This window comes from bacterium (Candidatus Blackallbacteria) CG13_big_fil_rev_8_21_14_2_50_49_14 (assembly GCA_002783405.1).
Taxonomy (GTDB): Bacteria; Cyanobacteriota; Sericytochromatia; order UBA7694; family UBA7694.
Genome location: PFGG01000074.1, coordinates 1 through 57,671, shown reverse-complemented (window position 1 = coordinate 57,671; position 57,671 = coordinate 1). Strand labels below are relative to the sequence as shown.

The following is a 57,671-nucleotide window of genomic DNA, read 5'->3' as shown; positions in this document are numbered from 1 at the left end:
TGGGGCTTGAAAAAACAGTTTGAAATCTGCGCATGAAAAACCCTTTCTCAGCAATGCTTCGCATTTAGCATAGCATGTAGAATTCAGGCCGGAAACGCTTGCTCTCCCTGTTCTTAGCTGGGGTTTGAAAAACTTTCTCAAAAGCACGCGCAAGGCAAGCCTTCAGGTACTTGAAATCAGCAGGGCTTAAGGCTATGCTAGAGGCCTGAAGTTCAAGAAAGGCAGCTATGTTCAAGCAATCCCTGTCCGACCTTGCCCTTTTTGGAGGCGACCCCCTGTTCCACGAAAAGCGCTTTGTGGGACGGCCCAATCTGGCTCCCAGTGAAGAGATTCTGGCCGAAATTCGAACCGTATTGGAAAGCCGCTGGCTCTCCAATGACGGCCCCCAGCTCAAGGCTTTCGAAGCCGAACTGGCAGATACCCTGGGGGTCAAGCATTGTTTAGCCGTCAGCAACGCAACCCTGGGCCTGGAGCTGCTCTTTAAGGCTTTGGATCTGCACGGCGAGGTGATTGTTCCCTCGTTTACCTTTGTCGCCACAGTACATGCCCTGCAGTGGTTGGGAATTCAGCCTGTCTTTTGCGATATTCTACCTGAAACCCATACCCTCGATCCCCAGGCGGTGGAGCGCTTGATTACCCCCCAAACCTCTGCGATTCTGGGCGTGCATCTTTGGGGCCAGGCCTGCGAAGTAGAAGCCCTAGAAGCCCTTGCAAAGAAATACCAGCTCAAATTGATCTTCGATGCAGCCCATGCCTTGGGTTGCCAATACAAGGGGCGCATGATCGGCGGCTTGGGCCAAGCCGAAGTCTTCAGTCTGCATGCAACTAAGTTCGTCAACAGCCTCGAAGGGGGAATCATCACCACCCAAGATTCCGCCCTGGCAGAGCGCTTGCGTTTGATGCGCAATTTTGGCTTTGTCGATTATGATCAGGTGGTTGAGCTGGGTATCAATGCCAAAATGAATGAAATCTGTGCCACCGTAGGACGCAGCTCGTTGCGATATGCCCAGACTTTTATCGCCCAAAACCGACGCAATTACCAAGCCCTGAAACAGGCAACCCAAGGAATCCCAGGCTTGAAACTGCTTCCCTTGCCTGAAACCAGCAATTTTCAATATTTGGTCTTGGAACTCGATCCTGCAGGTTTTGGGCTTCATCGGGACAGTGTCGTTGAGCTGCTCCATGCCGAAAATGTAATTGCCCGTCGCTATTTTTATCCGGGCTGTCACCGCCTCAAACCCTATCTTCAGCTTTATCCTGAAGCAGGCAAGCAACTGCCCGTCACAGAGGCCATTGCAGAGAAAGTAATGGTATTGCCCACGGGTATGGCCGTCAGCAGTGAAGAGATCAATACGCTCGGAAACTTTTTAAGCTGGATTCAGAATCAGGCTGCAGAGATTCAAGCCATGAAAACAGCCCACGCTTTACCCACCGAATCACCGTTCTGAGCGAAGCGAGAGAAAATCCATGCTTTTTGATACTCACAGTCTTTAAAAAGAAATCAAAAATCAAGGAAACACCTTGGAAGCAAGCACTTCCGCGCAAAAGATTAAATATTAAATAATTTAATTTTAAATATTATTTTTTCTAATCTTAACCTTATCTTTATCTTTTTCAGCAAAATTAAATTTAACCAATCTATATCTAGTTTATAAATAAAATTTAATTCAAGTGAAGAAAAGAGTGAACCATGTCAACGATTACTGCTGTATCCAACACACCCCTTTTAAACACCCCTGTCCAAGCCCCCAAAGCCGCCCCTCAACAAACGGCTCCGGTAACAGAAAACAAAGCCCTGCTCAAAGACAGCAACGATATCACAGAACTTAAACGCGGCATGGTTCCCACCTTAAAAGGTGCCGGCGCAGGCGCTCTCGGAGGTGCGATGGCTGCTGGTGTCCCCTTGGCCCTGATGGCCTTGGGTTCTCATGGTGAAGGCAAGGGCTGGGCACAACTCTTCGCTCTGGCTGGTGCCATGGGAGGAGCTGTGACAGGCGGCTTAGCCGGTGGCGTTGCCGCCAATACGACAGAAAGCAAACTCAAAGGCGCAGCTGTAGGTGCGGGTGTAGGCGCACTGGTTGGAGGCCTGGCTTTGGCAGGTAAAAATCTCTCCAGCGGCAATATCAAAGACGCAGTAGCCGTAGGCGTTCTTGGTGCAGTTGTCGGGGGCGTAACCGGAGCGGCCGGAGGTCTGGCTGGCGCGATGACTGCTTCACGCAAATAAACCGCATAAAATTGTTTTACCCCCTGGGCTCTCACCCAGGGGGTTTGCTTTTAGGATCTCAGGCACACAATCCAATCCTTAAAAATAAGCATTGGAATGCAGACTCAAAAAATTTTTGTGCAAGAAAAAAAACATTAATCGATGATAAAGCTTAGTGGGAAATAGATTGAGGCCATTCAGACCTCAGATAGGCCTGTAAAACTAGGAACCCTGCAGCAAATGTTTAATGCGCTCGTAATCCTCAGGGAATTGCGCTTGATATAGTTCACGGATTCGGGCTTGAATTTTCGCCTGCTTATCCGGACTATCGGGTAAGTCAGAGACTTCATCACGAATCTGGCGCGCAATCGCCATCAGGCGGGCCTGGGCTTCGGGGCTCAGGGAAGACTCAAGCATTGCTACCCTTCGCATTCCAAACTACCCACCAAACGCTCTATATCGTCGGAGGTAATCACAGGCGCTGAAATCAAACACTCTAAATCCTGATACATGTGTTTAACCCATCCTCTTGTTTAACTTGAATACACTGTTTTCACGCTTACTTTAGCACAGGCAGCAAAAAGATCCTGTGATCTTTGATCAGAATGAAAAACAGAAGCAAGAGAAAGTCTTTAACGCGCGCAACGAAAACCCGTCATGGAATTGCGAAAATCAGGGGGTAAATCACTGCGGTTACTGGCGCGGTTCGCAAATTCATCATGGGCAAAACTTCCTCCCCGCAGAACTTTGGTACTCTTCTGGCCTTTCCCCCCCGGCCCAGGCGGGTTGCGATCAGGGCTGTTTCTGTAATAATGATCATCATACCAATCGCTGACCCATTCCCAAACATTGCCTGTCATATCACGCAAACCATAGGGACTGTTGCCCAAAGGTTTCTCACCGACGGCATGCAATCCGCCCAAACTTCCCTTACAACCTGAAAAGGTTGTTTTATCGCAGTTTGGCGCTTCATTTCCCCAGGCAAAACGCAGGCCCTGCGGACCACGTGCAGCTTTTTCCCATTCAGCTTCTGTGGGCAGACGCAAACCGGCCCAAGCACAATAGTCATGGGCTTCCTGCCAGTTCACGCAAATCACGGGATAATTGGCTTTTTTTTCAGGGTCCCAGACGGGTTTGCCATAATCACAGTGCAAGGGGGGCTTGTGGCCTGTCGCCAAAAGATAACGCATGTATTGAGACTGGGTTACTTCATGCTCCATGATTGAAAAAGAGTCGATATAAATCGTGCGGGCCGGGCGCTCGTCGTCCTGCCCCTCATTGAGTTGATCTCCACGTAAAAAAGGGCCTGCGGGGATCGAAACCAACGCCCCAAACTGACTCAATTGAGAGGTCATGGGGGAAGCCAGGGGCTGAAGGGGACGCGTTGGCGGAACAGTGGGCAAAGAAGAAGGCAAAGCCACGGGCGAGATCAGCAAATTGAGACGGGTGGTGATTTGTTGCCCCAATTGGACCACCGTGGCAGGGTTTAACTCAGGAGCCATTAAAGGTTCAACCGAACGGGCCTCGGCAGTCTCCACTTCGACAATCCGGGCATTGAGTGAATAACTTTTACCAAAACGGGTCACACTGCCCACCACAATATAACGGGCCCCCAAGTGCTTACCAATCTGCACTGCCGAATCGGGATCAACCAGCGCAGTATTCTGATAGCCCAATTCCTTCATAGCTTTCTGCAATTGGGTGCGTTCAACCACCCGAAACGCCTGTTCCCGGCTCGCCAGATGGGTAGAGAGAATCTCACTGGCCGCAGCGCCCAAGGAGGGTTCAACGCCAATGCTTTCAAACTGCACCACGGCGACCTTGGGTTTATTGTCTTCTGCAAAGGCAGAGGCCAAGCAAACCAAAAGGCTGAGTGAAAATAAAACCAGAAAAGCCAGATGAATCGGTGTTTTACGCATGGGGTGTATTATATCACGGCCGGTTCACCTCTTCTCTAGGGGTTTGCCCCCCAGACCCTGAAATACAGACCTGAAAAATAAACAAGCCGAGAATATACTATAATAGAGATTATCTTTATCCAGGCGTTTAGTTGAAAGCTCACCATGAAAAAACAATTACTCTTCAGCCTCCTGCTGCTGTGTTCCTGCAGCAGTTACCCCCTCCAGATGGTGCAAACCACCGCACTTGGCTCCGCTCAGTTGGAAGCACAGAGAAGCGCAAAAAAACTTGATATCCGCCTTTTTCGCAGTTATGGCAACGAAAGTCAGGTTTGGCTCAAGGCCCGCGTCATTCAAGCCGAGAATCAAAAACCTGAAAGCCCCCATGATTCTTCACTGGTTAATTTCTGGCGCAATCTCACCTCGCTGAGCGTCAAAGAAGTGCCCGGCATACAGGTGATCTTCAGCCTAAATGGCAAACAGATCACCCTGATCAGCGATAAAGAAGGCATGATTCAAGCGCCAATCGGTGCTTTTGGCCCCCTGTCAGCAGGCCTTTATACTTTGCAGGCCGAGTTGGCACCCGGTCAGAAAGCAACAGCCCCACCCAGCTCGGAAAAAATCGTGATCCAAAGCCTGAACAGCCAGGATATCGGCATTGTTTCAGATATCGACGATACGATTAAACTCAGCAATGTCACCCAAAAGCTCAATGCCCTGCGCCGGCTGCTCTTCAGCAATTCCTACAGTTCAGAACCCATTCCCGGCACCGCCATGCTCTACCAACGCCTTGAAAACCGCGACGGCCAAGCCGATGGCGATATCACGTATATCAGCGGCAGCCCCTTTAACCTCTCGCCGTATATTTACCGTTTTATGGACTTTCGCACCTTTCCTACCGGCGCAATTGAACTGAAAAAATGGGGCTTTGGCAAAACCGATGACAGCCCCTTGGAACAATACGCCTTTAAACTCTCACGTCTGCGCCAGTTATTCGCCACCTATCCCCAGAAAAGTTTTCTTTTTTTCGGAGACAGCGGTGAAAAAGATCCTGAAATCTACCGCCAGATTGCCCAGGAATTTCCAGGGCGCGTCAAAGGTATTTTTATTAACAATGTCACGCAGGCTCAAGCCCAGGATCCCCGTTTTCAAGGCACCTATCTGACCCGTGACGCGGTAGAGGCCGCTCAAATTCTGCTGAATCAGGGCCTGCTGACACCCGCCGATCTTGAAGCGATTCAAGCAGCCCAGGCCGGAAGGATTTTTGCAAAAGATGTGCCCGCACGAACCAGCCCCTGATGCCCCCCAAGCTACCCCGTGGAGTTTAGAGGGTGAAAAGGCCTATCGCAAAGGCGATCTGAAGCGCGCAAGAGCAGCTTATCAAAAAGCGCTTGAACTTTCCCGCAGCCCCGAAAACCTCAATGGTTTGGGCTTGGTTTTGATCGATCTCAAAGCCTATTCTGAAGCTCAGCCCTGTTTGGAAGAAGCCTTGGCATGCCTGCCGGATCAGGCTGAAATTCTGCAAAATCTGGGCCTGCTTTTTCACCGCCAGGGCCAATGGCAAAAAGCAGCCGAATATTATCTTCAGGCCTTGGGCAAAGCGCCTCTCCAGGCTGAAATATTTGTCAGTCTTTCAGAAGTGCTTGAACGTTTGGGCAAGCGCAAGGAAGCAATAGAAGCCTGTGAGCAGGCGCTTTTTTTAGAGCCCAAACTGGCTGAAGCTCACCAAAATCTGGGGCTTCTGCTCAGCAAAACAGGCAGGCTGCCAGCCGCATTGCGGCAAATGGAACAGGCCCTGCTGCTCAAACCAGACGCTGCCTCCATTTATCTCAGCATCGCCCAGGTTTTTTTTGAGCATGAACAAGGGGCCCAGGCCTTTAAAGCCTGCCAGGAAGCGTTGAAACGCGAAAGCAGCCAAGCCGAAGCCTATGCCCAATTGGGGCAGGTTTTGAACCAGGTCGGCGAATACGAAGCCGCCCGCCAATGTCTGCAAGAGGCCTTGCGTTTAGACCCGCAAAACCCCCGCTTTATGGCCTATTTCGGTCAAATCGCGTTGATGCAGGGAGAAGCAGAGTCTGCACGCGAATGGCTTGAATCAGCCTATGCGCAAAGCCTTGAAGGCCAGGATGAAATTTTGATTCACCTCGATTTTTGCCTGCGTTGCCTGCCCACTGTCAGCCAGCAAGAGCGACGGGCTCTTCAGAAAAAAAGCTGGCCCCTGCTTCAGGCATCTCCAGCACGGCCAGCAAAAAATTCAAGCTCAGAACGCCTGCGTATCGGCTATGTTTCTGCCGATCTACGTCAGCACTCAGCCGCCATGACCAGTGAAATGCTGCTGCGCCACCACAATCTGGAAAAATTCGAAATTTTTGTTTACGCCAATGTGTTCACACCCGACAGTGAAACCCTGCGTTTAAAAAGTCTGTTGCCCGAAGGGGAAAGAGACAGTCATTGGCGCAATATTGCCTATCTCAGCGATGCCGAAGTGGTCGAACAAATACGTGAAGACCAGATCGATCTGTTGGTCGACATGAATGGGCAGACCAAAGGACACCGCCTGAAAGTATTTTTACAGCATCCGGCTCCCCTGCAGTTCACAGGACTGGGCTATGGAGATGCTACGGGATTGCCCGGCATGGACTATTTCTTTTCCGATGCCCAGATCACCCCCCGCAGCAGTGTTTCTGAGTTCAGTGAAACCGTGCTTTATCTTCCCGAATTCATGCATTGGACGCCCCCTGATACAGCGCCCTCCTTGGTACCACGCGCAAAAGCAGCCCCGCTGGTGCTGGGCACAGGCAACAGTCTGTTTAAGCTGAATCAGCAGGTGCTGCAATGCTGGCATGAAATTTTACAGGCCCTGCCTGGAGCCCGGCTCAGAATCAAAGCCACAGCCCTGGGAGATGCAGGCACACGTGAGCGCTTTCTTCAAAAAATTAAAGCCTGGGGTGCTCTCGCCCAGCAGGTAGAACTTTTGGGCCCCAGCTCCCACGAAGAACATTTGGCTTTTTATCAGGAGCTGGATTTGGTCTTGGATCCCTTCCCCTATCAGGGAGGCGTCTCCACCCTTGAAGCGCTGTGGATGTCTCGCCCGGTGCTCAGTCTGGCAGGCCCCATGAGTTCTGGCAGCAGTATCCTGACCGCACTGGGGCATCCTGAACTGATTGCCCAAAGCGTTGAAGACTACCAGCAAAAGGCATTGGATTTGCTCCACGATCGCTCCCGCTTGCAAAGTTATCACCAGAGCCTGCGCAATGATCTACTCACATCCCCTCTCTGCCAAAGCGAAAACTTTGTCAAAACCGTCGAGGCCGCTTATACCCGCTGCTGGCAAGCCTACCTTCAAAAAGAAAAATTGAAATCTCCCACCCATATTGAATTAAGTGCCGGCTTTTGCTAGCATAAGGGAATCTTATCCCTGCAAATGAGGAATTTTACATGCGTTTAGGCTTGCTGTATTTTCAGGGCAAAGGCGGAGGCAGTGGTTCCACCATCGGCCCTCTCGGCCTGAGCTATCTCTCAGCCATCCTGAAACGCGATTTGCATTTCAAAGATGAAGACATTGTGCTGGAGGTCGATGACCCAGAACGTCTGCTGCGTCACGGGCCGGATATTATCGGCATGACCTCGTTTACAGAGACCTTTGAGCATGTCATGCGCCACGCCCGCTGGCTGAAACGCATGGCCCCTGAAATTCCGATTATTGTCGGGGGTGAACATATTTCTGCTGCGCCCGAAAGCTTGCCTGAAGAAGTAGATATTGGCGTGATCGGCGAAGGTGAAATCACCCTGCGCGAGCTGATGGAACTCTACTTGAACAAACAGGCCACCCCCGAAAACCTTGAAAAGGTGCAGGGGATTGTCTTCTGGCACGAGGGCAAACGGGTACAAACCCCGCCCCGCCCCTGGATGATGGAGCTTGACGAATTGCCCAAACCCGACAGGGCCTTGATCCATCGCCCGGATCAACTCTGGCAACAGCCCCTGTTTACCGCCCGAGGCTGTCCGTATCAGTGCACCTATTGCGCCTCTACCCGTTTCTGGCAGCGCACACGCTACCATTCTATCCCCCGTATTATTGAAGAAATTGAAGACATTGTCCGCGATTACCCCCAACAAACCCTGATCGCAATCAACGATGATCTCTTTCCCCTCAACCGCAAACGTCTGCGTACCGTCGTCGAAGCCATTCGCGCCAAAGGCCTGCACCGCAAGGTGGGCTTTACCCTGAATACCCGCGCCAATGTCTTTGATACCGAAATTGTTGAGCTGATTGCCGCCATGAATGGGCAGATTATTGGTTTTGGCTTTGAATCTGCCAGTGATAAGATCCTCAAACAGCTCAAGGGCAAAACCACAGCCCGCGAAGCCCTGCGGGCCCTCCAACTCTGTGAGCGCTATGGCATTGCCGTGGTCGGCAGCTATATGGTGGGCTCTCCCGATGAAACCTGGGAAGACTTGGCCCGCACCTGGTGGTTTATTCGCAATAACCGCGATCGAATCTGGAAACTTTCAGTGCTGATCTCCACGCCCTATCCAGGGACTGAATTCTGGCATGAAGCCCAAGAGCGCAAATTGGTCGATGAAAACTTTCAGCGTTGGAACGCCCTCGATTTAAGCCTGGAACCCGGCGAAACCGTTTATCTCAATCAACATATTGACGCCCGCAGCTTTGTGCCTGTTTATGAACATTTCCGCCATTTTCAATCCCAGCCCGAAAATGATCGCCAGGCCTTTACAGACATGCATATCAAGCGGGCCTATTACCAATATCTCTATGGACGGATCAAAGCCCAGGTCGGAGTGGCCTCGGTCTTGCTGCTCAGCGCCCAGAACCTGGGCACCTGGGACCATTTTGAAGAAGAACAGCTTGATTTTCTTCCGGTTGCAGATGGAACCACTGATCTAGAGAGCCTGGGCGAGACCCGCTATGAGCGGATTGTTTTGCTGCATGCCCTGGAAAAACTCAGAGACCCCGTTACCTGCCTGCAAACCCTGAGAAACAAACACCTGGCGGAGGGAGGAGAAATCATCGCCATCTCTTACAATGTTCGCCACCTCTCCGTGCTCTACCACCTGCTGCGCGGCAGCTGGCAACTCACCCCCTTTTCTGTTCAGGAACAGGGCGCTTGCCGGTTTTTCAGCCCCCAAGGCCTGAAAAGCCTGCTGGAAAGCCAGGAACTGGTGGTGCATGAAAGCGAATTTCTGCGTTTTGGCCAGGCCAGCTTCAAACCCTTTCAGGAACAAGTATTGCCCTTGCTGGAATCACTGGGCTTGCCCCCCAGCGAAGAACAGGAAGCCTTCAGCCTCTGGCTCAGGGCCTGCCCTCAGAATGCCCCCCGAGTTGAAAACCCGTTTCAAACGGTTTCACGCGAGCTGAATATTGGTCAGCACGGCATTCACGAAGCGGTTCTGGCTATTCCTCACAGCCATTGAAGCCCTGAGAATCAGGCAACAACTCTAGGCCAGAAACCAGCGCGCCCCTTCCACCAAAGCCCAAATCCCTGCCAAAATCAAAAGGGAAGCCGAGATCCGATTAATCAGAGCACCATGGTATTTGAGAATCCCGACCTGTTTGCTCAGGCCCGTAAACAGGCTGGCAAGAAAAATCAGAAGCGTATACCCCAAACCATAGGCAGCCATGGTTGCAATCGAAAGCAAAGGATTTCCCGAAGTGGCCGCCAGGGCCAAGACACCAAACAGTACAGGACTGGCACAGGGTGAACTGATCAGGGCAAAGGCCACCCCGACGACAAAGGGGCCAGCACTCGGCATTCGTTTCACCACCTGGGGCAGGGGCAAGTGAATCCACTCCAGCATGGCCGCAGCCATCACCAGCACAATTAAAGCAACCACGCTATACAGCCAGCCCTTATAGGTTACCATCACAGCCTGGGCAAATCCTGAGGCCAAGCCAAACAGACTGGTAATCAAAACAACGCCCAAAACAAAAGCCCCTGATTTGCGCAGGGCATCCCAACGGCTTTCAATCTTGAGTGTGCCAATATAGCCCAAATTCATGGGCAACATCGCCAAAATACAGGGCGAAATACTGCCCAAAAGGCCCCCGGCAAAGGCCAATCCCAAAAGTGCTGGAAAAGGCAAACCAGCACTTTGTTTTTCAAGCAACTCAGAAAACCAGCCTTCAGAAAAGCTGAGTACCCGCTCCAGCAAAAGCGGACGAAAAAGAGCTGTCAGTCCCAGTAGAAGAAAGCAGGTTAAAAACAAACCCACTCCCAAAACCTGCCAGGAAATTTTCTGCTGCTTTTGCTCAGAACGGATAGCCATTTTACTTACTCCTGATGGGCAGCCAGGGCTTGATTCAGCGCCAGAACATATTTTTCACGCTTGCCTTCTGCCATAAACATTTTCAAGACTTTTTTAGTCTGGGGGTCAATAATCGCCACGGTAGAAGTCTTTGCACCAAATTCAGCATAGAATTTTTCAAGCCCCAGCTGTTTGGCTTTTTTCTCAGCCTCGGCAGTGGTTTTGGGGTTTGTTACATCCAGAACCACCCAATCGGCTTTGTTCATATAGTCTTTCATCAACCCCATGAGGGTGGGAGAAATCTTTTGACAGGCCGGGCACCAATCGGCTTTGACAACAGCAACAATCGGCTTCACTTGGGCTTTGGCAGGTTGGGTCTGGGTTTGAGAAGCAGGTGCCTTTTCAGCCATTGCGGGCAGGGTAAGGGAACCAGCACTCAGTAACAGAGCAAATAGAGATAAAATAACGGGTTTAAACATCTTGAGATTTCAAAACTCCTGGATTCAATTTTTAATTGGAAACAGCTGAGATTCAGCTTTCCTGTTCTTCAATCTACAGGGTTGAAATCAAAAAATATGTCAGATGGTTGACAAAGATCTGGAAAATATTTGTCAGCTACCTGACAGCCTGTTTGCATCAACAAAATCTAATATAAGCAAGTCTTCAATTTTCGAATTGAGACCCCCGATGAAAATGAAGCCAAACAACTACCCTGGCCATTTTCATCGGTTTATCCACTCAATCAGGAGCCCCTCAATCACTCAATGACAGACACGCAAAAAACAAAGATTAAATGAATTGGAAGCAGGGGTGCCCGAAAAAGACGGGCTCCCTGCTATCTTAAACCCACAATTTGAGAGCACTGAGCAGGCCCATTCAAACCTAATAGTTTAATTTATCAATTGTCAGGCTCCTGACAGAATACCTCACCCCCTATAGTTTATTTTTCTTGTGTGGGGGGTCAATCACATGAACCCCACACTAAAAAAGATAAGGCGAATAACGATGTCATTAAATCAGGCTTTGCAAGCTTTAAACACCCAGGGACTGGCAAAAATGCCCCCCACAGCCAAAGCAATTTTACAAAAAGGTTTAAGAGAATTATGGGCCAGTGGGCTGGCCGAAAAAGCACTCCAGGTGGGACAGAAAATTCCCGAGGCAGTGCTGCCCAATGCCTTTGGGCAAAGCTTGTCAATCCAGGATCTCTATGCCCAGGGACCTCTGGTGATCAGTTTTTACAGGGGCAGTTGGTGCCCCTATTGTAATTTGGAATTGCGAGCCCAACAGGCCATCTTGCCAGAACTTCAAGCGCTGGGGGCACAATTGGTCGCCATTTCACCTGAATTACCCGATCACAGCCTCGACTTAAAAGAAAAACTGGCCTTGGAATTTGAAGTGCTCACCGACAGAGAAAATGCCTATGCCCGTTCTCTGGGGCTTGTTTTTGCAGTCAATCCAGATTTACAGGCTGTCTACAGAGGGCTTTTAAAGCTTAATTTAAACCAACACAATGGCAGCACACAAGCCGAATTGCCAATTCCCGCCACTTATGTGGTGAATCGTTCAGGCAAAGTCATTCTGGCTCATATTCAAGCGGATTATACCCAGCGCATGGAACCAGACAGTATTTTACAAGTCCTGAAATTCGAAAAATAACCCCTGGAGTGATGAATATGCTCAAATCTTTGTTTATTCCTGTCTGGATGACGGCACTGGCTTTTTTTCTGTATGACAGCACGGCTGAGCTTTTTCAGTCAGGGTTTCGCTCTGTATTCTGGTGGAGTTTGTTCAGTGCGACAACGCTGGGGTTCCTCTTTATTGGCTCACTGTTTGTCTTCAAGCGCGCCCGCACCCAACCCAATTTAAGCAGTTGGAGCCTTTTCGAGCTGCTTGCTCTTGGCTTGGGTACGTGGGCTTGGGGGTTCGAAGAGATTCAATTGCTCGGACCTTTGCTCGGATTAGGACTGGTAGGGGGAAGCTGGTTTTTGTATGTCTATTGGTATTCTCGGCTGCAAAAGCCTGAAAATACCCCCTTAAAGATCGGTCAACCCCTGCCTGAGATGGTTTTTACAGATTTGCAGGCACAGCCTGTAAAATCTTCAGACTGGTTGGGAAAACCCACTTTGATTTTGTTTTACCGGGGCAATTGGTGCCCGCTGTGTATGGCCCAAATTCGGGAGGTAGCTAAACAATATCGGGAATTGAGCGAATGGGGTGTTCAAATCGTGCTGATCAGCCCGCAAGATCAGGCCCACAGCCAAGCTTTGGCAGAGAAATTTTCAGTGCCCATGCAGTTTTTGTCAGACCCCCAGGGGGCGATGGCCCAAAAACTGGATATTTTTCATGCCTGGGGCCTTCCCACAGGCATGCAAACCCTGGGTTATGATAAAGACACTGTCTTGCCAACCCTGATCATTCTTGATGCCGCTGGAATTGTACAATTTGTGGAAATTGCTGATAATTACCGGGTTCGGCCCGAACCTCAGGTTTTTCTCAACATTCTAAAACAGCATCGTATTTTAAACCCAAAGGATTCATGACATGTATAAACCGCTACTGATGGGTGGCCTTTTATCAGGAGTCCTGACGCTCTCGGCCTGCCAATTGCCTGTTTCTCAGCCATCAGCCAATTTTTGGTGGGGATGATTTTAATGGAACTTTCGGTATCCACAAGGCCTTTGATGACAGCATGGCCACGGAATGGTCAAGTCAGGGAGACGGTAACAAAGCCTTTGTCAGCCTGCGTTTTAAACAGCCCCAAAGGCTGAGCCACTCGGTTGATTTTAAATGAGGGAGAACAGGTTTTGGGGCCTTTTTTAAGCCCAGACCCCAGCCAAACTTATCTGTTTGCTTTAAATTCCAGTCTCAATATCACAAGTATCAAAATTGAGACAGTGAGCAGCAGTGGCGGAAATACCGGGGCGCGGGAAATTCGTTTTTACACAAAATAATTCTTCAATTTCTTACCATTGTCACTTACTTGACAGATTTTTAATTTAAGCAAGGTGATAATAGCAGTATAAATCAATTATTTTGCTAAAAAGGAAGAAATAAAGATGAAATTTAAAGGAATTAAACAAAGTTTATTTTCGATCATGGCAGCTTCTGTTCTGCTTCAGACCCCGGTTTTGACACAGGCGGCCCATGCCGAAAGAAACGAACATTTTGACACAGCCCAAGCCATGTATCTGGCCAATGAAGAGATCAAAGTTTTTTCCTGTGGCCTGCCGTATAAATCACTGGGTTCAGCAATTGATACCGATTCCTACTGGTATTCACTTTACAATCTGGGCAATCTGTCAATGATGTCGGGCATGGGGGTGCATCTGGTCAATGGGCCCGTGGGTGTGATGATATCGAATCAAAACAAAGCCCTGTTTCCCACCCCCAAAGACTTTATGGTATCGAAGGTCAAACAGTTCATGATGCGTTCAGGTCTCAAAGACATGCCCAAGAATATGTATCCCACCTATTTACCTTTTGCAGGCGGCACACCTCAGTTCACCCACAGTATCAACCCCTTTGATGCCGAAACCCTGCGTTGGAACCCTCAGAGTTTTGATACCCAGATCAAAATGGATGCCCTGGGACAGACGGTCATGAAACAGATTCTGTGGTCGGAAGATTTTTTCAGTGCCCACCGGGGCAATCAACTCGGACGAACAGAAATGGATGGTTTTCGGGGGGGGGTTTTGACTGCTGCCAGTTTAAACGCCCTGATGTCTTTAAAAGATCAATTGGCCTTTGATGGCCGCAAATTTACCCCTGTTGACCCAATGAACTATGATCCCATGAAAGGCCTGCGCTACTTCCCTCACGCCGTAGAGCCCCAGCTGCAGAGCAGTATGCCGGGCATGCCCGCGATGTTGACGGGATTTAAAGTCAGAGATGCCCATTCTCGGCTCTTTGATCAGGCCTCATTGCTCTGGGCTGCCAGTGAATTTTATTTTTACTCAGATCCGCTCGTCAAAGACAGTTTTGATTCGGTCTTTGGCGAAGAAGCTCAGGGAGCCCTCTTCCCGACCATGCCCCATATGCTTGCAAAAGGGGTTTCTGCAGTACTCTTAAAAAATCTGATGGCCATGCACCAAGACAGCAAAAACATGGTTTTTGTAGATCAGGCCAGCCCCGGTCACCAAGACAGCCGGGTTTCAACCGCCAGTTCTGGCATGTTGATTTCAGCCTTGGAAAACAGTATCAAAGCCTTTCATGACGATCCCATGCTCAAGCAAATGGGCACCCAGTTTTTAACTGCCCAGGCAGATTTTCTCATAAACAAACTGCAAACCCCCGATGGGCGCTTTTATACAGCTTTTCATTTGGGACAACAAAGACCTGAAAGTGGTGCATTTACGCTGGAGGCCCAAGGCTTTGCCATCAAAGCCCTAACTTTGGCTCACCAAGCAACAGGCAAAAAGGTATACCAATTGGCAGCCCAAAGAGGTTACGAGGCCCTCAAAAAATATTTCTGGGCCGAAGATGCTCAGATCTTTAAAGCTCTGGATTCCGACAAGGACGAAACCACGCTCAACGCTCAAAGCATCGCCGCAACCTTGGGTGCGCTGCGTGAACTGGCCTTACAAAGTGACGGCACAACCCGCAAAGAACTTGTGGCATATATGAGTAAGTTCTTTGAACACAGTGTCAAACGCGAAGATGGTCAAGGTCTGCAATTGGCTGAGATGGGCGAAACCGGTGAGATGATGCCTGAAGATGAATTTGAAATGGTCAAAATGACTGTTCAAATGAGTCAGTTGATGCGCATGCCCGAAGAGAAACGCATGGAAATGATAATCGGGATGCGGGACAGCGATGAAGACGGAACCCCCAACCCCATGTTTGCTGGGGGTATGTTTGGCACGGCTCCCGTTACCGCCCAAAGTATTACAGTCGCTCTTAATTAAGGAAAGGAAGTAAACCTATGAAAATGTTTTGGAAAAAAACTTTACAGGTCAGTTTGGGAATGGCAGTTTTGACGGGAGGCCTGATGTTGTTCAATGGCTCAGCACCACAGGCTGAAGCCGCAGCAGGCAATGCCAAAGCCGGAAAAAAGGTCTACATGCAACGCTGCGCCACCTGTCATGGCAATACCGGTAAAGCCGATGGGCCCGTGGGCAAAGCACTCACTCCCAAACCCCGTGATTTCAGTATCGGCAAATTTTTATATGCCAAAAATGACGCTGAGTTGATTGCTTTTATTAAAAAAGGAAAATCTCCAATGCCAGCCTGGGAAGGAACCCTAAACCCAACCCAGCTTCAGGATGTGGTGGCGTATATTCACACCTTAAAAAAATAGTTCTCGCTCTGTATTCACTTGATCGGCGCTGCCTCTCCCTTCGGCAGCGCTTTTTTTTGCCTCAATAGGTCTACAAGGCTCTATCCGATTTAAGGCTTGATCCAATCCCAAGTAAAGTATATACTTTGGATATACTTTGAAAGCGGTGTTTTATGCTGACCAAATTGCAGAAATGGGGAAACAGTCAAGGGCTGCGTCTTTCCAAAGAAATCTTATCCAGCCTGCACTTGGATGTGGGAGATGAAGTCGAAGTTTCAGTTGAACAAGGACGGATTGTGATTGAACCTGTAACGCAGATTCGGGGCAAATACAGTTTAAAGGCACTGGTGCGGGAAATTCCCGCCAATTACCAGGTTCAGGAAGAAAATTGGGGGCAAGCAGCAGGGAAAGAGGTCTGGTAATGGCTGATATCCCGCAAAAAGGCGATTTTATTTATCTGACCTTTGATCCTCAAGCGGGCCATGAGCAAAGGGGACGACGTCCGGCTCTGGTCGTCAGCAATACCTTGTTTAACAAGCACACAGGCCTGGCCTTGGTTTGCCCCATTACCAACACTTTTCGGAATTTTCCCTTTCATGTGGCTATTCCTGCCGATACAGGGCTGACAGGATATATTATGGTCGAACAAGTCAAATCTGTTGATTACAAAATACGTGAGGCGAAACGAATTAAACGTGCCCCGCTTGCGGTTTTAAACGAAGTCTTAGCCCTGTTGGATGCCTGCTTGTATTAGCGACACCACATCCACCCCAGACACGCCGCCACCAAGCTCAACCAGACGACCCGCCAAATCTGCAAAAGCAAGAGGCTGACAGCGCAGATCCCCAGGCTGGGCAGTTCGGTTCTTGCCTTTGCCCCGCATGATTGAAGATTTAGAACAAGCCCTGGAAAGACAACAGCGAATCAAACCCTATCCGGATCTCAAAATCGAACGCTGGCCTGTCTGGAAATCGTTAAAGGTTCGACCGGCCAGCAGCGATACACCACCGTTTTCTCGGTAATGCCTTTGAGATTGGCCTCACGCCGTTCCCATTGAAAATGAGCCTGTTGCAGCAAAGGTTTTGCAAGGTCTATCATGCTCTCACTGAGCCACAGCTCCCCGGCTTCTGCCAAGCCCTGAACCCGTGCCGCGAGATTGACCGTTTGGCCAAAATAATCCAGACGGTCATTGGCATTGACAGCCAGTACAGGCCCTTGATGCAAGCCCAGTTTTAAACCCAAGGTCATGCCCTCTGGCGAATTTTCGTGCTGCAAGGACTGAATCCGAGCCAACATCTCAAGGGCAGCTAAAATACCGTCCTGAGGCCGCGAAAACGTGGCCATGATCGCATCTCCCATGGTTTTGACCACTGAACCCGCATGCTGACGCGTGCTCTCCGTCAGAGCATGAAAATGTCGCTGCACCCACTGATAAGCCTGATAGTCGCCTTTTTGTTCGTACATCGCAGTAGAGCCTTTGAGGTCGCTAAAAAGAACGGTTTGACTGCCAATTTTCAAATGCAAATCAGGATCCAAAGCCTGAATTTTAAACAAATCACGAAATGACTGGGTATTGAGCAGCATTTGCGCGGTCAAAAAAGGCCGATAAGCATTGGGATGTTCACTCAAAATCTGATGAAATTTCTCAAAATCTGCAGTCCAAAGCGTGAGCACCCGCGCCACGGATTCATGGTTCTTAATCCAAAAATGAGTATGCCCGGCAGAAAGAATTTGTTCTGAAGGAGAGAAACCGCTGGCAACCAAATCACTCTGAAGCGCTGAGAGAGAAGGGGTCGGGCTATCTGCATCAGCTACTCGCAAGACAAGCTGTGAGTGTGACTGCAAATTGATCAAACGCCACTGGGTTTGTGGCTGGGTTTCCAATTGTAATTCCAATTGCTGATCAGGCTCTAAAACGCGGAAGCCCTTAAAATGCCTTTGAATATAATCTTGGAGAACTTCAGAGCGCTGCAAATAGGCCGAAAAATAATAGCGCAGGTAATTTTCAAAACTTGAAAAAGGTGAAGTCTCTTGGCTGAAATCCCCCATGGCCGAATTCAAGTGAAAAGCCACTTCGATATGCTGGGCCAGATCCAATTCAATTTCCATGACACAGGTTGTGCATTGGATACTGCCTTTTTTTAAGGCATTGAGGCTGTCTGAGGTATATTCAATACCGCCACAACCAGGGCAAATCGGAGTCCAGAAAAAATCAAAGATCCCAATTTTTACGGCGTAAATCAGAATATCCAGCAGTGCCAATAATTCAAAATCGTGATTTTTTGCCAGCTCCAGAGGATTTAAACGGTGCAAATCCCAAGCATCCAACTGAGGCAAAAGAGCCTCAAGACGCTCAATCAACGCATGATTGAGACCTTCAAATTGTTTGAGTGTCTGAAATTTTTGTTTGAGGGCAATAGGATCAAGCATCAAAGTTTTTTCTAGCCTGTATTTTTGTGGTGCAACTGCGAGACCGCGAAGAAACAAATGTCAACTGAATGACAGAATAGCAATCAGGGCTACACCTATACTCAAATTAACACTTCTCTTGGAGTAATAACATGTTTGCCAAAAAATTTTTCTCTCAGGCCTTTTTTAAACAGCCCGCCAAAACCGAGCAAGTACTGAATCTCAAACCTGATGAACTGGTTTTGTACAAGTTTGATGCCTGCCCTTTTTGCCGCCGTGTCATGGCCGTGATTGAAGAACATCAATGGCCCGTGGTCTACCGAGATACCCGTGAGAATCCCCAGTATCGACAAAAACTGATTGAACTCACCGGAAAAACCCAAGTCCCCTGCCTGCTGGTTGATGGCCAGCCGATGCTAGAATCCAAAGAGATTATTCAGTATCTGCAGACTGTTTTTAACTCCTATCATGAAAAAAAAGCGTAAGGCAGCAAAGCCAAGCGCAATCGGCTCAGATTTAAGCTCCTGTCGTTCAATCACGTGACTTGAGTGAAGATTGTTCCGAATCCATTTGATTTTTAGCTGCACTGTAAGTTGCCACACAAAAAGGCACACAAAAATTCAATAAAATATGCCACCAAGAAACGGTCTGACCGGCAAATATGGCTGGCCCTTGATTGATCAGATTCAAGACAAAACCCACCACCAAGGCAATTTTAAGAGAATTGATAAGAATTTTGGTATGAATAGTCACCATCAACCATCTGAAGCTCACAATTACCCCATAAATCGCAATAATAATCTTGCTATTTTTGCCCGTGAATCCAGATGTTTTAAATCATCCCGACAGATAAATAAAAAAGGCCGACGAGCATCAATGAGTTCCCGCTCTTGACTCTCTGCACTCACAATCAGGGGTTCTGAATAAAAATCCTGGACAGCTTCTTGAATCAATGAACGAGCTTGAGCCACACCCAATAAACCAGCGAAGATTGTAGGAATTGCGTATTTATATAAGCCCGCAAAAACCTCCCTGGCACTTTCTTGAATAGTCGCAGAGACTGCAGTAGAGATAATCACTGCAGAACTATTCTCGACCTGAATAGATAATTCGCTAAAAGACCTCAAGGGCTCAATAAAGTATCCTTCTTCTAAAAGAAATTGACTCATTTCTTGAACAAGAAAGGGGTGAGGGCGGGCCAATAATATTTTTTTCATTTTTCAACCTCAGTACAAAAAATTAGAACCTAAAAACCTGTCCAGAATAAAACCAACTCCTACGAATTCAATCAGACTGCCTTCAAAATAACAAAGAGAAAAAATCTCATGATTGAAAGTCCAGAATCAGCGTTTGAGCCAAAGCCAAAGCCTTCAAAACCTGAGGATCCTGTGCTGGAATGCCTGCAAAATAGCCGCATTTTTGAAAGATGCCCACAGTACGAATTAAAATTTCAGCCCCGGCATGAATACGCTTGGCTTCATAGTCATTTTCCTGCCAAAGCTGAGGACAGGTTGTTTCAATGCGCTTCCAGTAATGCATAGAAAATACCTGCCAGAAATGATCGATACAAACCTGAATCGCCGTACCCGCATGCGCCTCAGAAATCAGCCAGCAATGGGCCATAAAATGCCCCAGATCTTGAGCCGGTTGGCCCCAATGCACAAATTCCCAATCAAGCAGACGAATCCCCTGTTCAGTCATACAGATTGAAGCGGGCCAGAGATCACCCATGATCAGGCATTTTCCAGGTTTTAATAACTGCTCTCCCAAAGCATAAACAGCTTGCCGCAATTCTGTATAAACGCGATCTTCATACAGGTTTTGTGGCAGCCAGGCGGCCAAATCATACTGAACTCTCAGACGGGTTGCTTGAACCTCAAAATTGTAAAAATCCTCGGCCAAGCGTCTATGGGAAGAACTGTAAGCATGAAGATCCGCCAAAAATAGAGCCAATTCTTGTGCCCGATGTGCAATCCTTTCCAGACAGGGAATCTGCATCAACCAATGATATAAATCCGGGCCAGAGCCAATATCTTCCATCCAAAGCAGAGAATATTCAGGTTCAAAAGCCAATAATTGTGGAGCCCGAACAGTTTCTGTGCGCAATTCAACCAATGCCCCCATGGGCCCCAAGACCTCAAGGGCCCGAACTTCAAACCACAAACGGGTAGGAGACAAAGCCTGTTCAGGAAATGCTGCAAAAAAAGGCAGCGCCTGTTTGGCTATCCAGCTTTCCGATTCCCCTTGCAATCGCCAGACATAGTTCAGGTACCCGCCCTTTAAGGCCACAGGCGCAGATACAGGCTCAAATCCAGGCCGAAGACGCCTTAAATGTGCCTCTAGCTCCGAAGCAAGCAAGGGCTTTGTCTGAGAAAATACGGTCACGATCCTCCCCTTTGCCACTTTCACCAGATTTGAAAGAGTTGCTCGACGTTTATCCTCTTAAAACTCTAAAAAAAGGAGGCCCTCAACGACCTCCCCAGCTATGTTTCAGGGTCTGTTTATTGATTAAATCCGTAGATATAATCCTTGGCTTTGGCTTGAGAATGGCATGAAATACACATCTGAACCTTGCCCTTTTGCATGGCAGTTCCATCAGGGGCTGTCATCGCGTAATACCAATCCCCGTTGGCCGTATCATAGCCTTTGATTTTTTTCATGACGAAAAGCGCTTCTGTCGGTGATTCTGCTGACTTATGGGCCTCTTTCACAGCCGTTGCCCCATCGGGAAAAGGGTACGATTTGCTGTTATAAGCCTGGGTTGCTGCCGCATCCAGATGAGTTCTGACCAGCATCCCCTGGTGCGTTGGACTCACTTTCAAATCTGTATTGAGCGCGGCAAAAGAGGCATAACTCTTGGCCAGAGCCTTGAGGTCGGCATCACTTGGCTCCACAGGTTGTGTTGCTGGGGCATTCTTGCTGGGAGTGTTGGGCACTGAAGGTGTGCTGGGGGCTGTACAGGCCACAACAGTATAGAGCAAAACACTGGCTGCCAACAGGGTCGAAAATAGTTTCATGAAATTCTCCTTGTGATTTAAATGGAATAAGTTTATTTGACAATGCCATAATTCTGAACTTTGTCTGAAGTTAAATTAAAATGTAACTCCAAATAATCTGGAACCTTGGCAATTGCCCCGCCGGGGCCCACTTCGGGCGGCTGAATTCCAAACGCGGTAAAACGAGTACGAATCGTGCCGTAGACCTCAATGGAACCGCCATTTTTACGGATTTTTACAATCGCAGCGAGAGGAAACGAGCGTCCTCCCACAGCCAGTCGGCCTTTTACAGTGCCTTGACCCTTTGCCAAGAGAGCTTCCCACTGAGCTTTGGAAAAAGCTTGGGTCGTAAAGAGCAGATTGGGCTGGACGGAGGCCTTTAAAATTTTCAGGACTTCTTTGTCACGATCGGCCTCCTGACTGTTAAATGAGTTGATGGGAATTGAGACCGTGGCCGAGTATTTCTCTCCTGCTGCGGATTTGGCGGTTACAGAGACCTGACATGAGACGCCGACCACCTCATGCTGAGAAACCAAAGCCAAAGTTTTCGTGGTTCGCCAAGCAACACAATGAGACCCCTGCTGTAAAACTTGACGACTGGGCAAACTGGTTGCAAAGACCGCCGAAACAAGGGAAAAGAATAAAAATGGAGCAATCACACTGGTTTTCAACACAAAATAAGTCCTTCGTTTGATGGTAAATCTTCGTTTGAGCATAAAAGACTTTTTCGCAAAATTCTGTCAGCTGGTTGACAAATTATCTGAACCAAAGATGAAGTTCTTTTTTTTGCGTTCCGGCTGCCAAAAGCCATTGATCTGACTCAGAAAATCCTGCCAGATTGGTACTTAAAGGACTGCCCAAGTTAAGTTGAAGTTGCTCTTTAAAACCTTGAGAATTGCGCTGGAGAACACCCAAACTGCGCATCTCCTGGTGCGGCAGAATCAGCTCAGGGAAGTGATCTCCATTGAGATCAAACATTACAAACATATCGAGATTTCGCGACCCAATACGATGCGTTGAATAGCCCTTTAAAGAAACTGTTTTTACCAACTTTCCCTGACTTAACTTATACAGCTCTAAAACACCGCCAATATGCGGAGTTTTGATCACTGCTATTTCAGCAGCTAAATCAGGCGCAAAATGAGCGACCCCCAAAAGATGAAGCCAACGAAAAGCGCTTCCGATTTCTGCACCGACAGCCAATTCAGCTCCATTTGCACTGTAGATACGCAGGAAGGAGCCCTTGTTCTTATCGCTGACTGTCATTATTATTTCAGCCCTATCAGATTCAGAAACCAACTCTGCTCTTAGGGGGCGTAGCGTTTCAAAAACCTCTGTTTCGGGCAAAACAATCTCGGCCTGCTTCTTTCCATTTTCAAGAGAATACATCCCCAATCCTGAGGCTTCCAGGCGATCCCCCAAAATACCATGCCCATAGCGTTCTGTTGGAGCTTCTAAGAGCAATAGATTTTCTTCGAAAAGAGTCAGCTCGGCATCCGGCAAACTCTCCTTGCTCAAAAAATAGCTCTGGCGCTGAGGAAATCGCTGTAAATAACCGGTATGGGGCTCCAGAGCGATCCCCCCTGATTCCCAAGGTAAATAGAGAAAGCCTTTTTGAACTTGAAAATCCACAGAGCGCATCAAAAGGGGCCAGGCACTGCTCTCAGGCGGCAAAACTGGCAGATTTTCAGGAACAGAACCTAAAACAATATTCCCATTTTTAAGCTGAAAAACTTCTAAATGACCTTGTTCTGAAATAATCCAGAAAAGAATACCCCCATCTGCTTGTTTTAAGTGGAGTATCCGTGCTGGAATATCTTGCAAAACCTGTACCAGATGATGACGCTCCAACAAAGCAAATGAATCAAGTTTTTGAGAAGGTGCAGCGTTATTGGTGGCCTCAGCAGGCAAGTGAGGCTGAGGCTCAATAACAGTGGAATACTGACAAGCACTCAACAACAGAAAAACAACAAGCCACAGAGATCTCATCATTGTAATTGCCAGGTCTGCAGAATTTCTTCTTGGGCGGGCACCCCATAGAGTACAATTTCACCAATCACAAGGCAAGGTAAGATTTTTACATGACGTTTTTTCATCAAAAGACGTGATTCAGCTCCTGAAGCCCAACGAAAACGAAAATCAGGGCAGGTGCTCTGAAGCGATTCAAGCTGCCGATTCAAAGCTGTCTTGCTCAAACAGAGCGCATCACAAATAGCAACCGCCTCTAGCATAAGAAATTCATCCTTTAGTACGAAATAAATACTATTTTAAAGGCCGTCATCAAAAAATAATGTCAGCTAGCTGATATTCAAAGGTTTAATAATACCTTTTACTGTTAAAATAATACCTTTTACTGTTAAACTGAACGCGGGTAGTTGAAAATTTATACAGAAAAAGAATGTAATGCATCCATATGGGAACCTCTGACACCATTAGCAAGCTTTGGTATCTCTCACAAATCAATCTCTTCTCTGCCATGGAACAAGACGAAATGAAGCAGATGGAAGAGATGACCCAAATGTGTACAACCCCCAAGAATGAACCTGTTTATCTGCCCGGCGACCCGGCGACATCCATTTACCTGCTCAAAAAAGGGAGGATTCGCATCTCTCGCTTGTCAGAAGAAGGCAAACAGATTATTCTTTCAATCCTCGAACCTGGCGATATCTTTGGAGAATTGGCCCTGATCGAAGAAGCTGGCGAACAGGACAGTATTGCTGAAGCAATGGAAGACAGTTTGCTTTGCCTGGTACGCAAAGAAGATTTTGAAAATTTTCTGGCCATGCATCCAGATCTGAATTTAAGGGTGACCAAATGGATGGGCCTGCGCTTGCGCCAGATCACCAATCAAATGGATGCCCTGGTATTTAAAAGCGCAGAACAGCGTTTATTGGAGCTTTTGCAGAGACTCAGTCAGGAATACCCCAAACCAGTCAAAGACGGAATGCTAATCAATCTCACGCTGACCCATCAGGAGTTGGGCGAGTTAACCAATATCGCCCGCCCTACCGTCACTGAGTTATTAAAAAAGCTTGAAAACAAAGGCTTGATTCGCTTTGAGAAACGCCGGGTTGTGGTGCTCAATCCGCAATTGAGCGAACGCTGATCAGCTTCAAGTCTGAAGCATCCAATTCCACAGTGTATTTCTGAACCTGCTCTGCCAAGGCCACTTCTGCACTGACCTGAATCACCCGCTGATTCAGCTTGGCCTGCCATTTCTCCCAGGGCAGGGCCACAGATGTCTGGGTCTTTTGCTGAAGTGCCGACTGGGCAGCAAGCCGCACATCATTGCCCCCAATGCTGCGATAGCCTGGGAATTCAGACAGAAGCTCAGACTTTTGCGTTTTATAAAACTCAGAAACAGAACGAGAATCACTTAAAATACCGTCAAAACGGGGATAGCCCAAATAAACGAACTGGGCATCTTCATGCAGAATCAACCACTGACCGACCAAGGCCTTGCGGGGCCGATTTTCCATGCGCAGGGCAAAGAAACCAGAAACAGGAAGCACCTTGGCCTGTTCAAGCAAAGCGGGCTCTGAAATTTTTTCAACGGGCAGCCCCTGACGCGCCCAACAGGACGTCAAAGCCAAAAACAAGGCTCCCAACCCTAAAATGCGCTTCCCTTTTTTAAACGAAAATTTTGGCATTTTCAAACTCCGTTTCTTCGCCTTTCATTTTAGCAGACTTCCAAGAGAAAACCTTTGAAAACAAGCAAAACCAGCACTTTAGTCAGACCTCACTGAACCCATCTTCACTTCTGAAGGGTTAACAAGTTAAGAGAAAACATAGATAACCATAAAGTACAGTTAAATCATGGATAAAACAGGCAATCTTCATGCTGCTTGAGGGGATAGTTAAAGTATCAAATCCCAAGTGTAAGGACGTAGAGAAAAATGCCAGCGATTCAAGGTCAACCCAATCTTCCCGTACAGCCCCAAGTCAGTGCTCCCAAACAGACCCATCTCGACAAAATTGTAGATACCGTTCATGAAAACACCAAAGAAGGCACCTTTATTGGCGACAATATGGCCCTTGTGGGTGCTGGCACCCTGGTAGGTGGAGCCGCCACGATCTCAGGAGCCGTCAAACTCGCAGATAAATTTCCTGCGGTAGAAAAAGCCCTCGAATTCACCTTTGTTAAAAACGGCCTCTTGGTCGGCGGCGCTGCCAGCCTGGGCACAGCCGCCCTGCTCGGCGAAGATGCTGTCGCCAGCTTTCAAGAAGGTTCCCATGGCAAAGCAGCAGCCGAAGCTGCTGGCGCTCTGGTCACAGGTTTGGGTGGAGCCGAACTCGTAGGCCGTCAGTACAATATTCCCGTCATGAAACAGGCCCTTTCTACTCCACTTGAAAAAGCCTATGCCCACAAAGAAGCCATTGCCGGTGCTGCGATTGCCACCGGGGGCGCTCTGCTGCTGAAAGATGGCGTTGAAAATCTCAAAGATGGCAATTCTGTCATGGGCGGCATTGAATTGACCGGTGGCTCTCTGGCCGTTTTGGGAAGCGCCGAATTGGTCGGCCGTCGCTACAATATTCCTGTCATGAAAGAGGCCCTTTCCACCCCTGCTGAATGGGTCGGTAAAAATGTAAAAGCCGTCACCGGCGCAGCAGCCGTTACGGGCGGTGCAGCAGCCCTTGTCAAAGGCGCAAAAGACCTGAGCGAAGGTAAAAAGCTTCAGGGCGGCGCTGAAATTGCTGGGGGTGTCGTGGGCACCCTGGGAGGCGCAGAACTGATTGGCCGCCAATACAATATTCCCGTCATGAAAGAAGCCCTGACCGGTACCGCCAAAGCCCTGTTTACCTCCAAAGGCGGCATTATCGTCTCAGGGGGCGCAGTGGCAGCCAGTGGCTTGGCCGCAGGTGCTGACGGTGTACGCCGTTTGACCACCCAAAAAGGAATTATCAATGACGCGGTAGGTGTTGCCGAAGTCACCGCTGGCGTAGCGGGTGCAACCGGGGGCGCTTCACTGATTGGCTTGGCCACTCAAAATGAAAAACTAATCAAAGCCTTCCCTGAAAATCTTCCCATTCTGGGTGGAACCGCTCTGATCGCCACCTCTGCCGCCTTGGGCAAATATACCGCAGAAGATATCAAAGCCAATGGATTTGAAATCACCCACGTGGCAACCGGCACGGCTGCTGCTCTTACCGCCATGGGAGGCACCCAACTGATCGCCGATAAACTGGGCGTGCCCATGCTGGATAAAGCCTTCGACAAAGGCTGGAAACCTGTTGCAGCAGTGGGCTTGGGTGCCACCGCCTATAAATTGGGTGAACTGACCCTCGAACAGGCCGATCAAATGCTTGAAAAGCCCGGCCTGGGCAGAGGCCTGATCACCGCTGGCGCAGCCACCGCTACCGTACTGACAGGGGCTGGCGCTGTGGCTGTCACCGGCAATGTGCTGGGAATCCCCGTGCTTGAAAACGCAGGCATGAAAGTTCTGAATGGCACCAAAACTGGCGTGGTAAAAACCGCTGAATTTGTAAGCGATAAAGCCATCAAACCCGTCTTTGAATTCGCCGTCAAACATCCTGGCGTCACACTCGGCGCTCTGGCCGTAGCTGGTGGTGTAGGCTATTACGCTTACAACAAAAACAAAGGCGAATAGCCACGGCTTGAAATGAAAGCAAGTTTACGCAAGGCCGGTCTGAAGGAAGCCTTCTTTCAGACCGGCCCCGTACGTCTGCATTATGTCTTTTCTGAATCCTCACACCCTCCCCTTTTGCTTTTTCCAGGGCAAAGTGTCTCTTGGGAATCCTATCAGCGGGTTTTACCCGGATTGGCAAAGCATTTTCAAGTCTTTGCCCTCGATGTGCATGGGCATGGACAAACTTCTTGGAATCCCGAACGCTATGATTTCAACAGTATTGGCCAGGATATGGCTGCATTTCTGCGTGAGCGGGTGGGCCGCCCAGCTTTTCTGACAGGCAACTCTTCGGGCGGATTGATCGCACTTTGGCTCGCGGCCCATGAACCCGACTGGGTTTTGGGAGTGATTCCTGAAGACCCCCCGTTGTTCAGTGCTGAATGGCCCCGCTTACGCGACAGTTGTTTCGTCTATTCAATCTTTGAACGCTGCCATCACTACCTGAAAGACACACAAAACCGCGACCTTGCCGGTTTTTTTGCAGGGCTGGAAGTTCCGGTTCAAGGCCGCATAACCCCTCTCAAATTGCCACCGGCCCTCAGTTTCATGTTGGTGAAAATGCTTCAGTTCTTACAGGCCCGTCACCCTCACCAAGCGATCGAACTTCCCGCGTTTTTTCCCGCCACCCTTCAGGTCTTTGTCAAAGGGCTGTCTGAATATGATCCGGCCTTCAGCGCGGCTTTTTTAGAGGGCCAGGCCTGTCGCAATTTTGACCATGCGCAAACCCTTGCCCAAATCCAATGCCCCGTTCTGCTGCTGCACGCCCATTGGTTTGAACACCCCCAATGGGGCTTGGTCGGTGCCATGAACGCAGAGGATGTGCAACGTACCCGCCAAGCCCTGAAGGTGCCGTTTCAATACCTCGCCATGCAAACCGAGCATATGAGCCATTTGACCCGACCGCAGGAGTTTATCCGTGCGATTTTAAATTTCACGCGCAGGCTCGAATGACTTAAGCCTTCAGCCAACGGCGATATTGTTGGGTCTCTATTTCAACCCCCAGAGCATGTTGAAGCATAAACAGCCCAAAAAAAGTACGGTTGGCGTATAAAAAGTGCTGAGAGCCCCTTCCCCCTGTAAGTTTGCGCAGGCGAGAATCCCTTGCAAAACGTTCCCCCAAGGCATTGATCGTGGCAAAAAATTCAGCATTGCTGAAATCAAACCGTTCCTGATGAAAGGGGCGGGCAATCAATTCGGCCAACTCTCTGAAAGCAGCTGTCAAATAATTTCTGTCATCCTGGCTGTCAGTGGGTCGCAAAAGCTCCAAACGCTCAAGGCAGGCTTGCATACGTGCGGGATCAGCCAGGGATTCGGGGGAAGACAATTCAAAATAGGGAAGATAAAAAGCTTCAGGAATCTGTTTGATACAGCCAAAATCAATCGCAACCAAATCTCCCTGCGCCACCAAAAAATTGCCTGGGTGCGGATCAGCATGCATATAGCGCAGCTGATGCACCTGATAGAGATACCAATCCCAAAGCGTCTGCGCCACCTGGGTGCGTTCTGCTAAGGCGGGGCTTCGTTCGGCAAAACGCGAAAGAGGTTCTCCTTCGATCCAGTCCATGGTCAGAATCCGAGGGCTGGAATATTCGGGATAATAGGCGGGAAAGCGCAAACCCGGAAGGTGAGCGCAATCCTTTGCCATTTGTTGGCTCTGGCGCAACTCGAGCGTATAATCTGTTTCTTCTAAAAGTTTGGAGCGTACCTCTTGAAAATAATGCTCGACATCTTCAGCGTTGAGATTAAACATTCGCAGCGCAATGGGTTTCACGATCGCCAGATCAGATGAGATACTCTCAGCCACACCGGGGTACTGTAATTTAACAGCCAAATCCCGCCCTTCTTTGCTGCGGGCCTTGTGCACCTGACCAATACTGGCAGCAGCCACTGACTCGGCCTCAAAATGGGCAAAGATTTCTTCTGGGGGGCACCCCAGATATTGACGGAAAGTTTTGCGCACCAGGGGAGCCGAAAGCGGGGGAACCTGAAACTGGGCCAAGGAAAAAGTGTCGATATAGGCCTGGGGCAGCAGATTTTTTTCCATGCTCAAAAGTTGAGCCGCTTTGAGCGCGCTGCCTTTCAAGCTTTTAAGGCTCTTGAAGATTTCTTCGGCATTGGCCTGATCCAGACTGCTGCGATCGAGATCGGGATTGAGTAGTTTTTCGCCATAATGCTTGAGATAATTCCCCCCCACTTTCACGCCCGTGCCCACCAATTTCGAGGCTCGCTGAATTTTTCCGGTCGGAATTTTGTCAATCGACTTCATTGCTTGCGCCTTTCAGGGGTCAGTTCTTCAAGCCAGAAACGGAGTAAATCTGGGGTATGACGCCAATTTAAATGGTTCAGAACCTCAAAATCTGCAGCTACAGTTTTCTCGATTAAAACATCGGTTCGCTCTTTTTCTGAAGAGCGATCATAGAGCCAAAAACCCAAGATACTCAGAAACTGAAGCCAGGCGGATTCGCTCAGCACCTGTGCCTGCATGTTTTTGAAGGGCTCAGGCAAGAACAAAAGGTCACTCAAAAGCTCAGCAAAATGGCTGAGAAAAGCCTGCCGGAAAGGCTTCAGTTTCGGAATATTCTGAAGTGGGCTCCATCCCTTTTGCAGACTAAGCAAAACATAATCACGGTTGGCACTCAGAAGTTCAAACAGAGTATAGTAAAACGCCAGCACACGCTCTTGCGTGCCATACTCGGCATAGGCCGCATCCTCAGCCAAGAGGCGCAGTGTTTCTTCAAAAAAGAAGTGATAAATCGCAGCTTCAATTTCAAGCACAGAAGCAAACTTAGCTTTCAAAGCTTCAGGGGCATAGCCTTGCGCCTGCGCAAAACTGTTCAGCGAAACGGGCAAAGCCCCCGCTTGCTCAGAGGCACTGACAAAATCATCAAGTATCTGGCGAGTCTGAAGTTTAGCCATGAAACCTCCTGGGCTGACCCCTCTATTGTAAAACATGCCTCAACAAAAAAGCGTTGAAGTTACATAAAGATAACCAAGCAATTTGTGTTTTGCAAATCTGAGATTTTGTATAAATAATATAAATAAATATTCATTTATTATTAATTTTTAGCTTGTAAACGATGATTCATTTTATTTTTTTAGAAGTTTTTAGATAGACTTTTGAAAGGCGAGATCATGTTTAGAAGCGTGTCACACGAGGTGCAAACCACCATCGACATAGAGGGTTTGGCCTGTCAGATAAGGATGATCGATCAAAACTTGTAAGGCTTGGGTAATCTCTGAAACAGAGCCGGTTCGCTCCAGCGGAATTTGAGAGCGCAGGCTCGCCGCATTGTCGGGATTTCCTTCCACAGGGGGCAGGATATAACCCGGTGCAATCGCGTTGACACGTATAGCGGGCCCCAAAGCACGGGCTGCCAATTGGGTAAAATCTGAAAGATTTTGTTTGGAAAGGCTGTAGGCGAAATAATCCGGGCGGGGCGCCTGGGCATCGGTCATATTCACCACCAACCCCGTGCCACAGGTTTGGGCAAAAGCCTGGGTCAGAAAAAAAGGTGTTTTAACATGCAGGGCATAGAATTGTTCAAATTGTTCAGGGCGGGTCGCTAAAAAATCCAGGGGATAATAAACAGAAGCACTGTTCACGAGCAGATTTAAGTCTGGAAATTCAGCCTGCGCTTTTGCAAACATCGACAGCGCTTGCTGAGTATCGCTGAGATCGGCCTGAAGCACCCACCCCCGACGGGCAAAGCTTTCAATCACAGGTAAAAGCGCTTCGGCTTCAGCACGGGAATGGTGACAGTGCAGAATCACATCATACCCTTGAGAAGCCAAGTGCAAAGCAATGGCTTTGCCCAGACGGCGGGCAGCCCCAGTGACCAATGCAGCAGGATGACCCATGGGCTAATTGACGTAAAGCGTCTTGCGGGAAAGCCGCAGCAGAATATGGCCAATATCCAGAATCAGCACCACACTGCCATCGCCCATAATCGTCGCCCCCGCAATCAAATCCACCTCGTCGAAAAACTCGCCCAAAGATTTGATCACGACTTCTTCTTGTCCCAAAAGTTGATCCACCAGCAGGCCCATGCGTTGTTCGCCCACGCCCACAATAATCACATATCGTTTTTGCCCGGTATTGGGCAGATCGGGATAGCCCAGAATTTGATTGAGGGGCACCAGGGAAACAAAGCGATCGCGCAGGTGAATGACCTGTTTCTGATCAATATTGAAAATCTCAGAGGGTTGAACCACCAGGGTTTCCACCACATTATTGAGGGGAATGGCATAGGTAAAATGTTGAACCTTGACCAGCAGGGCCGGCACAATCGCCATCGTCAGAGGCAATTGAATCCGAAAGGTGCTGCCCTCGCCCACCCGGCTGTCGATTTCAATCAAGCCATCGAGCTTCATAATATTTTCTTTGACCACATTCATGCCCACGCCACGGCCTGAAATATTTGAAATGGTTTCAGCGGTACTAAAACCGGGGGCAAAAATAAAATCAAGCATTTCCGATTCGCTCAGGCGCAGACTGTCCTCTGAGTTGGCAAGGCCCTTTTCAACAGCTTTCTTAAAGATTTTATGCGGGTCCATGCCCTTGCCGTCATCTTTGATCTCAATCACGATATAGTTGCCTTCAGAATAGGCAGACAAAAAGACTCTTCCTTCAGGATCTTTTCCCGCTTTGCGGCGCTCATCAGGGGTTTCCAGGCCATGATCCACTGCATTGCGAATAATATGCACCAGCGGATCGCCAATATGTTCGATTACGGATTTATCCAATTCCGTATCTTCACCCTCCATCACCAGATTGACCTGTTTTTTGGTATCACGGGCCAAGTCTCGCACCATACGGGGCACGCGGCTGAATACCTTGCGAATCGGCAACATGCGGGTCTTCATGACCGCTTCCTGAAACTGACCGGTAATAAAACTGATCAAACTGGTGGTCAGCATCAGAGATTCAGTCAATTCGTTTTCTGAAAAGCGCTCTTCAAACAAACTGGAAAACTGTTGCAGACGATTTTTGGCAATCACCAGCTCACCGGCCAGGTTCATCAAGGCATCCAGGCGTTCAACATCGACACGAATCGTCGACTCTTCGGGATCTTTTTTCTTGGCAGGAGGGGCCGCCGGAGCGGGCGCTTTGGGTTTGGGGGCAGCTGGGGCCGGAGTCTCAGCCTTGGCCGGAACAGGGGGCGGCGCAGGGGCCGCGACGGGTTCGGGCTTGGTTTCAAGCACGGGCGTGACAGGAGCAGCGGGGGCAACCGATTCCCCCGTCAAATGCAGTTGAAGCCGTGCCACCATCGGTTCAATATCCACAAGGGCTTCGTTCTGCAAATGCTTCATCAGGTTTTTCATCAAATCAACGGATTCAAGAATCACATCAATCACTTCAGGGGTCGCCCGCTTATCGCCACTGCGCAGCTTGTCCAGAAGGTTTTCAAGCTGGTGAGTAAAACGCATGAGTTTATCAAAGCCCAAAAACGAAGCATTGCCCTTAATCGTGTGAACAGGCCTAAAAATCTGATTGAGTAAATCCAGATTGTCTGGGGTTTGTTCGAGATTCAATAAATCCTGATCCAAAGCTTCGATCAGCTCGCCTGACTCCACAATAAAGTCTTCGATGATTTCATCCATATCATCGTTGCCAGCCGGGGGAGGCGGGGGAGCCTCAGGTGCAGGAGCAGGCGCAGAAAGCTCCCCTTTGAGGCATTTTTCCAATTTTTGCAGCGTGGTCTCAATATCCACAACGGATTCATCGCGCAGATTGTCCATCAAGGCTTTCATAATATCGACAGATTCCAAGATCAAATCCATGATCTCTGGATTCATGGTCATTTCACCACTGCGCAACTTATCCAAGACATTTTCAGTTTGGTGGGTAAAACGCGTCAATTTTGCGAAGCCTAAAAAAGAGGCATTGCCTTTGATCGTGTGTGCCGCGCGAAAAATTCGGTTCAGCAATTCCAAATCATCAGGCGCCTGTTCCAGCGCAATCAGATCCTGATCCAATTGCTGCAGAAACTCTCCTGCCTCAACGATAAAATCCGCGATTATCTCCTCGTCTTCAATGATAAAACCAGGAGGAACGTCATCCGCTTCGGAAGACATGCAAAACCCCTCAGAAAAAGTTTATTTATTCAGCCCTTATTTGACGCGTTCGCTGGGAATGGAAATATTCTTTTCACGGGCCAGCAAATAGACCTCGTTTTTCCATTCTTCAATCTCACGAAAAGCCGTATCCAGCTCTGAACGCGCGATCGGCACCTGATGAGAATCCCGTTTCATCAGCGTTTTACGGTAGGCATTGACCAGGTCCAGGGCTTTTTCAACCCGCTGAATGCCTTCTTTGTTCAGTTCTTGAACCTGCGTTGTTTTGGGTTTGGTATCTTTCAAACCCTTGAGGTATTTTTCCAATTGCAGGGTCACTTTGCTTTTGATAATCGAAACCTGTTTTTTTTCGGTATCGCCCTTGACGGACAGATACTGGCTTTGAGCTGCACGGCGATTGGTTTCGAGATTAAACAGATCCTGTTGAACATATTGGCTCAAATCTTTGACAACAGGGTCACCAGAACACCCTATCAGCAATAAACCACTCAATCCCATAAACAGAAGTTTCTTTATCATGATCCCTGCCTCTGTCTCCAGATAATGCTTCATTATACACGATCAAATCAGGATCTCCTGCAAGGCTTCACCCAGCTCATCATTCCAGGCAATCCCCAACTCAGCCAGTGTTTCTGGGCATTGATTGCGAATTTTTTCTGAGAAACCAGGCGTCAAAAGACTCTCCCGCAAAAGCTCAGCAACAGAGGCCTCTAAACTTCGGCTCTGGGGCAATTGTTCAAGCAAAGCCTGACATTCCAATTGCAGCTCTGTTTCAGGGTTTAAAGCCAAGGCCTGCCCCAAGGCATAACGCGCAAGCAGGGGCATTTGCCAACGGCTGTAAGCAATACCCAAACGGAACCAATGGCCAGGATTTTCGGCCTGCGCCGCCAAACTTCGCTTTAAGAGCCGAATCGCGGGCACCCAGTGTTCAAGCTGCATGACCGCCAAAAGATGCAAATCAAAAATTTCAGCATCTTCAGAAAAAACCTGCATCAGATGGTAACTCAGATACTCGCAGTTTTTATAATCCCCCTGCAGGTAAAGGCTTTTGGCAAGATCGACCAAAACATCCCGACTCTCTGGCTGGATATTCTGCACACAGAGTTCCAATAATAAAAAGCGCAAATCAAAGGCTTCTCGTTGGGCAGCAGCCAAAGCCACTTCTTCAAGCAGACGCAAACTAAAACCTTCTCTAAATCCCATTCGGGCCAGCTGATACACCCGCTCAAAGGCTTTTTGCCCATTGGCTAGAAAGACGAGGTCAATATACGCAGGCAGATAGGCGGGCTCTTTTTCCAGCGCCTGATACAAGGGCAAAAGCCCTTCCTCGACCCGGCCTTCGGCCCAAAGATAGCGGCTGAGTTGGTGGTAAACAGCCGCAGAAACAGAATGGTTCGCAATCAGTTTCTGCAAAACCTGAATGGCTTGATGGGCTTGTTTTAAATGAAAATAGGCTTGGGCCTGCCAGGCAGCCAGCTGAATTTCCGGGTGAATCTCCCAGAAAATTTCCGCCTGGGCCGAAAGTATCTGATGCAGAGCCAAATTTAAATCCTGCCAAGGCAAAGTCTCAGCAAGAGAGGGCTGCACTGGCAAGAGAGTTTGAAGTTGCGCGATGGTTTCCAAGGCGTCTTTCCAGCGTTCCTGTTCCAGCAAAAGAGGAACTTGACGGTAGGTTTTTAACCAATCCTGAAAAGCGTCAAGGCTCTGCATGGGCCTCCGGTTTTTTCCAGGAACTGGCAGCACACTGACCGGGCCCCGAAAAAATTTTTACGCTAATCGCCTCAAGCCCCCAATCGCTTAATTCCTGGGGATTGGCAATCAATTTCTCAAGAAAGAGGCGCGAAAACTCTTCAACTGTCGCGTTTTCAATCGGCAGGAGCAAAACATCTCTGCGCAGAAAGGGAATCCGCTCCGTATCAAAATGCGCGAAAATCAAGTCGTCTGTTTCTTCTATTCTGAGATAGGGCGATTGGCTCGGCAGAAGAACGACCTCGTTCCACTCCCGGCAAAGCCCTTCAATCCTTCGCTTGTACAGAGCATAATCAAAACACATGCCATTTTCGAGAATACAGGCCTCAATCGTGACATGCACCGTGAAATTGTGGCCGTGCAAATTTTCACGTTCCTGGGCCGAAAAAATCGTAAAATGACCCGCCGAAAACTTCATGTTTTCTTTGAACAATTCAAGGGTCACTGTGCGCATTAACCCAAATCTCCTTCAAGCGGACGCACCAGAATTTCTTCAACCACGGTGCGGGGGCTGAGACCATAGGTTTCCCAAACCACGGTGGCAATATCCTCAGCGGGAATAAAGCGTTCGGGAGGTAAATCCACGCCCTCCCAAGAAGCGGTTAAGGTCGCTCCTGGCAAAACTGAGATCACGCGAATTTGATGCGCTTTCATTTCTTCGCGCAAAATCTTTGAAAAACCCAATAAGGCGAATTTTGAGATGCAATAGGAGCCTCCATTGGGATAAGCGGTAATACTGGCCGTACTGCAGATATTAAAAATCGTTCCGCTGCGCTGGGCAATCATAGGGGGAAGTACGCGCTTGGTCAGGTAATAAATACTGTTGAGGTTCAACTGCATTTGGTATTCAAAGATCTGATCTTCTTCGCTATGCATTTGACCGGGCATAAACCGCCCCACATTATTGACCAAAACATCCAGAGGCCCCCACTCTTGATTGAGACGCTCTGCCAAATCCAGCACAGCTTCTTTTGAGGACATATCACAAAGATAGGTTTTCATTTCGGGCGATTGAGCCTTCAAAGCCTCCAAACTGGAAGAACTGCTGGCAGACACAGCAACTTGAAAGCCTTCAGCCAGAAAACGTTGGGCAATGGCCAAACCAATGCCTTTACTGCCTCCGGAAACAAACACACGTTTGGGTAATGACATCTTGAATCGATCCCTTCACGGTCAGACTGTTTACTACTATACCGCAGGGGCGAACCTGAACCACAGCCTCTGAAAAACGCAAACCCTCTTCAAGATCTTCCTACGAAAAAAACAGGACCCAAGCGCGACAGGCAAAACCTGTTACGCTTGGGTGAAAGAGGGCTAAAAAACGGAGATCAGTTCAATACTTCTTTTGGCAAAGTCGCAACCACGATCCCCTGAATTTGAAAATCTTCAGTAAGCACAATGGGTTGGTGACCACGGTTGGAAGAACGTGGCTTGAGAATAATGGTATTGCGGCTGCGATGGAACTCTTTGACTGTGGCTTCGGTATCAATCAAGGCCACCACCAAGTCGCCATTGTCGGCAGTGGTCTGCTGACGAATCAAAACCAAATCATGGTCATAGATCTGACATTCATTCATCGAATCGCCATTGACCTTGAGCAGAAAATACTGGTGCGGAGGCTTGGCCATTTTCGTGGAAACCGGAATCACGGCTTCAATATTTTCATCCGCCAAAATCGGTGAACCACAGGCCACGGTACCCACCAAAGGCACATTGACCGTTTGGGCGTGGTCCTGATTCAACTCAGGCTCAGCTAAAAGCTGCAGCCCACCATCGGCCTTGCGGCGCAGCAAGCCCTTTTCAATCAAGCGATCGATCAAAACAGCGGCAGAACGCGGTGAGCGATAGCCTAAATCAATCATCAATTCTCGCACTGAGGGCGGGCGTCCCCGCTTAATCAAGGAATTGCGAATCTCACGAAACGCTTCTAATTCGCGGTCATTCATCTGGGTATTACTCATGGTGAGTTTGTGTATACGATCACGTATACCCTCCTGTCCTGTTTTTCTGACTGTGTACCTACAGATCTGAATTCTGTGGCAGATGCACATACATCTATGTATACCATAATAAGCATAAGAATACAGGAAAGTCAAATATTTCCACGATTATATAGACCTTCTCAAAATTCTCTTGACAGAATCAGATACAATCCGTATACTAATGTATAAGAGTGATGGTTAGAAACACCGCATAAGAAAAATGCCTTAATCAAATGATTCTGGTGTGTTTTTCGAGCCACATTCCCATAAAATCCTGTAAACAATTGTTTAACAGGTAAATTGAATCCATTAATGATTCAGTTCTGCTTCCGCTCACTATTCAATTCAAGGGTGAATCCTGATTTCAGGGTTCACTTTTTTTTCTCTTTATTTTGAATTCAAGTGAATGATGCTGCCCACACTTTGTTTAGACCTTTAAAGTATTGTATGGGAACTATTCTTTAGAGCGCTCAACGCTTTTATTTTTGGCATACATCGGCCCCAGTTTGGTGCTGAGAAAAACATTACTCGCTTTGTCTAGTCTGTTTGACGGGCGTTATAGACCCCCATCTAGCGTCCGAAACGTTTCGCAGTATGCCCCCAACCATTTCTATCTAAAAAAAAAGACCAGCAAAAGCTGGTCCAGGGAAAAATCACTCAAGCATTCAACTAAGGAGCAGGAGGAGGTGGAGGCTGTGTGCCACTACCAGGAGGGGGTGGCGGGCAGGAACCATCCGCAGGCAGGGGAGGGGGTGGCATGAAATATTGAGGATACGCTTGAGAGAGCTCAACCATGCGGTTGTGAATCGTCAGAAAACTCTCGTTCTGCAAATCACGCAGTTCCTGTGCCAAAGCTGGATTTTCAGCTTCGATCCGGTTCATTATATCGGGAGGAGGCAGCGGGGGCTTTGCACACGTTTCGTAGGAACCTGCGGGCGGGGGCTGCGTGCCATCACCAGGAGGAGGGGGCGGAGGTTGCGTTCCATCACCAGGAGGAGGGGGCGGAGGCTGTGTACCCCCGAGTTGAACATAGCCACCTTCAGGCGTGATCTCTTCAGTTTGAATCACCGTTGCGCCATCCTGAATCGCGACTGAAACCCCCAAATCACCTGTATTGGTTACCTGCTGAGTCACGGTTGAATCTCCCAACTGAATCGCCAAACTGACCTGAGCAGCCGTCCCAGCCGTAATTTGCACATTATTGGCCAAGGCTGTGCCCAAAATTTCACCCTTGGCATCCAGGGCTTCAGCTAAAACTTGCAGCACCCCCTGGGGAATATCCCGCAAAAGATGTCCTCCCTGGCCAAAGGGAATATTCAGAACCATGGCCTGTCCATTGTTAATTTTATCAATCGGCGTGCCACTGAGGCTCAGGCGCAGGGTGTGAATATCTGAGGCCACGGCTTTGATAGAAAAACCTGCGCTGCTGTTTTTCCAGTTGATTTGCAGATTGCCTGCCGCAAGCGGAGTTCCTGTCGCATTGAGTATATTGGTATAGCTTTGCCCCAAACTTTGATTTGCAGATTGAATTTGTCCACATCCACTCAAAGTTACGATTAATGAAAAAGATACAGGCATAATCAGCGATAAATATTTGTTTTTATTTCTCATAAGAAACTCCTCTTAGATTTCGTTCTTGATAATTTAATTAAATCATCTCGAAATTGAGCTTCTTTGAAAAAATTGAAAAATGAAAAAAATTTTTCAAAGCAGGTAAAAATCTTTGCATTGAAATCCACAAAACAGAGCAATGAACAGGTTTGAGATCAGGGTTAAAGCTTAACGGTTGATCAGGGTTAAAAACCCGGTTTTCAATTTTTGTTTTTTGACCGGTTCTTCGAAAACATCAGGTTCGACAGGGCGTGATTTGACCACCACGAGGGTCATATCGTCCTCGGGCTCCTGGCCAGCTACCCAATCATGGTAAGCCTTTAAAAGGGCCTCTTTGATCTCTGCAGCCCCTTGTTGGCGGTGTTCGATAATTATCTGTTCAAGCCGCTCAAAACCAAACTCTTCGCCCTCAGGGGTATGGGCCTCAATAATGCCATCGGTATAGTAAACCAAAATATCATGGGGAGCGAGCTGAACCGTCACCTCGTTAAAACGCACTTTATCACGCACCCCCAAGGGATAGGTCGGCTTGACCTGAATCGGCTCCATTTCTCCTGTTGCGGCGCGATAGAGATAGGGCAAATGGTGCCCTGCGCTGGAAAGTGTCACTGTTTGGTTCTGCAAATGAAAAATCGAATAGATAAAGGTCATGAACAGACGTTCTTTGGTACCGCCAAAAATCATGCCGTTCAAAGCTTCCATCATGGCCAAAACCCCTGGATCAATTTTGCCTTGCACAAACAGACAACTTTTGGCCATCGACATCAAAAGCCCGGCAGAAACCCCATGGCCATTCACATCGCCAATCGCCAGACCAAATTCAAAATCACTGATCTTGAAATAGTCGTAATAATCTCCGCCCACGGCTGCGGCCGACTGGGAATAGCCAATAATATCCAAGCTGGGAATATCGGGAATATAATCAGGCAGCATGGAGCTTTGAATATTGCGGGCAAAAGAAAGCTCCTGATCGAGCAATTCCTGTTTTTTGCGAATTTCCATCAGGTTGCGGTTTTCAATATCCAGCCCCACCTGCAGCACAATCGACTCAATCAGCTCACGGTCACGGGGGCTGAAAGTATGATTCACCGCCTGACTGCTGACATAAACTACGCCCCGCAGGGTTTCGTCCTTGCCAAAGACAGGTACACAAATCACGCTCTTGAGATCGAGGGCCATAATGCTCTTTTGAGAGGCCATCAGCGAGTCTTCCTGCATATCCACGATATCAATGCCCTGCTTCTCACTCAAGACCTTCTGAATAATGCTCTGACTGACTTTGACGGCATCCAGCGGCTTGCCACTGCCATCGCGGCTGGCTTGGCACTCCAGCTCGGCAAAACTGTCAGGTTCCTTATCAAAATCTTTGCTAATAAACATATAGCCTATTTCGGCTTTGGAAATCTTGAGACAAAACTCCAGCACCATTACCAGCAATTCCTGAAAATCAATCGTCGTCGCCAGCGCCCGGCTCAATTCATTCAGCATCGAGAGCCGCTCGGTGCGTTCCTGCAATTGATTGTGTAAATGGGCATTGATCAGCGAGATCGTGGCAAAGGTCGCCATCGACTCTACCAATTCTAAATCCTGCTGGCTGAAAGTCTGGTTAATCGCCTGCCGATCGAGATAAAGCAAGCCAATCACTTCTTCTTCGCGTTTCAGGGGCACACAGATAATCGTGCGCAAATCCAAAGCCATAATACTGGCCTGCTGAGAAAACTCAGAATCCGATTGGGCATCCTGAATCCAAAGTGATTCCCCAGTCTCAATCACTTTTTTTGTAAAGGAGCGGCTGAAACCCAAGAGCCGGTTTTTGTCTGAAGGCTTTTCAGACTCTCCCTCATCATATAACTCATCGCGGTTACGCACGACCTGCGGCACCACATTGCCATTGTCATCCTTGAGCATCAAGAGGCCACGATCGGCCTGGGAAATATCCACCACATAGGCCAGAATATCATTGAGCACATTTTTCAGGCTCAAACTGCTCATAATGATTTGGCTGAACTGATTGACACGTTCCATTTTTTCGAGTCGTTGCGAAAGACTCGAAACGCTTTCAGAGCCACCGCCCAGGCTAAAAGCTGGCAATTGCAGGGTTTTTAAAAGCTCCACCATACGGTAGCCCAATTCCTGTGCGGTTTCAGGCTGCAAAACAGAGCGCATCGGTTCAGAAGGCACAAATCCAGCGGGTTTCTGATCGCGACGCTGCTGTTTGACCCAACGCAAACGTTCTTCCACCTGACGCTGGGGCAAATGCAAACTGCGCCAGGCTTTGGCTGCAGCTTCCAGATGTTCTTCGGCCTTTTCAAAATCAGCAGAATCCAGATACCAATTGCCCAGGGCTGCCTGGCTGATTGCATTCTGAAGGGAGTTATCCGTGGCTTCGGCCAAGGCAATGCTTTGGCCAAACCATTCAGGAATTCGCAAAGAGCCTGGATTTTTGATCATTTCCAGTCGGGCTTTAAGACGCCAGGTATGCATTTGATGGTAGGGATTTTCAAGCCGATCCCCACAGGCCAGTTCATGGGCCTCATCGAGCAATGCTTCAGCCTGGGTCCACTCTTTTTTCTGCAAATAAATATCCACCAGACGGTAAAGCCCTGGCAGCAGTTGATCAGTTTTACTGCTGCGGCTGAGCGCCACGGCTTCAGCAAAAAAAGCTTCAGCATCTTCAAGATGGTGACGGTGCTCGGCGATCATGCCCTGAAGAATTTTGCCACTGGCCTGTTGATGGGGGTTTTTCATTTTTTCCCCCAGGGTGACTACCTTTTGGGCATAGCGTTCGCCTTCCGCCAAATCGCCATATTCAATCGCGGCAAAGGCCAGGCAAATCTGAAACCGGTTCTCGTGCTGAATCGGACGCCCCATTTTCTTAATCAGGGCAAAAATCTCGTCACTCAAGGTGCGAATCGCAGGGTAGCGCCCGGTCAGACTGTTGCGTACAACCTCAGGATAATAGGACCAAAAAACCAAATCAAGAAAATCATAGTTCTGGCCAATTTCAAGCGGAATGGCCGCGTAGTGGTCTTTGCCCACCGGCTCACCCAGCCAGGCGATCGCGTCTTCGCGAATAAAACAACAGAAGGCATAGGCCCAAATCAACGAGCGGTGAAGACTGTCAAAATTTTGCTTGAGAATCGTGGCTGCTTCTTCCATTTCGCGCACCAACTGACGGAACTCACCCCGGGTCAAGAGCGCATTCAGACGCCCAAACAGAATCAAACCATAGGGCACAGTGCCTGGCTTAAGCTGGGCCTGAAGCATCTGGGCCTTTTCGAGCGCCTTTTCGTTTTGACCAATCATGGTATAGCTGGAGATCAGGATGCTTTCAAACTCAATCTGGTTTTCAAGCGACTCCCCTTTGGCCTCAAGACTGGCAATCAATTTCTCACAGGTTTCAGCGCAGATAAAAGGCTGAATCATATAGCTGATCCAGGCCAATCTGCGGCGATGGGTTTCAAGACGTTCACGCTGGTCGGGTAAACCTATCAGCTTTTCAAGGATCTGAATCCCTTCGTGCATCAGCAAAGTTGCTTCCATGCGCACGGGTGCGGCCTCACCCGCTTCAATCAGATAGCGCGAAGCCTTGACCTTATCGGTGCCATTTTTGAAATGGTAGGCCAGAACAGAAACCGCTTCGCCACGGGTTTCAAGCCATTGCCCAACCTGTTGGTGTACAGGACGGCGGCGGCTGTCGTCCAAACTGTTGTAAAGGGTTTCACGCACCCGGTCATGGGGAAAGAAAAACAAATCGCCTTCACGCAGCAAAAATTGACGTTCAATCAATTCCTCAAGCAGCGGGAAAAGCTCCTCGGTGGTCACGCCACTCAAATGCTCCAACAGATTCAATTCAATGCGTTTGCCCACCACAGCGATCATTTCAATCAGCGTAACGGCATCAGGGCTCAAACGTTTCAAACGGTGCTGAATCGTATCGCCAATCGAAGCGGGCAAGCGCCATTCGGTATAGCTGTCAGGAATCACCCAAGCGGCTTTTTCACGGAAGATCAGATTTTCTTCGAGCAAATAGCGCAGCATTTCCCGAATAAAAAAGGCATTGCCCGAGGTCGCGCCATAGAAATAGGGAATAAAATCGGGCTGGTATTTGACATCGCGCAGCATTTTTTCAATCAGCTCGGCCACATGGGTGGGCGTAAAGCTCGAAAGCACCAATTGCTGAGCAGCCTGTTCCTCAATCGTCTGCCAGAGTGGGCTGTTGGGGGGCAGCTCATCATCTCGGAAAGACCCCAAAACCATAACCCGGCTTTCGCCCAATTCACGGATTAAAAAGTTGAGCAGATCAATCGAAGCCAAATCTGACCAGTGCAAATCATCGATAAACAGCACAAGTGACTTTAATTTTTTCTGGGCAGCCACCTCAGACAACCAGGCCACCACCGTTTCAAACAGCGTGATTTTTTGGTTGCGGGGATCAAAATCGGGCATGGGCGGCATGCCCTGCTCTACCAGGCGGGGCAGCAAATGAGCAAGAATCGGGCCATAGCGCGCCAAACTGACAGGCGGGGTATGGGGTAAAATCTGTTCGAGGGCATGCACCACAGGCTCATAGGCGCTCATGCCCTGTTCATTACAAATGCCCTGTACAAAGGGAATCTCCGCCAATTGAGAATGAATCTTAAACTCTTCAATTAAGCGTGATTTACCCACCCCAGCAGGGGCCGAAACAAAAACCGCCTGACTCAGCCCCTGATTGACTTTTTCCTGGGCCTGCTTCAAGCTTGCCAATTCCTGATCGCGACCAACCAGTACATGGCTGCTGAGATACGAGCTACGCTCTTCTTCACTTTCACGGGCCTCTGGCAGGCCACTGGCCGCTGCCAGATCCGCCAATAATTCAGCGGTATTGCGATAGCGGTCTTCCTGCTCACGCGCCATCATACGCGTCACGATCCGCAAGAGTTCGTCGGGCAAATCAGGACGGAAGGTTTTCAGCGGGGCAGGTTCGGAATGAATATGCGCCTTGAGCACTTCCAGAATGGTGGTGCCAATAAAGGGTTGCACGCCCGCCAAAAGCTCATAGGCCACTACGCCCAGCGAATAGATATCTGAACTTTCGTTGATCACCCCGCATTGGGGCACTTCGGGGGGCATATAGGCGACAGTGCCTGTCAACTGGCCGTTGCTGCGGTTCCCCAAAGGCTGCATCAGGCCAAAATCCATCAATTTCAGCGTGCCATCGGGCTTGATGCGCAGATTTTCAGGTTTGATATCGCTGTGAACCAAAAGTCGGGAATGGATAAAGCCCAATGCTTTTGCGGCCTGAATCAAAACCTTGTAGGCCAAAATCGCGTCGATTCTACTCAGTTCAGAAAGCTCTTGCCCAGGTACCAGTTCCATTGTGAAATAGGGGGACTGATCTTCAAGCATGCCATATTCATAGACATGAATAATATGCGGATGATTCAGACGGCTCATATACCAGAATTCTTGTTTGAACTGTAAAAAAGCGTCTTCTGAGGCAATTTTGCGCGACAAAATTTTCAGGGCAGATTCACGTTGAGAAAGTGAATCGCGCACCCGGTAAACCAGGCCCATTCCACCTTCCCCTAAAAGCCCCAAATCCTGATAACGATTGGCAATCATCCCATTATGCTGCGTCATGCTCCGCTCCTGTCAGGCTATTATACCGTGGCTCGGGCGTGAGTGCAGTCACAGTACAAAAGCTGCTGAAGCATTATAGTCTAGGATAGAGTAAAATTATAAATACTGACAATTACAGATAACGGGGAAAAATAATGCATATTCTGGGCATTGAGATCGAACGCAGCAATCCTGATTATAGTTTCTGTGGAACCCTTCGTTTTTGTGATCGCAACGATCGTTTTGGATCCCTCTTGTGGACCATGGAGTGCGAAGGACAAACCCGGATCGATGTTGCTTTCGTAAATGGCGATCTTGAAGATTGGTCTGAAGTAGCCCAATCCCATGCGCACTATCTTTCTGACAATATTATTCTGGCGATCGCGCGACGCCAGCCTTTGCCCGTTTTAAGCGGTTCTCCCGTAGATTTGCCAATGGTCTCCTAAATACTCCGGGAATTTGGTCCGGGGGCAGCGTATGCTGCCCTCTTTTTGTTTTCAAAAAATGAAAGGTCTTCTCCGTTTTGAAAATCCTGCTCAGCGGCCAAATTTCAAGGGACGGGCTTTAGGTTTCGCGTTCAAAAAACACCCCAAAGCAAACCCGCCAGCGCTCAAGCAAACGCAAAAACCAGAGTTCACAGGCTGCTGAATCACGGCGCTGAATCGCAAGATTCAGGGCTTGTTGTTCTAAGCGGGTGGGCCAGAAAATCAAAAGAGGCAGCATCATGCTGACAAAAGAAAAGGGGGCCTCATATCCCTGTCGTTTCAGTTCTTTCGCCAAAAGAGCGTAGAGAATTTCCTTGTCCACCGTACTGAAATAGTCCTGCCAGGTTTCAGACAGGGGGTGCGCCGCTGAAAACCCTTGAATTTTCTGATGGGCGCGTTTATCGCCCCAATATTGCAGGCCATTAAAAGTACTCTCAAGCAAACTTTCATGCCAGGCCACGCCCAACCAAGCTGCCAAACGGCGCATTTCTGCCTCTGGCTGCACATGCAAGGCTTCGAGTTGCTGTTCATAAATCGCAGGCTGGTAGCGTTTGCGCAAGACTTTCCAACCCATCAGCTGGTGCGAATAATAGTTCAAAAACATGCCCTCAAAAACCGCATCTTCATAGGTATAGTCAGGCACGAGCTTGCCATAGCGCCCCTCGCGCTGATCTTCCACGAACATGCGCAAATGCGAAAACAAGCCCCGCATCGGTTCACGCACCATGCCCAAAACGCGGGTTTCAGGAAAATCTTTGAAAATAGTTTCAGTACAGATATTCATAAAGGGCCTGTGTAGCTGGTAAGCAATCAGGTGTTTCTCAGAAATATCCCGCCCCTGCGCCATTTCATAGGCATAATGCAGCAGCAGCAGAAACTGTTGCGTGCTCAGCTCAAAGGCATCGGCAAAAAAGCTATGCACCAACAACTGAAAGGCCTGTTTAAAATCTGAGCTACTAACCGCCAAAACGGTTTGCTGATCGGGCCCCAACTGATTCAAATGACAGCCCGTGGTGTCTGGATCTGCATAAAAAAGAGAGGGAAAAAATTCCGCAAAGCTATCCAGCAAATCGGGCAGCGTAAATGATTGCGACTTCTGCACCAAGGCCTGGAGCATGCGCGGCCAGACCTCATAAAAGGTCATCAGTACCGTCGCCGGTGTGGTCAGAATTTCAGGGTGCCCATCGAGCAAACTCTGAAGAAAGACACTGCCACTGCGCCCCCAGAAGAGTAGAATCACCATCTCTGTCTTGAGTAGCTCCTCTTTCTGCTTGACCTGCTCAAGCCCCAAAGCCTTGAGCAAGGCAGTACGCAGACCCAGCGGAGGAGCATGGAGTTGCTTTTTTAAAACTTCAAGCGGATCACCTTCCCACAACTGAACCGGCAACTCAGCCCACAAGCTTTCTGAGGTTTCAAAGCGCTGAGACGCAAACGGAATCTCCATCGCCAGCGCCTGAACAGCCTGACGCAGACAGGTCTCAGGCGCTTGGCTCAGGGAAAGACAAGCTCTGGCTTGCAGCAGCAGAAGCGGCAAATGGGTCAGCTCATAGGTTTGGAAGCTCACCGCAGGAAGGCCTGCTCTGCCTTGTTCAAGAAAATGCCGCTGAAGCTGATTCAAACGCTCAGGCTCAGCGGGTACTAAAAACAACCATTCCAACACAAGGCCCGCCTGAAAAGCAGCACAGGCCAAATCCAGCCCCTGCGCCAACGAAGCTTCAGGATCTGTTTCGTCTAAAATCAAGATCAACTTCTCTACTGTTTTGGCAGCAGCTTTCTGAACCTTCTGAATCTTTTCGGGATCAAAAAGATGGGGAATGGTACGTAAATGAAGCGTCATCAGCTCTCCAATCCAAGTGGGCCATCAAAGCGGAAAAATCTCACCCTCTGTATCTAATCGCATTTTTCTAAAGCCGAAAACGCACTTCTTTTTCACGCTCACTGGGGGGGGGTTCCTCTTTTTCAGCCCGGCTGCGACAGGCGCGAATCCAAAGATTGGCAGTATCCGCAGGTACCGAAGTAAATTGTTCGCCATGGCGGCGAATCACCTCGCCCTGGTTCGCCAAAATCCAGAGATCCTGTTTCAGGATCAGCTTGCCCACCCAAGGGTAAAAAAGCCCCACCCAAGGGTTCAAAAATCCCATTTTCCAGGTTACGTGCACAAATACACGGGTTTCAAGCGTATCCAGAGGCACACAAACCTGCCAGCCCGTCATTTGGCGCCCGGCCCCCAAGCCATAGGCCACCTGAACAATCGAAGGCAGAATAAAGCTGTCCTGGTGTACGATTTTGTCCTTGACCAATAAGCGGCCCAAAACACTGCTTTTGTCTTCTTCTTCGTCAATATCAATCACAACACCTGTGGTTTGGGCCTGCACACGGGTACGCGCTTCATGGCTGGCAGGCGTGCGAAAGAGACCGCCATGAATATAGCCGGTATGGGCACAGTCGATAAAGTTCTCGACCACATTGGCAACCGAATTGGGCACATCGGCTTGTAGTCGGCCCCAGCCCCAACCCGCTTCTTCAAAATGGGGAAAAACAAAGGGCGTTTCTGCCTCGCGGGGAGCGCGATCGCCCAGCCAGAGCCACAGATAGCCCTGCTGCTCACGCAGCGGCAGCGGCGAGAGATGGGCCCCTGGGGGAATTTTATCTTCTTGATTCAAAGAGGGGATATACACACAGCGCCCACGGGCATCAAACTCCCAGCCATGATAGGGGCATTGCAGACAGCCTTTGCGCAATTTGCCGCGAGAAAGCTGAACATTGCGGTGGGGGCAGCGGTCAGGCAAAGCTGTGGCTTTGCCCTCAGGGGAACGAAACAAAACCACGCCTTCGCCATGTAAACGGCGGGCCAAGGGTTTGCCTGCTTTCAGCTCATGGGATTCAGCAACAATATACCAGGCATTGCGCACAGTGAATTCTCCTGCGGAGCCCCCTAGTGATTGAGACTCCAATCATACTCCTGATATGATACCGCAAGCCGGGCTCCCTGTTCCAGCAGGAAAGCCTTTTCTTCAGGACTCTGACGGTATTCTGCCAAAAAGTGGATCAGGTCAGCCTTTGAGCCAAAATCTTTGCCATACCAATCCAAAATTTTCGAGAGCTTGAGGCGATTTCGAGGTCGATCCAACACGACATTCTCACTGTTCACAAAACTGCTGGCTGCCAGTTTGAGCTGCTCCTCGATTTTTTCTTCCTGGTAGGTGCCAATCGGAGGGCAGGATTTTGAACCACAGACCAGGGTAAAATGAATCCGGGGTTCCAGTTGCGCCAGAACATGTGCCAGACGGGGATCTCCCGCGCCAAAGGGTTTCCGAGCAAAGAGATGTTTTTTGAGATTGCCACGCAGAATGCCATGTTCAATCTGATCCAAACTGTAGCTTTCTGCACCAATTTGATACGCCACCCCTTCAAAAAAATGGGGCACTTCACGGACTGAATTTTTAATATCCAGGGCAATAATGCCATGCACTGTCAGCGCATTGTAGAGGTTGATCCAAAAAGCCAGACGGGCCGCCTGGGTGGTAAGCAGTCTCAGATCAAAATGTTGAAGCAGCGCTGCCGATTGCTGGTAGCGGGCATAGCCTTCTGAGCCTTTCATGGCAGCATAGTTCACGCCCCCAGTCTCAAGGTCAAAAAACTCTCCTTTGAGGGCATTGATGGCCTGTTTTAAGTGCTGAGCGACCTGCTCAGGGCTTTGATCACTGGCAGGCTTTTGGGCATTGAGTAAATAGGTTTCCACTGTGTTTTCCTTTCTATTTCAGCAAAGGCGCAATTACTTCAAAGCCCTTGCGCTCAGGATCGGTTTCAATCAGATTGAGATGAAAGCCCCGGTTCATGCCAATCCGCACAAACCCTTTGTATTTGGTCAGTTTGTCCAGTGAGCCCAAGCCAAACCCTTTGCGGGGTTCCACCGTGCGGGCATAAAAAAGCTTGAGGGCTTCTGTGGCATAGGGCTGCGCGGAGACATAGAGTGCCCCGCCAATATCTCCCGTTTTAATCAGCTGCTTTTTAACACTGATCACCTTGTCGATAAAGGCATTCAGCTCCGATTCCGTTCCCGAGCCAAAGCCGATCAGGCTCAATATTTTTTTGTAATTTTCACCTTTGACCTGCCCATGGGCCACCAGTTGAAAGCGATGCGTTTTGCCATCCTCTCCCAAGAGATCCTCTTCACAGGCCAGGCTTTCAATCGCGGGAATCCAGCTGTAAATATACTTCAGGCTGTTGATATTCCCGCTGGAATTGAGCAGGTAGAAATACTCGCGAATCATCCAATCTGCCAATTGCCGATGCAGAGAGGCTTCAACCAATTCACGGGGATCAAGGCGCTGCCCCAGAATTTCAAAACGGGGCAAAGCCGCTTGTTCCAACTCAAAGCGGCTATTCTGTTTGGCTTCTTGAATCAGGTGAATGGGAATTTCTTCTGTGCCTTGATCGACAAGCGTCTGCAAGCTTGTTTTGGCAGGGTCGGCATAGACCAAATTCAATTTGCTCTTTTGCAGAACAGCTTCCAGGCTGGGCCCAAAGAGTTGCAGTTGGGGTTTGTAAATATCCAGCAACACCCCCTCTTCATCTGCCAGGGCTTTGAGATCCTGCCAGGTATCTGTAACCAGCGCTTCGCTGTGCGAGGGCACAGCGAACAGTTGTTGACCGGCTTCATAGCCATAATAATAGAGGTTCTGGCGGGCCTGGCAAACCACATAGCCCGTAAAGGGCTCCTCTGGGCTGGAAAGATTTTCGATCAAAGGCACCAAATCCATCAAAGAGGAATCCAGATTTTTTTGCAGGGGCTGACCAGCTTCAGCCAGAATCTGCCCCAGTAAAGCGGGCACAGCCTGAAGATTTTCGGGGGGCAGACACAATTCTATTTGAGCGGGTTGGGCAGGCAATTGGGCAAAAACTGCCTGGTTCAATCTGCCGTTTTCGAGATCCAGGGCCCCGACAAACTGGCCCTGGGTCAAAAAGAGATGAATCTGCGAATTCAGAAGCAAAACGCCACTCAAAGCAGGGCCGACCAAAGCGGGCTCCATCAATCTTCGCAGCACCTGTTCCAGGCTGAGATGGGATAAGTTTTCACGCTTCCAGTCTTTGATCAGCGAAGGCACCCATTCACGCCGCTGCTTCAAGGCTGAAATCAGTTCTCTGTCGATGGTGGTTTTGCGCATCAAGGTTGAATCTTTGAGGCGGGGGCCACTGCTGCGGGTGGGGCTTTCCCCTTCCCCCTGATTGAAACTCAGACTGAAATGGGCCGAAGCATTAAACTCTCCCGTATCCAATAAACGCGAAAGGTCTTTGCCCATTTCTCTGGCACTGGCATAGCGCTCATCGGGAGATTTTTTCAGCGCCCGCTGCACAATCAGCTCCAAAATTTCAGGCACCTGGGGGTTCAAGGCTCGAATCGAAGGCGGGGCTTGAGAGGAGGTCAAGATCTCAAGAATCAACTGGCTGATGCTTTCCGACTGGTAAGGGGTTTTTCCTGTCAGAAGTTCATACAGCGTCACCCCCAAGGCATAGAGATCAGTACGGGGATCTACCCGTGAGGCATCCTGCAATTGCTCAGGCGAGGTATAGAGAATACTGCCCATCACCGAACCTGCCTGGGTCAGTTTGGCCCCCTCGGTATGCAGTTGGGCAATGCCAAAATCCATCAGTTTGGCAACCCCCTTGGGCGAAAGAATCATATTCGCCGGTTTGATATCACGGTGAATAATCTGGTTTTCATGGGCATAGGCCAAAGCGCTGCAAACCTGCGCCCCCACACTGGCAGCCACCGGAGCAGGAATCGAACGGCCTTCACCAGCCAGACTGGAGAGCGGTTTGCCCTCGGCAAACTCCATGATCATATAGTACTGGTTGTTCTCTTCGCCGATATCATAAATACTGACAATATTGGGATGTGAAAGCCTCGCCACCACCTTGGCCTCACGGCGAAACCGCTCAACCGCCTCACTGTGTAATTTTTGAGCACTGGCACTTTCTCCCCCACCCCCCAGATTGAGCACCTTGATGGCTACCGGGCGCTCAAGACGCTTGTCGAGTCCCTTATAGACCACACCCATGCCGCCACGGCCCACTTCTTTTTCAATCGTATAGTTTTTTTCAAGACTGCCAAGCAATTGCTGAAAGGTATCCACCATGACCTGAGGCTCCTGTATTTCACATGAAAATTCTAAAAGGTTCAACTTATCTTAAGCGAAATCGCAAGCATTTGTTTGTCAGCTATCCGACCTTTGCAATGCTATACTGAGAAAAATTTTTGCTCCCTTGCGAGAAAGCCCCATGATTGTACCGTCTAAAAAATGGAGTTGGCTGCGGGTTCTGTTTCAGATCCGGGGCACGGTTCTGCCGATGATCTGGCGCAGAGTCTTGGCAACCACCCTCTTCGCCATCCTGCTGACCTGGTTACATGCCCGTTATGGTTGGTTTCAAATCAGCCTGACGCCCTTGCCTTTCACGGTTTTGGGGCTTGCCTTGAGTATTTTCCTGGGCTTTCGCAACAGCACCAGCTATGATCGCTTCTGGGAAGGCCGCAAACTTTGGGGGCAATTGGTCAATACCAGTCGCAGCCTGGCCCGCCAGTGCCTGAGCTATTTCAAAAGCGAAAGCGAAAAACCTGCCCTGCGCAGTTTGCAGGAAGAGATCATTCGCCTGCAGATTGCCTATGCCCATGCCCTGCGTCTGCATCTGCGCCAGCAGAACATGGAAGGGCTCAGCCCCTGGCTCAGCCCCCAGCAAGCGGAAGCCGTCAGACAATCCAACAACGTCCCTGTCTATCTGATGCAGGAAATCAGCGACCGTCTGGCCCTGGCCTGCCAAAAGGACTGGCTGAACCCCCTGCACCTGCCTTTGCTCGAAGAACGCGTGCATGAACTGAGCATTTTGCAAGGGGGCTGTGAACGGATTCTCAAAACACCGATTCCCTTCGCCTATATCGGACTGATGCACCAATTGGTGGTTCTCTATTGCTTTGCCCTGCCCTTTGGTCTGGGCGAACATTGGCAAGCCCCCCTGCTCGTGGCGGTCATTTCTTACGCCTTTCTGGGGCTGGATGCGATTGGGGATTCGATTGAAAACCCCTTCGATATCGCCCCCAATGATCTGCCCCTGGAGGCCATCTGTCGCACCATTGAAAGCAATCTGCTGGAACTCATCGGCGAAACCGATCTGCCGCCTCCGCTGGTGCCCAATCAAAAGGGGATTTTACTTTAAACAGCTTGAAGGCGTTTAACTGGGGGTGGCAAGCGCATCTCTGAATTTATCGTTTAAGCGGTGAATGCGATCGGAGAGCAATTTGAGAAACCGAATCGCCAGCTGGGGTTGCTGTTCCATGCTCGCCAGGAAATTCTCCTTTAAAACCACCATCACATCGGTTTCTTCAAGCGCCGTCACGGTGGCTGAACGTGGACGGTCGTCCAAAACCGCCATTTCACCCACAATATCGCCATCTGCCAGTTGGGCCAATTCCTGTTCATGGCCCTCACTGTGGGTCTGATGTACTTTGACACGGCCCTGCATAATAAAAAAAACCCGGTCACCGGCTTCTCCCTCTCGAAAGAGAATTTCACCGGCAGAAAAAGTCTGAAGTTGAGGATTCACGGAATTTACCATATTAGAGTTCCCTCGCAGGTTATTTCACAAAGATCATAGCATATCGCGCAAATTTTTCATTTCTTTCAATCAGACAGGGTTCCTCTCCCACCGACACAACAAAGCCCCCACCATCGGCAAAAATCTGCTGGAAAGCCCAGCCACAACCTGTGATAAGATAGGGGAGAATTCGTACCGGAAAGGAATGATGCCATGCGCCCTCTTCTGATCTCTTTACTGGCCGGCAGTCTCTTGCTGGCAGCCTGCACAGGTTCTGCCAATTCTGGCACCCCCAGCTCACCATCTAGCAATACTTCGATCAAAACCCTGCAAGCCCCTACCAGCGCTGAACTTCAAGCGGTTCAAGACAGTGGTCTGGCCCAAGCCCAAACCCGTTTTGGCTTGGATCTGTTTCGCCAGGTGGTCGCAGAAAAGCCCAATCAAAACCATTTTATTTCTCCGCTCAGTGTAGCCATCGCCCTGGGCATGGTCTATAACGGTGCAACAGGCACTACCCGCCAGGAAATGGCAAAAACCTTGCAGATTGAGGGCATGGATCTCGCCAAGCTCAACCAGGCCCAGCTCACCCTGCGCAAACGCCTGATGAACCAAGGCAGTGGCGTGCGTATCGATCTCGCCAACGCGATCTGGGCCCGCAAAGGCACAGAATTTAACCCCAATTTTCTCAAAACCAATCAGGATTTTTTCAATGCCCGCACCACGGCTCTGGACTTTGCCGACCCGCTTTCGGTTCAGACCATCAATGCTTGGGCCAGCGACAATACCCAAGGAAAAATCCCCAAGGTGATCGACAAGATCGACGCCCAAACCCTGATGCTGCTGATGAATGCAATTTATTTCAAAGGCAGTTGGAATACCCCCTTTGAGAAAAGCCAAACCCAAGACCGTGCTTTCAAAGACGCCACGGGCAAAACCAGCCAAACCGCGATGATGCGCCGCTACGGCAAATTTCGCTACCTGCGCGACAGTGGCCAGCAGTTTCAAGCTGTGGCCCTGCCCTATGGCCAGGACAAAAGCGTCAATATGGTCGTCTTTTTGCCGGATCCCGAAAGCAAGAGCTCTGAATTCCTGAACAAACTGACAGCCTCCCAATTGGAAGATTGGTTGAGCCGCTTTCGCAGTCAGGATGGCGAGGTCGTATTGCCCCGTTTCAAACTGGAATACGAAGTGGGCTTGAATCAGGTGCTCAAAAATATGGGCATGGAAATGGCCTTTGATGAATCCCGCGCCGATTTTTCTGATTTGATCAGCAGTGAAAAGGCCTTTATTTCACAGGTAAAACAGAACAGTTTCGTGGAAGTCAATGAAGAAGGCACCGAGGCCGCCGCTGTCACCACCGTGACTGTCGGTGCAACCAGCGTGCAATTGCCCCAGGAGCCCTTTTCCTTTGTCGCAGACCATCCCTTTGTCTATCTGATTTATGATCAGACGGCACATTCTATTCTGTTCAGCGGCGTTCTGAATACACTCTCTTAAGAGGAGATGCGCATTCAAAATCGAAAGGCGCTCAAAGCTTTTCACCCTGATACCTTCAACCAGCTCGAGAACCTGATCGACAGTCCCTTCCAGGCCGTTGATCAGGGACTCGAATTTCTCAATCGAATCTGGCCCTACCAGCCAGAAGAAAAATTATCCCAGCAAGCAAATGCTGTTGTATTTGGACTCCCTCACCCCCAAGAGCTGACAAAACTATTGGATAATGAGCCGCAACGTCTTTTGATAGTAGACTCTCAGCCTGAGCGTGCCTGGACTCAATTGAATGCGTTTGATTATTCCCAAAGTTTAGAAAATAAGGCACTGGATCTGCGCATTGCACCCCCTCAAGATCTTTTACAGGAATTTCCCCTTGCGCTTCAGCGTTTTCACGATCTAAGAGCGTTGGAGTGGAGGGAAACACAACCCGCCACAGAATTGGCAGAAATGATGAATGGTGTTTTTCTGAAGACCACCTTTCGGGATTGGAAAGAAAAACTGACGCAAATTCCCACGCCAACAGAATCTGCCTTCCAAATTTACCATCTCTACGAAAAGCTTGAACACTTCACCCACCTGGCCTATCAGACCTATCCTCTAAGCTGCACTTCTGGTTGTTCTGATTGCTGTAAAAAAGACACACCGCTTTTGATATCACTTTATCCAGGCGAATGGTGGGTTATGTGGCTGGAAATAAAAACCTGGCCTGAAGACCAACAGAAAAATCTCGCAGACAGCTTGATCCGTTGGGCTAAATCTGAGTTTTTATTGCTGCAAGCGCTCTTTCAACTTTTTGATCAAAACCAGACATCACTCGCCACTGCCGAGTTCTCAAGCCTACAGTTGGATTTAATCCAAAAGCACAAACACACTGTGCCCTGTTTTTTTCTGAATCAAACCAACGGACACTGTCAAATATACAAGGACAGGCCCCTGACCTGTCGGCTTTTTGGGGCCAGCCAATATTTCGGAAAACAGCCCTATACCTGTGAAAAAGACTGGCCAGAGCACGAGCAAATTCTTAAAATGGAAGGCTCAACCCATCGATTGGTAGATGCTGATCTTTGGCGCCGGCAGCTCAGTGAAATTCAAGTGCATACCCCCTATAAAATGCCAATGGCACTCTGGCTCTTCACCCATCTCGATCCCCAAACAGGCAACTGGCTTTCCCAAGCCAGATTCGACTATGCCCAATTTCAAACCTGTTTCAAAATCGATTGAAATAGAAACTGCAAATGAATTGTCTCAAGTTATTGAAGGACAGGGGGGCTGTCTTCTGAAACGGGCAGAAAACCCAAAGACTGGGCACTGGCCAAAGCCACATCGGCAATCTTCAGCATATGGGTATCGGGGTATTCTTGAGTGGCCCCTGTAATACAGGCCATGAGCTGCATGACATAGGCCATTAAATCTTCACCTGAAGAAAATTCAATCGGCGCGCCCAAATCCTCTTTCAGCGCAAAGACAATATCCACAGTGGTCGCCAAACGGTTCTGTTCGCTGGCATTCAGCCAGTCGTGAATCGTTTTATCGTGAAGCGTGCCACCTTCCCACCAACGGGAGTGATTATTTTCAATGCTGCTCATGCGCCCTATTATCGCATGATTTTTCAGCTGAAAACAGTAACACGGCACACGCTTCAAGCATACACAGAAGGGTTTACACCCCTGTGCTATGATCATAACAGCAGCCCAAGCAGTCGGAAAAGCCATGGAAACACAATTAAGAGGCGAAAACCAGCGCCGTTATACCCAAATCAAAGGCCTGACAGAAAGTCAGGATTTGAGTACTTTTCAAGCCTATAGCACAGAGCGCAGCAGCCCGGTCATTCTCAAAGAACTGCGCCTGGGGCATTTGAGTGATTGGAAAACCCTGAGTTTATTCGAACGCGAAGCCCGTTTACTGGCCCATCTCAACCATCCCCAAATTCCTGCCCTGCTCGACTATTTCAGTCAGGATACGGAAGGAGAAGTCTGTTTTTATCTGGTCTCTGAATGGATTGCAGGGCAAACCCTGGCTACCCGTTTAAAAAGCCATTGGCTGCCCCGTGAAACAGAAGCGGTTGAAATCGCCCTGCAAATTCTGGAGATTCTGATCTATCTGCAAAATCTCAACCCCCCTGTAATTCACCGTGATCTGAAACCTTCAAATCTGATTCAAAATCCAGAAAATAAAATCTTTTTAATCGATTTTGGGGCCGTTCAGGAATTACTCAGACCCACGGGCGAAGAAGAATTCACACTGATCGGCACCCCAGGCTATGCCGCCCCTGAACAATTTACAGGCCGGGCTCTGCCCCAAAGTGATCTCTACGGTCTGGGAACCAGCCTGGTTCACCTCTTGACGGGGCGCAACCCACTGGAATTGCCCCGCAAACAGGGAAAACTGCAATACCGGGGGTTTACGCAATGCTCACTTCCCTTTTTGGAATGGCTCGATTATCTGCTCTGCCCCGATCCGCTCGAACGCTTTCCAGATGCGCAAACGGCCTTTGATACCCTGAACCGCCTGTATCCCGGTCTGGCCCCCCCCAAACACACCCCTGCGCCCCCCAAAACCCTGCCAGCTGTGCAGATGCCCCGGCCCCAGCCAAGGGCTGAAAAAACAGAAAAGCCAGCCAGCTTGCAGCCAGGTCAGCTCCTGTTTGGAAAATACCAGGTGGGCACCCTGCTGAACAGAGGAACACGCAGCCAGGTCTATCTGGCCCAAAGGCTTCAGCCCCCTCAGGAAGTCATTCTCAAGGTCTTGAGTTTAAAGCAGGTACACGTCTGGAAAGAGCTTGAACTCTTTCGCAGAGAAGCCGACGCTTTGCGGCAACTCAAACACCCCCAGATTCCAAAATTACTGGAATTTATTGAAGAATCCCAAGATGCCGATCTGCGCCTTTACCTGCTCTCAGAAAAAGTGCAAGGAGAAAGTCTGAGTGAAAAACTTGCCAAAGGCTGGCGACCCGAGAGTCTTGAGGTTTGGAATCTGGCCGATCAACTGCTCGAAATTCTGGTGTATTTACAAAGTCTTTCTCCAGCGATTGTCCACCGCGATATCAAACCCTCCAATCTGGTGCTCGACCCGGATCAGAAACTCTGGCTGATCGATTTCGGCGCCGTGAATCAGCGCTTTCGCAGCCAGGGCGGCAGTGGCTCCACCCTGATTGGAACCGCTGGCTATATGGCCCCTGAGCAATTTGCTGGCAAAGCCCTGCTGCAAAGCGATCTCTATGCCCTGGGAGCCACGCTGGTGCATTTGCTCAGTGGCTTACCGCCCGCTGAACTGCCTCAGCAGGATTTTAAAATTCAATTTGAAGCCGTGACCCATTGCAATCAAAGCATGCAGCAATGGCTGGGCAAACTCTTGGAACCCGACCCCCATCTGCGCTATGAATCAGCGCAGGAAGCCCGTCTGGCTTTTCAATATGCCCGCAACAAAGCCTCGCTTCCAGTCTCAAATGCCGACCCGCGCCTGAACACACAGCTACCCAAAATCCGCCCTGGCACCCCCCCTGGTGAGATTTGCAAGATTCTGTTTAAAGAACTTGAATACGCCGAAAGCCCCTCAGGATTTTCCCTTTTTATTTCCAACCACCCCCTTCCCCAGCTCAAACTGAAGCAGGATCTGGGTCTGTATGCCTTTCAAGGGCTCAAATGGGCAAGCTGTGGGGCAGGTTTGCTGCTGTTTTTACCCCTTGGCCCGCTCAATTTTTTCAAGGCCCTGGCCTGGTACAGTCTCTTGCCTGTTTTGCTCGAAAAACTCCAAACCCACTGGCTCCAGCTGCCGGGCAACTTACGCCCCAAGCGCTATAAACCGATGCCTTTGAGCCTGGAATTCAATTCAGAAAGACTGCTTTTGCGGGCCTTTGAAACCCCTGTCAAAAATCTCGCAGAAGACAGAGCCTGTCAGGCCAAAGCAACAGAATGGAAAGCGGATCAAAAAAAGCGACAGGTACGCAAACCTCTGCTTTACAAAGAAAAAGAATGCGCCTGGGCAGATCTCAAAGAAATCACACTTCAACCCCTCACTGAAGCGCAAAGCCCAGGCCCCTGGCAACTGGAACTGAAAACCCATCAGGCGCAAAGCACCTCTCTCAGTCCTTTGCTCTGGCTTCAGCCAGATGAAGCACAAAGATTGGGAACAATACTTTCAGAAATTGCTGACTATTATCGGCCCCCCCAAAGCCATTTCACTCGAACCCTCAGCCCGCTCAAAACGGGGGTTCCGCTGCTGGATCGCCTGAAATTTATCACGCTGTGGAGCGTTCTTTTTCTGTTGGTGGGCCTGATGCAGGTTCCCTATGCCCCGCCAGAAAAGCAAGACCGCGTCAACGCCGCACGTCAGCGGGACGCACTTGAAGCCCTGAGAAGAGCCGAAAACGGCCCCCAAAATATTCT

General features: G+C 49.3%; 51 protein-coding genes (1 of these 51 running past the window's edge). 20 read left to right on the top strand and 31 right to left on the bottom strand.

Features of this window, described 5'->3' with window-relative positions; all coding sequences use genetic code 11:
- Nucleotides 1-64, bottom strand: partial view of a hypothetical protein gene (locus tag COW20_21160; GenBank protein ID PIW45210.1) — the beginning only. The gene continues 779 nt to the left of window position 1, outside the view; the window shows 64 of its 843 coding nt (coding positions 1-64); the start codon lies at nucleotides 62-64; its stop codon lies beyond the left edge, outside the window.
- A 163-nt stretch (nucleotides 65-227) separates the two neighbouring features.
- Here COW20_21160 and COW20_21155 point away from each other — a divergent pair, with 163 nt between their 5' ends.
- Both COW20_21155 and COW20_21150 read left to right on the top strand, forming a co-directional pair.
- The gene (locus tag COW20_21155; GenBank protein ID PIW45209.1) at nucleotides 228-1,448 is read left to right on the top strand and encodes a dTDP-4-dehydro-6-deoxyglucose aminotransferase; all 1,221 of its coding nucleotides are present in this window, start codon (nucleotides 228-230) and stop codon (nucleotides 1,446-1,448) included.
- A gap of 242 nt (nucleotides 1,449-1,690) precedes the next feature.
- Entirely contained in the window at nucleotides 1,691-2,224 is a 534-nt protein-coding gene (locus tag COW20_21150; GenBank protein PIW45208.1) for a hypothetical protein, read from the top strand.
- A gap of 201 nt (nucleotides 2,225-2,425) precedes the next feature.
- Here COW20_21150 and COW20_21145 read toward each other — a convergent pair whose 3' ends face one another.
- Together COW20_21145 and COW20_21140 are read right to left on the bottom strand one after the other, a co-directional pair.
- On the bottom strand, nucleotides 2,426-2,620 hold the full coding sequence (locus tag COW20_21145; GenBank protein ID PIW45207.1) for a hypothetical protein: 195 nt from the start codon (nucleotides 2,618-2,620) through the stop codon (nucleotides 2,426-2,428).
- A gap of 215 nt (nucleotides 2,621-2,835) precedes the next feature.
- Nucleotides 2,836-4,122, bottom strand: coding sequence for a hypothetical protein (locus COW20_21140; GenBank protein PIW45206.1), 1,287 nt, complete (start codon nucleotides 4,120-4,122; stop codon nucleotides 2,836-2,838).
- A gap of 144 nt (nucleotides 4,123-4,266) precedes the next feature.
- On the opposite strand from COW20_21140, the gene COW20_21135 reads away from it, so the two are divergent.
- Genes COW20_21135 through COW20_21125 form a run of 3 tightly spaced genes read left to right on the top strand, consistent with a single transcriptional unit; the run spans nucleotide 4,267 to nucleotide 9,537 of the window.
- The gene (locus COW20_21135) at nucleotides 4,267-5,400 is read left to right on the top strand and encodes a hypothetical protein (protein ID PIW45205.1); all 1,134 of its coding nucleotides are present in this window, start codon (nucleotides 4,267-4,269) and stop codon (nucleotides 5,398-5,400) included.
- Nucleotides 5,375-7,501, top strand: a complete 2,127-nt coding sequence (locus tag COW20_21130; protein PIW45204.1) for a hypothetical protein — start codon at nucleotides 5,375-5,377, stop codon at nucleotides 7,499-7,501. The genes COW20_21135 and COW20_21130 overlap by 26 nt, the downstream gene beginning before the upstream one ends.
- Before the next feature lie 38 nt (nucleotides 7,502-7,539).
- Entirely contained in the window at nucleotides 7,540-9,537 is a 1,998-nt protein-coding gene (locus tag COW20_21125) for a hypothetical protein (GenBank protein PIW45203.1), read from the top strand.
- Nucleotides 9,538-9,561: 24 nt separating this feature from the next.
- Here the strand turns inward: COW20_21125 and COW20_21120 are convergent, their stop codons facing one another.
- Both COW20_21120 and COW20_21115 read right to left on the bottom strand, forming a co-directional pair.
- The gene (locus COW20_21120) at nucleotides 9,562-10,389 is read right to left on the bottom strand and encodes a hypothetical protein (GenBank protein PIW45202.1); all 828 of its coding nucleotides are present in this window, start codon (nucleotides 10,387-10,389) and stop codon (nucleotides 9,562-9,564) included.
- 5 nt (nucleotides 10,390-10,394) lie between these two features.
- Entirely contained in the window at nucleotides 10,395-10,847 is a 453-nt protein-coding gene (locus COW20_21115) for a thiol-disulfide isomerase (GenBank protein ID PIW45201.1), read from the bottom strand.
- Nucleotides 10,848-11,373: 526 nt separating this feature from the next.
- Between COW20_21115 and COW20_21110 the strand changes: the two genes are divergently transcribed.
- The 6 genes from COW20_21110 (at nucleotide 11,374) to COW20_21085 (ending at nucleotide 16,397) form a co-directional block, all read left to right on the top strand.
- The gene (locus COW20_21110) at nucleotides 11,374-12,024 is read left to right on the top strand and encodes an alkyl hydroperoxide reductase (GenBank protein ID PIW45200.1); all 651 of its coding nucleotides are present in this window, start codon (nucleotides 11,374-11,376) and stop codon (nucleotides 12,022-12,024) included.
- An 11-nt stretch (nucleotides 12,025-12,035) separates the two neighbouring features.
- Nucleotides 12,036-12,908 (top strand): hypothetical protein, encoded by an 873-nt coding sequence (locus tag COW20_21105; GenBank protein ID PIW45199.1) that lies wholly within the window; start codon nucleotides 12,036-12,038, stop codon nucleotides 12,906-12,908.
- Nucleotides 12,909-13,424: 516 nt separating this feature from the next.
- Nucleotides 13,425-15,272 (top strand): hypothetical protein, encoded by a 1,848-nt coding sequence (locus COW20_21100; GenBank protein PIW45198.1) that lies wholly within the window; start codon nucleotides 13,425-13,427, stop codon nucleotides 15,270-15,272.
- A 17-nt stretch (nucleotides 15,273-15,289) separates the two neighbouring features.
- The gene (locus tag COW20_21095; protein PIW45197.1) at nucleotides 15,290-15,664 is read left to right on the top strand and encodes a hypothetical protein; all 375 of its coding nucleotides are present in this window, start codon (nucleotides 15,290-15,292) and stop codon (nucleotides 15,662-15,664) included.
- Nucleotides 15,665-15,816: 152 nt separating this feature from the next.
- Nucleotides 15,817-16,065, top strand: a complete 249-nt coding sequence (locus COW20_21090) for a transcriptional regulator/antitoxin, MazE (GenBank protein ID PIW45196.1) — start codon at nucleotides 15,817-15,819, stop codon at nucleotides 16,063-16,065.
- Nucleotides 16,065-16,397, top strand: a complete 333-nt coding sequence (locus tag COW20_21085; protein PIW45195.1) for an mRNA-degrading endonuclease — start codon at nucleotides 16,065-16,067, stop codon at nucleotides 16,395-16,397. Before COW20_21090 ends, COW20_21085 begins: the two co-directional genes overlap by 1 nt.
- A 188-nt stretch (nucleotides 16,398-16,585) precedes the next feature.
- On the opposite strand, the gene COW20_21080 is transcribed toward COW20_21085, so the two are convergent.
- On the bottom strand, nucleotides 16,586-18,073 hold the full coding sequence (locus tag COW20_21080; protein PIW45194.1) for an adenylate/guanylate cyclase domain-containing protein: 1,488 nt from the start codon (nucleotides 18,071-18,073) through the stop codon (nucleotides 16,586-16,588).
- Between the two features lie 131 nt (nucleotides 18,074-18,204).
- On the opposite strand from COW20_21080, the gene COW20_21075 reads away from it, so the two are divergent.
- Nucleotides 18,205-18,537 (top strand): glutaredoxin, encoded by a 333-nt coding sequence (locus COW20_21075; protein ID PIW45193.1) that lies wholly within the window; start codon nucleotides 18,205-18,207, stop codon nucleotides 18,535-18,537.
- A 46-nt stretch (nucleotides 18,538-18,583) separates the two neighbouring features.
- On the opposite strand, the gene COW20_21070 is transcribed toward COW20_21075, so the two are convergent.
- The 7 genes from COW20_21070 to COW20_21040 form a co-directional block, all read right to left on the bottom strand.
- Nucleotides 18,584-18,808 carry a hypothetical protein gene (locus tag COW20_21070; protein PIW45192.1) on the bottom strand — a complete coding sequence of 75 codons (225 nt, stop codon included), beginning with the start codon at nucleotides 18,806-18,808 and terminating at the stop codon, nucleotides 18,584-18,586.
- Nucleotides 18,809-18,828: 20 nt separating this feature from the next.
- A complete protein-coding gene (locus tag COW20_21065) occupies nucleotides 18,829-19,269 on the bottom strand; it encodes a hypothetical protein (GenBank protein ID PIW45191.1) in 441 nt (146 codons plus the stop codon).
- Nucleotides 19,270-19,375: 106 nt separating this feature from the next.
- Nucleotides 19,376-20,464, bottom strand: a complete 1,089-nt coding sequence (locus COW20_21060; GenBank protein ID PIW45190.1) for a hypothetical protein — start codon at nucleotides 20,462-20,464, stop codon at nucleotides 19,376-19,378.
- A gap of 89 nt (nucleotides 20,465-20,553) precedes the next feature.
- The gene (locus COW20_21055; GenBank protein ID PIW45189.1) at nucleotides 20,554-21,069 is read right to left on the bottom strand and encodes a hypothetical protein; all 516 of its coding nucleotides are present in this window, start codon (nucleotides 21,067-21,069) and stop codon (nucleotides 20,554-20,556) included.
- 32 nt (nucleotides 21,070-21,101) lie between these two features.
- Nucleotides 21,102-21,764, bottom strand: a complete 663-nt coding sequence (locus COW20_21050; protein ID PIW45188.1) for a hypothetical protein — start codon at nucleotides 21,762-21,764, stop codon at nucleotides 21,102-21,104.
- Nucleotides 21,765-21,804: 40 nt separating this feature from the next.
- On the bottom strand, nucleotides 21,805-23,037 hold the full coding sequence (locus tag COW20_21045; GenBank protein PIW45187.1) for a hypothetical protein: 1,233 nt from the start codon (nucleotides 23,035-23,037) through the stop codon (nucleotides 21,805-21,807).
- On the bottom strand, nucleotides 23,037-23,279 hold the full coding sequence (locus tag COW20_21040; protein ID PIW45186.1) for a hypothetical protein: 243 nt from the start codon (nucleotides 23,277-23,279) through the stop codon (nucleotides 23,037-23,039). The genes COW20_21045 and COW20_21040 overlap by 1 nt, the downstream gene beginning before the upstream one ends.
- 182 nt (nucleotides 23,280-23,461) lie before the next feature.
- Between COW20_21040 and COW20_21035 the strand changes: the two genes are divergently transcribed.
- Nucleotides 23,462-24,154: a hypothetical protein gene (locus COW20_21035; GenBank protein PIW45185.1), complete on the top strand. Its 693-nt coding sequence runs from the start codon at nucleotides 23,462-23,464 to the stop codon at nucleotides 24,152-24,154.
- Here COW20_21035 and COW20_21030 read toward each other — a convergent pair.
- On the bottom strand, nucleotides 24,129-24,698 hold the full coding sequence (locus tag COW20_21030) for a hypothetical protein (protein PIW45184.1): 570 nt from the start codon (nucleotides 24,696-24,698) through the stop codon (nucleotides 24,129-24,131). The two genes, COW20_21035 and COW20_21030, sit on opposite strands and share 26 nt — an antisense overlap.
- Nucleotides 24,699-24,944: 246 nt before the next feature.
- Here COW20_21030 and COW20_21025 point away from each other — a divergent pair, with 246 nt between their 5' ends.
- Together COW20_21025 and COW20_21020 are read left to right on the top strand one after the other, a co-directional pair.
- Nucleotides 24,945-26,657: a hypothetical protein gene (locus tag COW20_21025; GenBank protein ID PIW45183.1), complete on the top strand. Its 1,713-nt coding sequence runs from the start codon at nucleotides 24,945-24,947 to the stop codon at nucleotides 26,655-26,657.
- Nucleotides 26,658-26,669: 12 nt separating this feature from the next.
- Nucleotides 26,670-27,647 (top strand): alpha/beta hydrolase, encoded by a 978-nt coding sequence (locus COW20_21020; protein PIW45182.1) that lies wholly within the window; start codon nucleotides 26,670-26,672, stop codon nucleotides 27,645-27,647.
- 1 nt (nucleotide 27,648) lies between these two features.
- Here COW20_21020 and COW20_21015 read toward each other — a convergent pair whose 3' ends face one another.
- From COW20_21015 to COW20_20965, 11 genes are all read right to left on the bottom strand, one after another.
- Nucleotides 27,649-28,962 carry an ABC transporter gene (locus COW20_21015; GenBank protein ID PIW45181.1) on the bottom strand — a complete coding sequence of 438 codons (1,314 nt, stop codon included), beginning with the start codon at nucleotides 28,960-28,962 and terminating at the stop codon, nucleotides 27,649-27,651.
- Nucleotides 28,959-29,612, bottom strand: coding sequence for a hypothetical protein (locus COW20_21010; protein PIW45180.1), 654 nt, complete (start codon nucleotides 29,610-29,612; stop codon nucleotides 28,959-28,961). Before COW20_21010 ends, COW20_21015 begins: the two co-directional genes overlap by 4 nt.
- A gap of 231 nt (nucleotides 29,613-29,843) precedes the next feature.
- Entirely contained in the window at nucleotides 29,844-30,554 is a 711-nt protein-coding gene (locus COW20_21005; GenBank protein PIW45179.1) for a hypothetical protein, read from the bottom strand.
- A gap of 3 nt (nucleotides 30,555-30,557) precedes the next feature.
- Nucleotides 30,558-32,771 carry a chemotaxis protein CheA gene (locus tag COW20_21000; protein PIW45178.1) on the bottom strand — a complete coding sequence of 738 codons (2,214 nt, stop codon included), beginning with the start codon at nucleotides 32,769-32,771 and terminating at the stop codon, nucleotides 30,558-30,560.
- Nucleotides 32,772-32,807: 36 nt separating this feature from the next.
- A complete protein-coding gene (locus tag COW20_20995; protein PIW45177.1) occupies nucleotides 32,808-33,323 on the bottom strand; it encodes a hypothetical protein in 516 nt (171 codons plus the stop codon).
- A 9-nt stretch (nucleotides 33,324-33,332) separates the two neighbouring features.
- Nucleotides 33,333-34,481: a hypothetical protein gene (locus COW20_20990; GenBank protein PIW45176.1), complete on the bottom strand. Its 1,149-nt coding sequence runs from the start codon at nucleotides 34,479-34,481 to the stop codon at nucleotides 33,333-33,335.
- The gene (locus COW20_20985) at nucleotides 34,468-34,974 is read right to left on the bottom strand and encodes a folate biosynthesis protein (protein ID PIW45175.1); all 507 of its coding nucleotides are present in this window, start codon (nucleotides 34,972-34,974) and stop codon (nucleotides 34,468-34,470) included. Before COW20_20985 ends, COW20_20990 begins: the two co-directional genes overlap by 14 nt.
- The gene (locus tag COW20_20980) at nucleotides 34,974-35,672 is read right to left on the bottom strand and encodes a short-chain dehydrogenase (protein PIW45174.1); all 699 of its coding nucleotides are present in this window, start codon (nucleotides 35,670-35,672) and stop codon (nucleotides 34,974-34,976) included. Before COW20_20980 ends, COW20_20985 begins: the two co-directional genes overlap by 1 nt.
- A gap of 176 nt (nucleotides 35,673-35,848) precedes the next feature.
- Nucleotides 35,849-36,481 (bottom strand): repressor LexA, encoded by a 633-nt coding sequence (gene lexA / locus COW20_20975; protein PIW45173.1) that lies wholly within the window; start codon nucleotides 36,479-36,481, stop codon nucleotides 35,849-35,851.
- 690 nt (nucleotides 36,482-37,171) lie between these two features.
- Nucleotides 37,172-38,113, bottom strand: a complete 942-nt coding sequence (locus COW20_20970; protein PIW45172.1) for a hypothetical protein — start codon at nucleotides 38,111-38,113, stop codon at nucleotides 37,172-37,174.
- A 168-nt stretch (nucleotides 38,114-38,281) separates the two neighbouring features.
- The gene (locus COW20_20965; protein PIW45171.1) at nucleotides 38,282-43,738 is read right to left on the bottom strand and encodes a hypothetical protein; all 5,457 of its coding nucleotides are present in this window, start codon (nucleotides 43,736-43,738) and stop codon (nucleotides 38,282-38,284) included.
- A 134-nt stretch (nucleotides 43,739-43,872) separates the two neighbouring features.
- Here COW20_20965 and COW20_20960 point away from each other — a divergent pair, with 134 nt between their 5' ends.
- Nucleotides 43,873-44,163, top strand: a complete 291-nt coding sequence (locus tag COW20_20960) for a hypothetical protein (GenBank protein ID PIW45170.1) — start codon at nucleotides 43,873-43,875, stop codon at nucleotides 44,161-44,163.
- A 118-nt stretch (nucleotides 44,164-44,281) separates the two neighbouring features.
- Here COW20_20960 and COW20_20955 read toward each other — a convergent pair whose 3' ends face one another.
- From COW20_20955 to COW20_20940, 4 genes are all read right to left on the bottom strand, one after another.
- The gene (locus tag COW20_20955) at nucleotides 44,282-46,039 is read right to left on the bottom strand and encodes a hypothetical protein (protein PIW45169.1); all 1,758 of its coding nucleotides are present in this window, start codon (nucleotides 46,037-46,039) and stop codon (nucleotides 44,282-44,284) included.
- Between the two features lie 67 nt (nucleotides 46,040-46,106).
- Nucleotides 46,107-47,156, bottom strand: a complete 1,050-nt coding sequence (locus COW20_20950; protein PIW45168.1) for a hypothetical protein — start codon at nucleotides 47,154-47,156, stop codon at nucleotides 46,107-46,109.
- Entirely contained in the window at nucleotides 47,138-47,944 is an 807-nt protein-coding gene (locus COW20_20945; protein PIW45167.1) for a DUF547 domain-containing protein, read from the bottom strand. The genes COW20_20950 and COW20_20945 overlap by 19 nt, the downstream gene beginning before the upstream one ends.
- A 13-nt stretch (nucleotides 47,945-47,957) precedes the next feature.
- The gene (locus tag COW20_20940) at nucleotides 47,958-50,342 is read right to left on the bottom strand and encodes a hypothetical protein (GenBank protein PIW45166.1); all 2,385 of its coding nucleotides are present in this window, start codon (nucleotides 50,340-50,342) and stop codon (nucleotides 47,958-47,960) included.
- Nucleotides 50,343-50,484: 142 nt separating this feature from the next.
- On the opposite strand from COW20_20940, the gene COW20_20935 reads away from it, so the two are divergent.
- A complete protein-coding gene (locus tag COW20_20935) occupies nucleotides 50,485-51,414 on the top strand; it encodes a hypothetical protein (protein ID PIW45165.1) in 930 nt (309 codons plus the stop codon).
- 15 nt (nucleotides 51,415-51,429) lie between these two features.
- Here the strand turns inward: COW20_20935 and COW20_20930 are convergent, their stop codons facing one another.
- A complete protein-coding gene (locus tag COW20_20930) occupies nucleotides 51,430-51,813 on the bottom strand; it encodes a hypothetical protein (GenBank protein PIW45164.1) in 384 nt (127 codons plus the stop codon).
- A gap of 192 nt (nucleotides 51,814-52,005) precedes the next feature.
- On the opposite strand from COW20_20930, the gene COW20_20925 reads away from it, so the two are divergent.
- The gene (locus COW20_20925) at nucleotides 52,006-53,289 is read left to right on the top strand and encodes a proteinase inhibitor I4 serpin (protein ID PIW45163.1); all 1,284 of its coding nucleotides are present in this window, start codon (nucleotides 52,006-52,008) and stop codon (nucleotides 53,287-53,289) included.
- A 6-nt stretch (nucleotides 53,290-53,295) separates the two neighbouring features.
- Nucleotides 53,296-54,507, top strand: a complete 1,212-nt coding sequence (locus COW20_20920) for a hypothetical protein (protein ID PIW45162.1) — start codon at nucleotides 53,296-53,298, stop codon at nucleotides 54,505-54,507.
- A 29-nt stretch (nucleotides 54,508-54,536) separates the two neighbouring features.
- On the opposite strand, the gene COW20_20915 is transcribed toward COW20_20920, so the two are convergent.
- Nucleotides 54,537-54,872, bottom strand: coding sequence for a hypothetical protein (locus COW20_20915; protein ID PIW45161.1), 336 nt, complete (start codon nucleotides 54,870-54,872; stop codon nucleotides 54,537-54,539).
- 88 nt (nucleotides 54,873-54,960) lie between these two features.
- On the opposite strand from COW20_20915, the gene COW20_20910 reads away from it, so the two are divergent.
- Nucleotides 54,961-57,671 (top strand): hypothetical protein (locus COW20_20910; protein PIW45160.1); only part of this gene is annotated, 2,711 nt, incomplete at its 3' end.

Excerpts from the sequence above, each read along its gene's own strand:
- COW20_21045 (PIW45187.1), bottom strand. The coding sequence starts at position 23,037 with ATGAGATCTCTGTGGCTTGTTGTTTTTCTGTTGTTGAGTGCTTGTCAG.
- COW20_21025 (PIW45183.1), top strand. The coding sequence starts at position 24,945 with ATGCCAGCGATTCAAGGTCAACCCAATCTTCCCGTACAGCCCCAAGTC.
- COW20_21110 (PIW45200.1), top strand. The coding sequence starts at position 11,374 with ATGTCATTAAATCAGGCTTTGCAAGCTTTAAACACCCAGGGACTGGCA.
- COW20_21055 (PIW45189.1), bottom strand. The coding sequence starts at position 21,069 with ATGAAACTATTTTCGACCCTGTTGGCAGCCAGTGTTTTGCTCTATACT.
- COW20_21065 (PIW45191.1), bottom strand. The coding sequence starts at position 19,269 with ATGAAAAAAATATTATTGGCCCGCCCTCACCCCTTTCTTGTTCAAGAA.
- COW20_21090 (PIW45196.1), top strand. The coding sequence starts at position 15,817 with ATGCTGACCAAATTGCAGAAATGGGGAAACAGTCAAGGGCTGCGTCTT.
- COW20_20960 (PIW45170.1), top strand. The coding sequence starts at position 43,873 with ATGCATATTCTGGGCATTGAGATCGAACGCAGCAATCCTGATTATAGT.
- COW20_21150 (PIW45208.1), top strand. The coding sequence starts at position 1,691 with ATGTCAACGATTACTGCTGTATCCAACACACCCCTTTTAAACACCCCT.
- COW20_21020 (PIW45182.1), top strand. The coding sequence starts at position 26,670 with ATGAAAGCAAGTTTACGCAAGGCCGGTCTGAAGGAAGCCTTCTTTCAG.
- COW20_20940 (PIW45166.1), bottom strand. The coding sequence starts at position 50,342 with ATGGTGGATACCTTTCAGCAATTGCTTGGCAGTCTTGAAAAAAACTAT.
- COW20_21010 (PIW45180.1), bottom strand. The coding sequence starts at position 29,612 with ATGGCTAAACTTCAGACTCGCCAGATACTTGATGATTTTGTCAGTGCC.
- COW20_21135 (PIW45205.1), top strand. The coding sequence starts at position 4,267 with ATGAAAAAACAATTACTCTTCAGCCTCCTGCTGCTGTGTTCCTGCAGC.
- COW20_20930 (PIW45164.1), bottom strand. The coding sequence starts at position 51,813 with ATGGTAAATTCCGTGAATCCTCAACTTCAGACTTTTTCTGCCGGTGAA.
- COW20_21040 (PIW45186.1), bottom strand. The coding sequence starts at position 23,279 with ATGCTAGAGGCGGTTGCTATTTGTGATGCGCTCTGTTTGAGCAAGACA.
- lexA (PIW45173.1), bottom strand. The coding sequence starts at position 36,481 with ATGAGTAATACCCAGATGAATGACCGCGAATTAGAAGCGTTTCGTGAG.
- COW20_21095 (PIW45197.1), top strand. The coding sequence starts at position 15,290 with ATGAAAATGTTTTGGAAAAAAACTTTACAGGTCAGTTTGGGAATGGCA.
- COW20_21015 (PIW45181.1), bottom strand. The coding sequence starts at position 28,962 with ATGAAGTCGATTGACAAAATTCCGACCGGAAAAATTCAGCGAGCCTCG.
- COW20_21030 (PIW45184.1), bottom strand. The coding sequence starts at position 24,698 with ATGCCAAAATTTTCGTTTAAAAAAGGGAAGCGCATTTTAGGGTTGGGA.
- COW20_21005 (PIW45179.1), bottom strand. The coding sequence starts at position 30,554 with ATGGGTCATCCTGCTGCATTGGTCACTGGGGCTGCCCGCCGTCTGGGC.
- COW20_21085 (PIW45195.1), top strand. The coding sequence starts at position 16,065 with ATGGCTGATATCCCGCAAAAAGGCGATTTTATTTATCTGACCTTTGAT.
- COW20_20915 (PIW45161.1), bottom strand. The coding sequence starts at position 54,872 with ATGAGCAGCATTGAAAATAATCACTCCCGTTGGTGGGAAGGTGGCACG.
- COW20_21075 (PIW45193.1), top strand. The coding sequence starts at position 18,205 with ATGTTTGCCAAAAAATTTTTCTCTCAGGCCTTTTTTAAACAGCCCGCC.
- COW20_21100 (PIW45198.1), top strand. The coding sequence starts at position 13,425 with ATGAAATTTAAAGGAATTAAACAAAGTTTATTTTCGATCATGGCAGCT.
- COW20_20980 (PIW45174.1), bottom strand. The coding sequence starts at position 35,672 with ATGTCATTACCCAAACGTGTGTTTGTTTCCGGAGGCAGTAAAGGCATT.
- COW20_21115 (PIW45201.1), bottom strand. The coding sequence starts at position 10,847 with ATGTTTAAACCCGTTATTTTATCTCTATTTGCTCTGTTACTGAGTGCT.
- COW20_21080 (PIW45194.1), bottom strand. The coding sequence starts at position 18,073 with ATGCTTGATCCTATTGCCCTCAAACAAAAATTTCAGACACTCAAACAA.
- COW20_20935 (PIW45165.1), top strand. The coding sequence starts at position 50,485 with ATGATTGTACCGTCTAAAAAATGGAGTTGGCTGCGGGTTCTGTTTCAG.
- COW20_21145 (PIW45207.1), bottom strand. The coding sequence starts at position 2,620 with ATGCTTGAGTCTTCCCTGAGCCCCGAAGCCCAGGCCCGCCTGATGGCG.
- COW20_21050 (PIW45188.1), bottom strand. The coding sequence starts at position 21,764 with ATGCTCAAACGAAGATTTACCATCAAACGAAGGACTTATTTTGTGTTG.
- COW20_21000 (PIW45178.1), bottom strand. The coding sequence starts at position 32,771 with ATGTCTTCCGAAGCGGATGACGTTCCTCCTGGTTTTATCATTGAAGAC.
- COW20_21155 (PIW45209.1), top strand. The coding sequence starts at position 228 with ATGTTCAAGCAATCCCTGTCCGACCTTGCCCTTTTTGGAGGCGACCCC.
- COW20_20955 (PIW45169.1), bottom strand. The coding sequence starts at position 46,039 with ATGACGCTTCATTTACGTACCATTCCCCATCTTTTTGATCCCGAAAAG.
- COW20_21035 (PIW45185.1), top strand. The coding sequence starts at position 23,462 with ATGGGAACCTCTGACACCATTAGCAAGCTTTGGTATCTCTCACAAATC.
- COW20_20965 (PIW45171.1), bottom strand. The coding sequence starts at position 43,738 with ATGACGCAGCATAATGGGATGATTGCCAATCGTTATCAGGATTTGGGG.
- COW20_20990 (PIW45176.1), bottom strand. The coding sequence starts at position 34,481 with ATGCAGAGCCTTGACGCTTTTCAGGATTGGTTAAAAACCTACCGTCAA.
- COW20_20920 (PIW45162.1), top strand. The coding sequence starts at position 53,296 with ATGCGCATTCAAAATCGAAAGGCGCTCAAAGCTTTTCACCCTGATACC.
- COW20_21105 (PIW45199.1), top strand. The coding sequence starts at position 12,036 with ATGAATATGCTCAAATCTTTGTTTATTCCTGTCTGGATGACGGCACTG.
- COW20_20970 (PIW45172.1), bottom strand. The coding sequence starts at position 38,113 with ATGAGAAATAAAAACAAATATTTATCGCTGATTATGCCTGTATCTTTT.
- COW20_20995 (PIW45177.1), bottom strand. The coding sequence starts at position 33,323 with ATGAAGCATTATCTGGAGACAGAGGCAGGGATCATGATAAAGAAACTT.
- COW20_21125 (PIW45203.1), top strand. The coding sequence starts at position 7,540 with ATGCGTTTAGGCTTGCTGTATTTTCAGGGCAAAGGCGGAGGCAGTGGT.
- COW20_20925 (PIW45163.1), top strand. The coding sequence starts at position 52,006 with ATGCGCCCTCTTCTGATCTCTTTACTGGCCGGCAGTCTCTTGCTGGCA.
- COW20_21140 (PIW45206.1), bottom strand. The coding sequence starts at position 4,122 with ATGCGTAAAACACCGATTCATCTGGCTTTTCTGGTTTTATTTTCACTC.
- COW20_21120 (PIW45202.1), bottom strand. The coding sequence starts at position 10,389 with ATGGCTATCCGTTCTGAGCAAAAGCAGCAGAAAATTTCCTGGCAGGTT.
- COW20_20985 (PIW45175.1), bottom strand. The coding sequence starts at position 34,974 with ATGCGCACAGTGACCCTTGAATTGTTCAAAGAAAACATGAAGTTTTCG.
- COW20_21130 (PIW45204.1), top strand. The coding sequence starts at position 5,375 with ATGTGCCCGCACGAACCAGCCCCTGATGCCCCCCAAGCTACCCCGTGG.
- COW20_21070 (PIW45192.1), bottom strand. The coding sequence starts at position 18,808 with ATGGTGACTATTCATACCAAAATTCTTATCAATTCTCTTAAAATTGCC.